Origin of the sequence: Nocardiopsis prasina DSM 43845 (assembly GCF_000341265.1) — a bacterium.
In the GTDB taxonomy this organism is placed as follows: Bacteria; Actinomycetota; Actinomycetes; order Streptosporangiales; family Streptosporangiaceae; genus Nocardiopsis; species Nocardiopsis prasina.
Window position 1 is genome coordinate 1 of the sequence record NZ_ANAE01000090.1, and the last position, 57,671, is coordinate 57,671.

Here is a 57,671-nt window from a genome sequence, read left to right on the forward strand (position 1 = left end):
CGATCGCCCGCTCCACCGACACCGCATCACCACTCATGCCCCCAGCATTCCCGATCCCGGCCCTGTCCGCGCCCCCAGACCCACCCCGAACCCGCCGCACCAACCCCACCGACCCCACTCACCTCGAACACCCTGTCCACCGAGATGGGCACCCGACCCCACCGCGTCCTGGACCGGGGCATCCACATCTGCGCGGGCACGCCCCCTGTTCGACACCGCCACGGCGGACCTCCACGACATGCACGGAGCGCACCCGCACGCGAGATCGACGACGCTTCGCTGTCCCGGTGGACGGGGGGAGTGGGGACGCGACCGGGAGCGGTCCGGCCGTACCGGGCCGGTGGCGGCCGACGCGGACTGGTACTCGGCGGTGGGGGAGGACGCCCCTTTCGTCGGGTGTCTACGCACGTCCAGCCGGTCCGACGTGGCGCCGACCTGGGGGGCATGAGCACGACACCGGGGGAGCGGTGACGGCGGGCTCCTGGTTCTCGCTCGCCATGGTCGCCGTGTTCGGCCTTCCCCTCCCGCTCTGGACGTCGGGCCTGATGACCGTCGGCGGCCTGCTGGTCGTCTCGGTCAGGGTCGCCGCAGGAGTGGGGAGATTCCCGTGGGGCTGCGACCTCCGGCCAGGGGAGTGGGTGCTTCTCTCGAGGTCCCATGGGAACCACGCCCAACGTCGTCCCTCGCTCGACCAGGGGAGTGGCACTTCCATTCGTACAGGTGTTCATCTCGCCACCAGCCACCAGGAAAGGGAACAGGTGTTCGATGGGCGGGAGTCGCCGAGGCCAGAGGCCGAGGAGTGGAGAGCGCGAACGAAAAACCCGACACGAGACTCAATGCAAGTCATCTCGGTCATGTGTCGTCAAACAACCCCAAAAGGATGCATAACACCGTTTATGCATGAAACATCGAGAGGTCGGCAGCCAGAAGGGGCTCCGGCCCGCCTTCCACCTGTTGGCGAGAAACCAGTGGTCAACCAACGTGCACGCACACGCGGACCAACGCCAGGCCCTGACGAGACTGCCCTGCACAGACAAACCCCAGGCCAGAGCACCAGAGGTAGGCGAGTGGGCCGAACTTGGGCCGAACTGAGGGCGTGAGGAACCGGCACGTGAAGCCGGGGAACGCGCGGACGCTAAAGCGGATCCAACGGCGACCCGCCAGGGGGCAGTGTGGTGGGGCGAGTCCGCGCGGCGTGGTTGTCCACAGGCAACTGCCCTGGGAGTTGTCTGTGCGGGCCTGTGTGGCGCAAGCTCGAATTCGGGGGCGTCAGGTTCCGCCAGCGAGCGCCCACAGCACCCCCGAATCGACGCTAACCCGAGAACGCCCAGGTCCGCCAGTGCCCACCGAGCCACCTGTGGACAACGCGTCCCGCCCAACGCGATGCGCAAGCCCGCTCGGTGTTCGGCGTCCTGGGCCCGTTCCTGAACTCTTCGCGATCCCAGCGCCCCAGTGCCAATCCTCAGGTTCGCCCACACCGACCTCGAGAGCGATCCTCGGCACCCACCGTGGCCCGGTACTGCGCCCCAGGGCCCCAGAGACAGCCCACGGCACGAGAACCCCTTCCCCACAGGCATTCCCGTATCGCCGATAATGCACATTATGTCAAGTAGAGCTGGTTAAGGGCTCCCCGCAACCACCAACACGCCCTGGGCGCCCAAGAAACGGGAAAATCCGCCGAACCGCCCCTGCCTTGCCCGCCCACGCCCCCGACGACCCGATTCACGCCCCGACCCCGTTCGGCCACTCGCATCTCGACAGCCCCTCAAGGGGCCGCTCGCGCACACGAATCGTGCTCACGCGACCACTGAACGCACCCGCCCGCCCCACGCCACGACGCATCCGGCACCTGTCACCGTGGCCTCCCCTTCCGCTGTTCCCGTCTCGGGTCGAGCACCCCGCTCGGCTACTTCACGCATCAGAAGGGTTCGAGTCCCGGACCCCGACCACCCACCGCGGTCCCCCAGCCCCGTCGAGCCGCCCGAACTCCGGTCCCGCCCTCCCCGGCAGGGCACCGTCCGAGCCGCACCCACCACAACCCGCGGACCTGCCCCCCGACCGCTTGGCCGTGCGGACCTTCACCCGCGAGCCCCCAGGGCCCTCATGCAGCGGCCCTGATGCGGCCCCGCCCGGCCCAGCACCGCTCACAGCACCTCCTCCACCACGCCCTGCGCTTCCTCGCCTTCCAGCCCCCGCACCTGTGCGGCCAACTCCACCATGTCCAGATCGGGCATCTCCATCTCCGGAGCCCCGTCCTTCGACTGGGGTACACGCGCCGTCAGGTACGCCAGGACACCGTCCTCGATCTCCACCAACGCGTTCATCGAGGGGATGGACTCATCGGAGCCGTCGAACACCATCACCGATCCGTGCCGCTCGCACCCATCCTCCTCACCCTCCGAACACCTGACCCAGAAGGGAAGCCCGGACTCCCCCGGCTCCCCCGCGTCCTCCACGACCGTGCTCACCTCCAGATGGAACCCCTCCTCCCGCACCACCCCGCGCGAAGGCTCGTAGGTGATCTTCACCGGAACCTGGTCGTCCTGCACATGGACCGCCACCGGCTCCCACCCCGGAGCCTCCAAGGCCGCGATCGGAGACTCCACAGCGGCCACCTCCCGCCCCAGTTCCTGGTTCTCCCGCACGTCCTCCACGCGCTCCTGCCACCAGGCCACCCCCGTCACCACGGCACACAACGCCACCACCACACCAACAGCGACCACCACCCGCCTCACTCCGGGGCGCATCGCCCACACCACAGCCGCACCCGAATACGCCAGGACCAGACACCAGAACACCGACGCCACCGGGGTGAGCTGCTCCGCCACCCCCCACTCCAGCCGCAGGATCCCCACCAGCACACCGACCACCACGGCCGTCAGCACCACCAACGGCAGCTCCCACGAACGCGCCGCCCCCTGCCGCCGCATCCACGCGCGAAACCCGCACAGGGACCCCACAGTCACCGAGATGCCAACCAACCCGACCAGGGCGCTCACACCGTCCTCATGGGTCAGGCCCAGCAGGCCCAGCACCACCGCGACCGGGATCAACAACGACCACAGCGGCACCAGCACCAGAATCCACACCGCCCCCGTCCCCGACGGTGCGGTGTCGCGAACCAGCGCCCCCTCCGCCGCGGCAGCCCACCCGGGACGCTCCTGCGAGTCCAGGCCCACGCCCAGGTGGTTCCTCGGGTTCTCCGCAGCGGGATCGGGGTCGGTACTCAACGTCGGTGCTCCTCACGAGTGGGGTCCCTGGGTCCGATGCGCACCCCCGTCGCCGGGTTCGCACCCCTTCCCCCACCTCACGCCCGTGCGCCCAGCAGGACCGGCCGACGCTCCTACACTCGAACACACGCCCCGCGGTCCCCACCGCCAACGGCCGCGCGGCCTCGCACCCTGAACGTCACACCCCCACCACGAGCAACGGCAGGTCATGGACGACAGCTCGAACGCCCACGGCGACCACCCCCACAGGAACCAGTACCTGTCCGCACTGTCGCTGCGCCGCACCCTGACCGCGGCCCAGTCACTGACCCACGACGCGTCCGAGCCCCAAGGCCCCGGTCAGCCCGCCCCACACCCCCGAGGTCTACCACTCCCCCTGGTCGTGTTGGGCCTCGCCGTCGCCCTGGCCGCCACGACCACCACCCTGTGGGCCCTGAGCCCCTGGCTGCCCTGGTGGGCCCTGGCTCTGATCGCACCCCTGGCCGCCACCCCGGGCCTCATCATCGGCACCATCGCCATGCTCCCCGTCATGGTCTCCACCACCCGGGCGCGCCAGGGTTTCCCCACCGGCCGAGACTGGGTCTCCCCCACGGCCCTGACCTTCCTGGCCTGCACCGCCCCACTGCTGTCTCCGCTGCCCGCGTGGTGCGGCGCCCTGGCCCTGTGGGCACTGCTGGTCACCGCCGCGCTCCTGAGCACCTACCGGGCCCTGCCCGCTCTGGGCCGCGACATCGACCTCGAACGGGCCCGCGCCGCCTGGGACACCCACCCCGACTGAACTCGACCCCAGCCCAGCCTCCCGCGCTCCGCACCCCCGAAAACCCCTGGCCACATCCAGCGCCCCGAGGCTCCCCGGGCACACATGGTCGATAACGTGGGGAACACCGACGGGCCCGAGGCCACGACGCCGCCTCCGCCCCCGACTTCTTGCCAGGCCCTCCAACCCGCCGTCGACGCCCTCACCGACCGCGCCCATGGCACCCGCGCCTCGCCCACCCCCGGCGGACGTTCGCCCTGGAGGTCGAGGTCCCCGACCTCCAACAACTCCCACCCGGCCGAGCGGGCACGCCCCTTCCACATCGACCCGGACCACAGCGGTGTCGACACCTTCACCCCCCGACCCACCGTTACCTCAGGCCCAGCGAACTCGACCTCACGGCCCAGCTCGCGGGCCTGCCCCCACGAACGCTGAGCCGACCTCCACGAGAACCCCTTCACCGCCCACAGCCGCTCACTCGTGTCCGTGTGGCGCAAACCCTCCCGCCTGAGCACGCACCCTCACCCCGAACCACCGCCAGCACCACCAGGGGCACCGAACCGGGCCAGACAGTGCCACACCCGCTTCAACGTCCTCGGGTCGAACCGCCCCGACCGCGCCGCCTCACCGATCACGCCCGGCGTCAACCTCCCCCGCACCGCGACCATCTCCCCCACCTCCACGACCTCCCGCCCCCGAAAACCGGGATGCCGACGCAACTCCTCCACCCCCAACCGGAACCCGCCGTGCCAGGACACCGCACACCCCAAACGCCCCGCCGCCTCCTCCACCCGAGTCCCGCGAAAACTCGGATCCAACACCAACGCGACCACGTCCGCGCCCCACCGGACCGGACAGTGCACCTGCGCCTCCACGTACTCGTCCAACACGTCCCGACCACCACCCCGGGCCGCACACGCCAGGTCCACCAACCCCATCCGCTCCCCCACCCCGAACGCCGAGGGCTCGAAGGTGCTGTCCGGATAACAGAACGTCGTCCGCCCCGCCACCGGCGCCCCCAACCGGAAGAAACACGACCCGAACCGCGGCGCCGCACCCACCCCGCTCCCGGACCGGTCCAACGCCCCGTACACCGGCCGCGCACACACCGGCGCCCGGTCGTAGGCCCCACCGAACATCCGGCTCTCCCACCGCCAACGATCCCCGCCCTCGAACGCCGTCAGCCCCCCGTTCCCGATCCCCGTCACGAACTGCGACCGGTACACCCCCTCCACCGCCATCCGCTCCAACACCGTGGACCCGCCCACCAACCGGTCCGGATGGAAGTTCAACGTCACCGACCACCCCTCGGCGAACCCCCCGCCCCAGGACCGCTCCCGCACCCACGCCAATGCCCGGAGCGCCGCCCGCCGACCCGCACCCGGGTCACATCCCCCACCACACCCGCACACGCTCATGGGCCCGATCATGCCCCCCGCACCACCGAACACCCACCTGTTTTCACCCCACCCAGGTCAGGCCTGCGGGCCCACCGTGACGGCACCGAGAACCCACCCCGCCCGACCCCGGGAACAGACCGGACAGGCATCCACCCCACACAAACGGGGGCCCACCCCAAGGTGGACCCCCGCACCCGCCGCGGCTCACGGCAGCCGCAACCACCCCGTACACACCCTCAACCCCGCACCCGACTCCAACCGCTCCAACGCCGCACGCTCCAACCGGGTCCGACGCGGCGCACGCTCCACCTCCACCCGAGGCATCCCGAACACGAACCGGAACACGTCACCCTCCCCGGGCGCCCCCTCGCCCACCAACGTGAACCTGCGCTGGAACCGCACGATGTTGGACCCCTCCCCCAACGCCCGCTCCCACCACGGATCCAACAGCCACGACGTGCACGTGGCCACCCGGGCGTCCACCCCCAACTGCTCCCGCGCGAAGGGACCCGCCAACGCCAACGCCTCACTCACCGCGTCCGGATCCAACCCCCCCGAAGGGATGTGCAACCGCAGCACCGGATCACCCGGAGCCAACCCCGCACCCATCGCCGCGGCCTCCTCCTCCGAATACCAGCGCACCGGCCCCTGATCCCCCAACAGCGCCGGCTCCAGCTGAAGACCCCCCACCCAGAACAACCGGCCACGGAACTGCGCCGCCACCCACGCCGCCGTCTCCACACTCAACCGACCGAACAACCAACGCGACCGCCGCACCTGCACACCCACGTCCGCCAGGGACGCCACCGTCACCGACCGGTCGATGCCGCGCAGCGCATGCCGCCGAAGCTGCTCGGGCACCATCGCCACGAACGCCCACAACGACGCCACCCGCACCCGGGCGTCCTCAGCCTCCACCAGCGTCGGCCAGGGACGCCACACCCCCACCGGCAGATCCGCGTCCGCCCACAACCGCCGGTACATGCACCCCACCAGGTGCCACAGCTCCTCGGGCCACCCGCCGTCCACGCCCGGCGCCCCCGGCCACAGCGCCTCCAGCTCCGCACGGTCGTCCCCGGCCAGAACGAACATGTCCAACACCTCGGCGGCCTCCGCCCCCGAGGGCACCCTCAACCCCACCCCCGGCTCCGGCAACCCCTCGCAGGCCTCCAACCACTCCCGCACACCCGCGTCAAGCCCGAACCGATCCACCACACGCGCACTGTCCATGCGACACATCCTGTCGCCCCCACCCACCCCAAGGGAAGAAGCACACCAACCCCAAACACCGCAAAACCACCCCCGCCCCACCCACCGATGAGACCAGACCCACAACACCACACCAGGTGCGCATAGTGTTGTAGTAACCCACCAAGCAACACCACACCCACCGAAAACGAGGAACACCACCGATGTCCGACCCAGCGCAACTCCTGCGCGACTGGATCGCCACCTACGACACCCCCACCACGTCGGTGGCCCACCTCCTCTGCGACCGCCACGACCCCGACACCATCGCCACCACCGAAATCGGCCCCACCCTCGAACCCACCACACTCACCTACGGCCAACTCCGCGAACGCTCACAAACCCTCGCCACCGGCCTCACCCACCTCGGCATCCAACCCGGCGACCGCATCGCCACCCTCATCCCCAAAGGCATCGACCTCACCGTCACCGCCCTCGCCATCTGGCGCCTCGGCGCCGTCCTCGTCCCCCTCCTCTCCTCCTTCGCCCCCTCCGCCATCACCCAACGCCTCACCGACTCCAACACCAGCCTCGTCATCAGCGCCGACGAATACCGCACCAAACTCGACCCCAACCCCCACACACCCACCCACCCCACCTGGACCATCGCCACCACCGGACCCCAACCCCTCCGCGACGGCGACCACACCCTCACCACCCTCAGCCAACACCCCCCACACACCACCCCCCACACCACCACCGGCAACGGCGACATCGCCACCGTCTACGTCTCCAACCTCATCGGCCCACCCCGAGGCGTCCGCGTCCCCGCCCGCGCCCTGTCCGCCATGCACGCCTACCACCACTTCGGCCTCGGCGTGGACGAAGACGACGTCTACTGGAACACCGCAGACCCCGGCTCCGCCTACGGCCTCTACCACGGCCTCATCTCCCCCCTCCTCGCCGGACACAACTCCCTCGCCCTACGCGCCGGATTCTTCGACCCCGAACTCACCCTCGACGTCCTGGGCCTCTACCAGGTCACCAACTTCGCCTCCGACCCCACCACCTACCGCACCCTGCGCGCCGCCACCAAAACCCTCCCGCCCGAGATCGTCGTCCAACGCATGGCCAGCGCCGGAGAACCCCTCTCCCCCGACGTCATCGACTGGGCCACCGACCTCTTCGGCGTCCCCGTCCGCGACCACTACGGCCAAACCGAACTCGGCTGGTGCGCCGGACTCCCCAACGGCGACCTCCCCGACCCCGCCACCACCACACCCCCAGGAGCCATCGGCCCCGCACTCCCCGGTTGGAACATCCAGGTCCTCGAAGCCCTCACCGACGAACCCGCCCCCCTGGGCGCCTACGGCCGCATCGCCATCGACCGCGCCCAGAGCCCCCTCGACTGGTTCGACGGCTACCTCGGCTACGAGAACACCATCGACATCCGCTTCTCACCCGAACGCACCTACCACCTCACCGGCGACACCGGCATCATGGACCGCCAAGGCAACCTCCACTTCTCCACCCGCGACAACGGCGCCATCATCACCCGCAGCTACCGCATCGGCCCCACCGAGGTCGAAGCCGTCCTCAACACCCACCCCGCCGTCGAGGAGAGCGGCGTCTACGCCATCCCCGACGACCTCGCCGGACACCTCGTCGGCGCCCGCATCGTCCTCGCACCCGGACACACCGCAACCCCCGAACTCGCCGAAGAACTCCGCGAATGGGTCCGCGCCCGCTTCGCCCCCCACGCAGCACCCCACACCGTGGACTTCACCGACGAACTCCCCCGCACCGTCTCCGGAAAGATGCGCCGCGCCCGCCTACGCTGACCACCACGGCACCGCCACGACCTCCGCCCGCGCCCTACCAGGGTCAGCACGGCAGAGGTCCCCCACCGCGACGCCACGGGAACACCCACAGTGAGCGAGCGCACCGGACGCGCCACCGCGCGTCCCCCTCGCCGCGGCCCAGCACGAGTGGCACATCTTCGTCCGGGAACCCCCACCAGCGCAGCCGATCGCACCACCACGCGGCCGCTGATCCCTCCGCTGCGAGGAGACGGGCGAGACGGGCACGGAGCCGTCCCCACGCTCCTGGCCCCCGATCCCGCCCACGCTCCCCGCGAGCGTGCCCCCGCCACCACCCCACGTGGGTCCGTCAGCGGCCCGACGAACGGATCGGCCCACCCCGGGACACACAACGGCCCAGGCAGCCGCCCCTTGAGGCAGCCCCCGGGCCGGCGTCGCGCTCACCCGCACGGACGGGAAGTCACTCCGCCACCCGCGCGGTCCCCTCCACCAACTCGTTTACCCGGGCCGCCAACGCCATGTCCTTCTCCGTCACCCCACCCTCGTCGTGCGTACTCAACGCCAACGAGACCGTGTCGTAGCGGATGTCGATGTCCGGATGGTGCCCTGCCTGCTCAGCGGCCTGCGCCACCTCGTTCACCAGCGACACCGCCTCCAGGAAACCCACCAACCGCACGGAACGACGGATCGCCGCCCCCTCGGTGTCCCACTCCCAACCGACCAGTCGGCCCAACCCGTCCCGGATCTCTTCCTCACTCAGAACAGCCATCGCTCCCCCAACACACTCACCACACGGTCCGTGCCAGCCCCTTACCCACACCGACCCCACCCTCAACAAACGTTCGCCGCCCAGAACGGCCCAGAGAGCCCCTGACCACACTGGGCCCGCACGACGCTCCACGCCCACCGTCGTCGATCACTGCGCACGGACGAGGAGCGCACCGACCCACTTCACCCCCGGCCAGCCCTTCCCCCGGGTGGCGAGCCCCCGACACCCGACCCTCGCCCCGCAAGGGCAGCGTGCGCCTACGAGGCAAGGACCGGTCGAGTGGCAAGGACCGCACCGCCCCCTGCACTCCCAGCCCCACCACGGGCGCTGCTCACACGCCCACCACCGACCGGTGAGCGTGTGAGGGTCAACCGCTCAACCCTGGAGCGAACCTCCTCGCCCCGGCTGCCGCGCCGCCCAGTGGGCCTTCAGGAAGCTCCGGCCCACGAGAGAATACGGCGCGAAGCCGCCACGGCGGGCCTGGGGTTCCTCCCTCAGGCGCCCGCACCGCCGTCCACCGGCACGATCGCGCCGGTCACCATCGACGCGCGACCGCTGAGGAGCCACACGGCCACTTCGGCGACCTCGTGGGGCTCCGCCATCCGGCCGAGCGGGATCGACGCTGTCGCCCGCTCGATGATGCCGGGGCTCGCCGCCTCCCACATGTCGATCATGTCACCGCGGACCGCGACCAGCACCTCGTGCTGTACAGCGCGCCGCCGGAATCTCCCGATGCGGACGCGCTGGCTCTCCTGAACGTACTCGGAGCCCAGGCCGGTGATGCCCTGCTCCAGCGCAGCCACGGCCAGGCCGCAGGGTGAAGGGGGAGGCGGCCCCGCCCCTCCGGCAGTGCGGCGGGCCACGGCCCATCGGCGCGGTGGAGGCGTTCGTGCGCAGCGTCGCGGATCGACGTCGGCCCGCGCCCGTTCGGTAGCGCGCTCCCAGTCGCGGTGCACGCGTTCCCGGGACTGGTGACGCAGGGTGCCGGTTTCGGGGCCAATCCGTGATTGGCCGGAACCGGACGTACGCGCTCCCCCGTCCTCAAGTGGGACCACCACCGCACAGGGGACATCCCTCCCCCACACGGGGCACAGGGCGAAGCCCTTGGTTGTTCGGTGCGGCGTGAGCCGCTCCTTATGTGTTCTTGGGTTGTTCTTTCCCTGAAAGGGCACGGCACCTTTACGACGTAGATTTACAAGGCACGGATCATCACATCCCCCAGCACCCCACGAGATGACCTGGATCCTTACCGTCACATCCGCATCCGGCCACCCACGAAACCTTGCAAATCCCCCCTCGGGGCGGTTAGCTCTGGGAAACTCCACCCCTCCCCCCACCGGCTGCCCCCACCAGCCACGCGCGCCACTCCCCCCGGAAGCGAGCCCATGCCCAACGAGAAGCGCTCCTCGCTTCGCGCCCGCATGGTCAGCCTGGTGCTCCTCCCCAGCACCGCCCTGCTGGCCCTGTGGGCGGTCTTCAGCACCGTCCTGGCCACCGACATCCGCGACCTGAACGCCACCACGGCCTTCATCGACGAGGTCGGGCAGCCCGTCGTGGACGTGGTCACCCACCTCCAGCGGGAACGGCGCGCCACCATGGGCGTGGCCCACCGGCCCACGGGCAGCGCCCTCGACCAGCTCGAAGCCGCCCGGGACGCCACCGACGAGAGCGCTCTCGCCCTCGACCGGACGCTGGGCCGGTTCGGCCGCGGCGACCTGCCCGCCGAGGTCCTCACCCTCCAGAGCCAGCTCAACCTGTTGGAGCGCCACCGCACCGAGGTGGTCGACACCCTCGACACCGGGATCGACGCCCTGGAAGTGGCCGCCCAGCCCTACAACCGCATGATCGAGTCCGGATTGGAGATCTGGGACGCGCAGGTCGACCGCGCCGACGTCGCCCTCTCCCCCCACCTGCGCTCGCTCACCTCCCTGTTGCGCTCCCGCGAGTACCTCAGCCAGCAGGACGCCGTCCTGGCGCACTCCATGGCCACCAACTCCTTCACGGCCCAGGCCCACACACGGTTCGCGTCCGCCGCGGGCGCCCAGCGCCACACCTGGACACAGGTGGAGTCCGCCACCGGCAGCCATCGCAGCCAGGACTACAAGGAACTCAACGGCTCCGCCCAGAAGCGTTCGGTGTACAACCTCCAGGACATCGTCATCGGCAACCCCGGCGGACCCGACACCCGCGTCCCGGTCGACTCCCGCAGCTGGAGCGAGGCCACCGGAGCCCTCGACGAGCGCCTGCGCGCCATCGAGCACGCGCGGATGAACCAGATCGTGGAGGCCGGACACGCGCACTCCCGTGATCTGCTCCTGAGCGTGCTGCTGGTGAGTGTGCTCGCCCTGGCGGTGGCCCTGGCCTCGGTCGTGGTGGCGGTGACCGGCTCCCAGCGGCTCGGGCGCCGTCTCCAGGACCTGCGTACGCACACCCTGCACCACGCCCGGTTCCGGCTCCCGCAGGTGACCGCTCGGCTGCGGGCGGGCGAGAGCGTGGACGTGGACGCCGAGGCGCCCCGGTTGGCGGGCGGGCGGCGTGACGAGCTCGGGCAGGTGGCGGAGGCGTTCGACGACGCCCAGCGGGCGGCGGTGGTGGCGGCCGTGGAGGAGGCCCAGGTGCGGGCGGGGGTGCGCAACGTGTTCCGGAACATCACGCGGCGCACGCAGTCGCTGGTGCACCGGCAGTTGTCGCTGCTGGACCGGTTGGAGCGGACCGAGACCGATCCCAAGGTGCTGGAGTCGCTGTTTCGGATCGACCATTTCAGCACGCAGATGCGGCGCAACGCCGAGAACCTGATGCTGCTCAGCGGTGACCGTCCCTCACGTCCCGGTGGGGCGTCGGTGGGGTTGCACGAGGCGGTGCGAGCGGCGGCCAGCGAGATCGAGGACTACGCCCGGGTGCGGGTGCTGGCGCTTCCCCGGGTGGCGCTGCCCGGGGAGGCGGGGTCGGATCTGGTACGGCTGGTCGCGGAGCTGCTGGAGAACGCGGCGTCGTTCTCGCCCCCGGGAACGGAGGTGTCCGTGGGAGGTCGGGCGCTGGAGGACGGCGACTTCCTGGTGGAGGTCGAGGACCGGGGGCTGGGTATGACCGTCGGCCAGCTGGAGTCCTCGAACGCGCTGCTGGCCGAGCCGCCCCGGTTCGATCTGGCGCGGATGCGGGAGGACTCGCAGCTGGGGTTGTTCGTGGTGGCCACCATCGCGGCGCGGCACGGGTTCGTGGTCGAGTTGCGGGCCTCCCCGTACCAGGGGACGAAGGCGCTGGTGCGTCTTCCCGGTCGGGTGCTGGTGGAGCGCGACCACCAGACCGGGCCGATGCGGCGGGTCGCGTCGGTGGGCCCGCAGGTCGCTGGAGAGGGGGGCGATCACCGTGGCGGGCACAGCGGCGCGGGCGAGGAGACCGCGGGCCACTCCCCCACGGCTGGAGCCGTCTCCGTGGCCCCCAACGTCGGTACGCCGCCCCTGGCCCGCCGGGTCCGCCCGGAGGATCGCGGCACGGACGAGGGGGGTTCGGACGCCGAGGGTGCCCGGTCCGTGGCCGTTCCCGGGGAGGAGGGGCCGGGCGGGCCCGTCCCCTCCCCCGCCCCGGAGGACACCTACATGGGGTTGCCCGTGCGTCAGCGTCGACGCTCGACCCCGCCCCCGGCCCCGGGGGTGGCGGAGGCCGGTGACGACGGGTCCGGTTCGGGGCCCGTCCAGGTCACCGGCGGGCAGCGTTCGCTGTCGGAGATCAGGTCCATGATGAGCGCCTTCCAGGCCGGAACGGAGCGCGGACGCGCGGCGTCCACCGGCGAGGAGGCGGCGGAGGGTGCGCCACAGCAGGGGGCGCACCACGGTGAGAGTGCGGAAGGGTGATGTCGGTGTCGGCTGGGACCACGGCTGAGGGTCGGAGCGGTGTGGACGGGGCGTCCGCGGGTCAGAGGCTGGACTGGTTGATGGGTGACCTGGTGGAGAGGGTGGCGGGGGCGCGTCAGGCGCTGTTGCTGTCGGCGGACGGGTTGCTGCTGTCGTGTTCGGCGGGCGTGGAGCGCGAGGAGGGTGAGCGGCTGGCGGCGATCGCGTCGGGGTTCGCGAGTCTGGCGCGGGGTGCTCGTGCGCAGGTGGGCGCGGCCGAGGTGCGCCAGTGCGTGGTGGAGATGGACAACGTGTTCTTCTTCGTGCTGCCCGCTGGGCAGGGGGCGCAGTTGGCGTTGGTGGCGGAGGCCTCGTGTGACATGGGGCAGGCGGCCTTCGAGGTGAACCGTCTGGTGCGGCAGGTGGGTCCGTACCTGTCGGCGCTGCCCCGGAGGCGGGGAGGTGCGGGGTGAGGTCGGTGCCTGCGGAGGAGGGGTGGTCGGGGGAATCGAGTCTGATTCGCCCGTACTCGTTGACGGGGGGCCGTACGCGTCCCTCGCGGTCGGATTTCTCGATGACTTCGCAGGTGGTGGCGGTTCCGTCGGTGGATCGGCGGGAGGTGGACCCGGAGTTGGAGCTGATCCTGTCGGTGTGTGCGCGCCCGGTGTCGGTGGCGGAGGTGGCTTCGCGTTCGGGGTTCGCGTTGGGGGTGTTGCGGGTCCTGTTGGCCGATCTCCTGGATCAGGGTCTGGTGGTGGTGCACACCTCGGACTGGGAGAGGGAGAGGCCGGACGCGCGGACGTTGCGTTCCGTCCTGGAACGCATCCGGGAGTTGTGAGGTGTTGATGGAGGGCTCTGTGGCCCAGGGTGGTCCCGTTCCGGACACGTTGAAGATCGTGGTCGCGGGTGGTTTCGGGGCGGGCAAGACGACGCTGGTCTCGGCGTTGAGTGAGGTGGAGTCGTTGCACACCGAGGAGGTGATGACCTCCGAGAGCGTGGGTGTGGACGATCTGGACGGGGTGGAGGGCAAGACCACGACGACGGTGGCGTTGGACTTCGGTCGGATCACGTTGGACGAGTCGACGGTGGTGTACCTGTTCGGGACACCGGGTCAGCGGCGGTTCTCGTTCATGTGGGAGGAGTTGGCGCAGGGGGCGTTGGGCGCGGTGGTGCTGGCTGACACGCGCCGGTTGGCGGACTCCTTCGACGCGATCGACTTCTTCGAGTCGCGTGGGGTGCCGTTCGTGGTGGCGGTGAACTGTTTCGACGGTCAGCGCACGCATCGTGCGGAGGACGTGCGGGTGGCGTTGGACGTGGCCGAGGGGGTCCCGGTGTTGTTGTGTGACGCCCGTGAGCGGGAGTCCGTCAAGGAGGTCGTGGTGGAGCTGGTGTCGTTGGTGTTGCGTCTGGAGTTGTCGGGCGCCTAGCCGGGTGGCGGGGGCTTCGGCCCCTGCCCGGGGCGTCCAGCCACGCTCTCCCTCAAGTTCAACCTTCCACCTTAGGGTTGAGACTTTCAGGGTCCAGCCCCGGCCCTGGAGCCAAGAAGTCCCAAATGTACCGAAGGTTCCGTTCAGGTGCGCAGAGCCCGCCGGAGGGAGTCGAGGTGGTCCGCGACCGGGCCCAGGGTGAGCATCCCGGTCTGCGCGCCGGCCTCCTCGCCGACGGCCGGGCTGAGCTCGGTCAGGGCCCGGCGCATCACCGCGCGGTCCCCCACGGCCTCGGCGGCACGGGCGGCCAGCGCCCAGCGGGCCTCCAGCAACAGGTCGCGCGGTGGCTCCGGCAGCCGCGACAGCGCGCTTGCGGCCTCGACGGTCCGGTGTCGGGCGAGCAGCACGTGAGGGCGGGCCCAGGGTTCGTGGGGGCCGTAGTCGGCGTCGGCGTCCGCGGGAGCGGGCAGTCCGCGCCTCAGACGCAGGCACAGCAGAGCCAGGGGCTCCAGCCCGTGTTCGAGGCCGGGCATGCCCGCGCCCCTCAGCCCGGCGGAGGCGTCGCCCAGGGCGCTGAGAGCGCTCTCTGACGTGCCCAGGGGATCAGCGGCGGCGCGCAGGGCCCGGTACCAGCGGGAGAAGACCACGGTCAGCGGGCGTTCGTGGCGCTCCCCCAGTTCCCGCGCGGCCCGGTCGTGGTGGTCGGCGCCCGACCAGTCAGCCAGCGCGGACAGGGACTGCACCCGGATCAGGTGGCCCAGGATCCGGAAGGTGACGAGGTCGTGCCGAGTGGCCAGGGCGATGAGCTCGGAGCCCAGGGCGTCGCGCTCGGGCGCCAGCCCGGCCCGGTGGAAGGCCTGCATGTACCGGGCGTTCAGCGCGAAGGCCAGCAGCGTGGGGTCGCCCAGGTCCCTGGCGAGCCGCTCCGCCTCGGCGGCCGCCTCGGGTCCCCGTGCTCCACGGGTGCCGCGCGACTCCAAGGCGACGGTGGCCGACAGCCGGGCGCGGGCCCCCTCGTGCCCGGTGTCGGGCAGGGCGGCCAGGGTGCGTTCGGCGGCGGCGACCACCCGGGCGGAGCGTTCGGGATCGTCCACACGTGTCCAGTTGGCGGGGACGTCGTAGGCCCCGATCACCCGCGCGGTCAGGAGGGGGTCGCCGAGTTCCTCGGCGGCGGTGACGGCGGCCAGGCGCTGTGCGCGGGCGGTACGCAGCCCCTCGGGGCCGGTGACGGCGAGGTCCCGCAACAGGCTGACGGTGGACTCGAGCCGGACCCGCGCTCCCGGGGTGACGGTGCGCCGGTAGGCGTCGGCCGCCCGGTTCCACAACTGGTCGCCGAGGTCGTGCCCCTCGTCCGCGGGCCGTGACGAGCCGGGGCCGTGGGAAGGCGGGCCGGGCTGTGGGGAGGCGGCGGTCCCGCGCGGACGCGGCTCGCCCGAGGGGTCGGAGTCCAGGTGGGCGGCCTGGCGCAGGATGTCCTGTTCCAGACGGCGTAGTGCGGGGCCGGGGTCCACGCCCAACTGCTCCACGAGCAGGGAGCGGGCCCGGCGGAGCACGCCCAGGGCGTCCCCCTGGCGTCCGGTGCGGTACAGGGCCAGGGCCAGCAGCCGCCAGGCGTCCTCGCGCCAGGGGTGTTCGGCCACGTGGGCGTCCAGGTCGGGGACGGCCTGGGCGGCCAGTCCCAAGTCAAGTCGGGTGCGGGCGAGGTGTTCGAGGGCGCCCAGGCGCAGTTCGGCCAGGCGGCCGCGTTCGGTGCGGGCCCAGGGGGCTTCGGGGAAGTCGGCGTAGGCGGGGCCGCGCCAGGGGTCCAGGGCCTGTTGGAGTCGGGGCAGGGCCTGGTGGGGAGGCAGGGCGCCGGCGTGCTGGAGGCGTTGTTCGAACAACCAGGCGTCGACGGTGTCGGGGGCGGCGTCGAGGGCGTAGCCGGGGCCCCGAGTGGTGAGCAGGGTGGCGGGGGTGCGCGGTGGTCGGTCGGGTTCCAGTGCACGGCGGAGCGCGGCGACGAAGGTGCGCACGGCGCTGGTGGCCCCGGGGGGCGGGCCTCCCTCCCACAGGTCGTCGACGAGGAGGTCGACGGGCACGACGCGGCGGCGGGCGAGGATCAGCCGTGCCAGGACCGCGCGGTGGCGCGGCCCGCGCAGCGCGAGTTCCTCCCCGGTCCCGTCCCAGGCAGTGACGGGACCGAGCACCCCGAAGCCGACCCGCACCGGCACCCCTCCCCCGTGTTGGTCGTGTGCGTCGTGGTCAAGGTACCGCCTGGTCAGCGATGACGCGGACCGGTCCGCCGCTGTTGCGCGGGGCCCGTGGCGTGCTCGACCGGGCACGGAGGTGTCGATCGTGACGGTCGACGGCCGATGGGTGCCGACCGCCGGGCGCTGGCGCGCGTGAGCGGCACGGGACGGCCCGGGGGGTGGTCCCACGGCCGAGCCCACCCGTGCGCCAGCCCGCGCGGTCGCTCATCGGTTGCTCATCGGGGGGAGACAGGCTGGGTTCACCCCCGGAAGGAACGAGTGAGAGGCGGACGTATGGCTCCGGTCATCGAAGGATTCGAGTACGAGAGGGTGCGAGTGGCGCCCGAGGTGTCGCTGAACGTGGCGGTCGGAGGGTCGGGGCCGCCCCTGGTGCTCCTGCACGGGTTTCCGCAGACCCACCTGATGTGGCGGCACGTCGCCGCCGACCTGGCGGCCGACCACACGGTGATCTGCCCTGACCTGCGCGGTTACGGGGACAGCGACAAGCCCGAGGCGACCGGACCCGAGGTCTACTCCAAGCGGACCATGGGCGCGGACGTGGTGGAGCTGGCCCGGGCCCTGGGCCACGAGAGGTTCGCGCTGGCCGGTCACGACCGCGGGGCGTTGGTGGCCGTGCGCACCGGCCTGGACCACCCCGACGTGGTCACGCACCTGGCCAGCCTCGACGTGCTGCCGACCCTGGACATGTGGGAGGCGCTGAGCGGGGTGCGCGGCGCGGTCGGTTTCCACCTGTACCTGATGGCCCAGCCCCCGGGTCTGCCCGAGCGGATGATCTCCGCCAGCGCGGAGGAGTTCTTCGGGTACTTCCTGGACGCCTGGGCCACCGAACCCGGCGCGATCCCGGGCGAGGTGCGCCGGGCCTACCTGGACGCCAGTGCCGGGGCGGTGGACTCGATCGTGGCCGACTACCGTGCCTCGGCCGGGATCGACGTCGAGCACGACGCGGCCGACCGGGCCGCGGAGCGGCGTCTTCGGATGCCGGTGACGGTGCTCCAGCAGGACTGGGGCGCGGCCCTGGGGTACGACGCCGCCGCGCTGTGGGGTGCGTGGGCCAGCGACCTACAGCACGCAACGGTGAGCAGCGGACACTTCATGGCCGAGCAGGACCCGGCCGGGGTGGTGGCGCACCTGCGCGGTCTCCTGGCGCGCTGAGCGGGGGACGGCGTCCGGTCCGACCGGACCGGACGCACCCCTCAGCGGCCCTCGCGGCCCTTGCCCCTGCGGTCGACCGGGACGATCATCGGCGTGTGGGTCTCGGGGTCGGGGATGATCCGCACCGGCAGTCCGAACACCTTCTCCACGAGGTCGGCGGTGACCACCGTGGCGGGTTCGCCCTCGGCCACGATCTCACCGTCCTTCATCACGATCAGGTGGGTGGCGTAGCGGCACGCGTGGTTGAGGTCGTGCAGCACCGCGACCAGGGTGTGCCCCTGCTCGGCGTGCAGGTCGGCGCACAGGTCGAGCATGTCCATCTGGTGCGCGATGTCCAGGTACGTGGTGGGCTCGTCCAGCAGCAGCAGCGGGGTCTGCTGGGCCAGGACCATGGCCAGCCACACCCGCTGGGGCTGGGCGCCNCAGCTCGTCCACGGACCGGTCGGCCAGCGCGCTGATCCCGGTGGCCGCCATCGCCTCGGCGACCACGGCCTCGTCCTGGGAGGACCACTGGCGCAGGAAGCTCTGGTGCGGGAAGCGGCCCCGGGCCACCAGGTCGGCCACACCGATGCCGTCCGGGGCGATGGAGGACTGCGGCAGCAGGCCCAGTCGGCGGGCCACCTCCTTGGCCGGGTAGGAGCTGATGACCTGCCCGTCCAGGAGCACGTTGCCCTGGGCCGGCTTGAGCGTGCGCGACAGCGCGCGCAACAGCGTCGACTTGCCGCACGCGTTGGGCCCGACGATGACCGTGAAGGAGTTGTCGGGGATGCGCACGGCCAGGTCGCGGGAGATGACGCGCTGGTCGTAGGACAGGGTGAGGTCCTGGCCCGAGAGGCGGTTGCTGGCGTCGTCGGTCATCGTTCTCTTTCGGGTGGGGCTCGGCGGTGGCTGCTCGGATCAGGGTGCGGGGCGCGGACGGTCAGGCCCGGCCGCCGCGCCATTCGGTGTACAGCAGCCAGATGAGGTAGCTGCCGCCGATGACGGCGGTGACGACACCCACGGGCAACTGGGTGGGGGCCAGCAGGCGCATGGCGACGAGGTCGGCCAGGACCAGCAGCGTGGCGCCCATGAGCGCGGCCCCGACCAGGGTGGTACCGCCGGTGCGGGTCAGGCGCCGCGCCAGCTGGGGCGCGGCCAGGGCCACGAAGCCGATCGGTCCGGCCACGGCGATGGCCGCACCGGTCAGAGCACTGGCGGCCGCCAGAGCGATGATCTGCGTGGACTGCGCGTTCACGCCCAGACCCCGGGCGGTGTCCTCGCCCAGCTCCAGGAAGCGCAGGCGCTGCCCGACGGCGAAGATCACCGGGGCCAGCACCACCAGGCCGATCCACACGGCGGCGGTCTCGCTCCACCCCCGGCCGTTGAGGCTGCCGATCATCCAGATCTGCGCGCCCAGGGCGTCGGTGAGTTCGGCGCGGGTCATGAGGTAGTCGCGCACCGAGGCCAGCATGGCGCTGATGCCGATGCCGACCAGGACCAGCCGGTAGCCCTGGACACCGTTCTTCATGGCCAGCAGGTACACGACACCGGCGGTGATCAGACCACCGGCGATGGCCCCCAGGGAGACCACCACCCGTCCGGCGCCCAGGATGAGGATGGCGGCCACGGCGCCGGTGGCGGCACCGGAGGTGAACCCGATGATGTCGGGGCTGCCCAGGACGTTGCGCGACAGGCTCTGGAAGACGGCCCCGGCGATGCCCAGGGCGGCTCCCACACCGATGGCCGTCAGCGCCCGGGGCAGGCGCACCCCCTGCACGAAGAACACGTCGAGCCGTTCCCCGTACCCCATGAGGGCGGCGGGCACCGCCGAGAGCGGGATCTCGTAGTCGCCGACCGCCACCGACACGATCAGGGTCGCCAGGGTGACGGCGACCAGGATCAGGCTGATCACGAGGGTGCGCGGGCGCAGCAGGAAGGACACCCGGCCCCCTCGGGAGCGCCAGGCGCGGGTGCCGCGCGGGGTGAGGCGCTCGGGCGCGCCGGTGCGGGCTGGGTGTGTCAGGGTGTCGCTCACAGCTGGGCCATCTTTCTGCTGCGGACCAGGGCGATGAACAGGGGCGCCCCGACGAGTGCGGTGATGATGCCGACCTCCAGTTCGGAGCTGGGCAGGATGACACGTCCGACGGTGTCGGCGGCGGTGAGCAGGATGGCGCCCAGGACGGCCGCGTAGGGCAGGAGCCAGCGCTGGTCGGGGCCGGTGATCACGCGGGCGGCGTGGGGGATGATCAGGCCCACGAACCAGATGGGTCCGGCCGCGGCGGTGGCGGCTCCGCACAGCAGGATGACGCCCACGGCCGTTCCGGCTCGGATCAGGGGGATCTTGGCGCCCAGGGTGGCCGCGAGGTCGTCGCCCAGGGCCATGGCGTTCAGGGAGGGGCCCAGGGCCAGGGTCACCAGGATGCCGACGACGAGGAAGGGGGCGACCTGGAGGAAGAGGTCGAGGTCGCGTCCGGTCAGCGAGCCGACCTGCCAGAACCGGATGCGGTCGAAGACGAAGTCGTTGAGGACGATGACGCCGTAGATGATCCCCTGGAGGACGGCGGCCAGCGCCGTTCCGGCCAGCGCCAGGCGCACGGGGGTGGCACTGGCACGGCCGCGTGAGCCCAGGGCGTAGACGGCGATCGCGGCGATGGCCGCACCCAGGAAGGCGGGCCAGACCAGGGAGGAGCCGCTGGCGCCGAAGACGAAGGCGGCCACGACCACGGCCGCCGCGGCACCGGAGTTGATTCCGAGGATGCCGGGTTCGGCCAGGGGGTTGCGGGTCAGGGCCTGCATGAGGGCACCGGCCAGCCCGAGCGCGGCGCCGACGAAGATCCCGATGACGGTGCGGGGGACGCGCAGGGTGCGGATGACGTCGTGGTCGTAGGAGCCGTCGTAGTCGGTCAGGGCGGCCCACACGTCGGCGCCGGGGATGGGTTTGGCCCCGACGGTGATGCTGAGGAGCGCGCAGACAGCGAGAACGCCCAGGGCGATGATGAGGCCGATGGGGCGGATGACGCGTCTGGTGAGGGTGGGGCGCGATGGCGCGGGCGCGCGCAGGGCCACGGGTTCCCCGTTCGTCTTACTGGGTGTGCTGGGTGTGTTGTGGAGAGGCTCGCCCGTGGTGGGACCGGCGGAGCGTCGCGGAGGTCCTGGTCGGAATCAGCCAAAACCCACCCGGACAGGTTAGCCTTACCTACATCCTGTTCGCACGGAAGGGTCCCCTCAGATGCCCGAACTCACACGCCCGTCGCGCTCTCTGAGCGTGCTCGCCCTGGCCGGGGCCCTGACGTTGACCGCCTGCGGCTCCGGAGGCGGGGGTTCCGACGAAAGTGCCGACGGTGGGTCCGGCGGCACCCGGACCGTCGAGGGCGCCAACGGGAGCGTGGAGATCCCCGACTCCCCCGAGCGGATCGCCGTACTGTGGCGCCCCACCCTGGCTGCCCTGACCCTGTTGGGTCACGACGCGGTCGGCACCATGGGCACCCCCGGTGAGGCCGACCAGGGTCTGGCTCCCTTCCTACCCGAAGACGCGGACGGCGCCGAACTGACCCTGGTGACCAGCTCGCCCGTGGAGGACGACGTCAACATCGAGGAGCTGGCCAACGCCGCGCCCGACCTCATCATCGGGGTGAGCACGCCGAACGGCACCCAGGCCCAGATGCTGGACAACCTGGAGTCGATCGCGCCCACGGTCCTTGTGGAGTGGGAGGGGACCGGTTCCTGGCGCGGTCACCTGGAGGAGGTCGCCCGGATCCTGGACGCGGAGGACGCGGCCGGGGAGGCGGTGGCCGCCTATGACGCCGCGATCGAACGGGCCCGGGCCGACCTGGCCGGGGCCGGGGTGGACCCGGCCGGGACCGAGCTGTCCCTGGTACGTCTTCAGAGCGACACCGAGATCCGTTTGGAGACACCGGAGTCGTTCCCGGGCCAGATCGTGGCGGACCTGGGCTTCGCCCGCCCCGACTCCCAACTGGAGGGCGAGGGCGACACCGACTTCGTCCCGCACAGTTACGAGAACCTCGACCAGGCCGACGGTGACGCGGTGTTCGTCCTGGCCGGTTCCGGATACCCGGACGCACCCACCACCTTCTCCAGCGGACTGTGGGCCAACCTGGGCGCGGTCGAGGACGAGCGGCTGTACCGGGTGGACTACGACTTCTGGGGGTCGGCCAACTACCACGGAGCCCACCGGATCATCGAGGACGTCACCGCGGCCCTGACGGGCGGGGCGGACCCGGCGGTGTAGGGGCGCGCGGCCGGGGCCCGGTTGCCTCGGTGGTTGGCAGCCGGGACCCCGCGCTCAGGCGAAGACGTCCCAGCCCATGCGGGCGAGCAGGGCGAGCACCACCACGAGCAGGACCCCGCGGACGAACCCCGATCCCCGCTGGAGGGCCATGCGGGCGCCGACCTGGGCTCCCAGGATCGTGCAGACCGCCAGCCCCAGGCCCAGCAGCCAGTCCACGTGGCCGCCGAGCCCGAAGACCACCAGGGCGCCGAGGTTGGTGCACACGTTGACGATCTTGGCTGAGGCGGAGGCCTGGAGGAAGTCCATGCCCAGCACCGCGGTGAAGGCGATGATCAGGAACACGCCCGTGCCGGGGCCGATGATGCCGTCGTAGAAACTCACGCCGATCCCGGCCAGGGCCAGGGCCGCCAGGATCCGGTTGCGGGTGCGCAGGGCCGGGTCGGGTGAGGTGCCCATGGCGGGTCGGAACACCACCAGGAGAGCGACCCCGGCCAGGACGACCATGATGATCGGTTTGAGCACGTCGGCGGTGAGCGCCGTGGCCAGGGCGGCGCCCAGCCCGGAACCGAGTAGGGCCAGCCCGGCCGTGGGGACCACGACACGGCGGTCGATTCTCACCTTGCGGGCGTAGGCGATGGCGGCGGAGGTGGTACCGAAGACGGCGCCGAGCTTGTTGGTGCCCAGCAGTGTGGCCAGGGGCGCGTTGGGAGCGGCGACCATGAGGGCCGGGAGCAGGAGCAGGCCCCCTCCCCCGACGACGGCGTCGATCCAGCCCGCGGCGACGGCGGCGAGCATCAGCAGTCCGAGGATTTCGGGGTCCATCACCGGAGCCGTGCGGTGTGAGAAGAGAGGATCATCGGCTGTCTTCCATGACGGGGAACGGGGCGCGAGCCAATGTAGCCACTGACGCGTACCGCTTTGTCACGGGACCGGAGCAGTGATCCCCTTACTGCCGGTTGGGGTGATGGGGTCCGTTGCCGCCGGGTTGCTTTGGAGGCGTGCGTACCCCGCCGAACAGCCAGCTTTACGACGTGGATTCACCAAGGGCCGAAGAGAAGCGGTGACGCCCGGGTGCAGGGGCGCCACCGCGGCTGGTCGGGAACCCCGGGGACCGGCCCCGAGCCGGTCCCCGGCGAGTCGAGCTCAGAACTCCTCGCGGGCGAACCAGTCCCGGGCCTCGGCCAGCACCTCCGGCGTCAGCTGGTGTCCCCCGGCGTGCTCCCGGACCAGGACCCTCGCCCCCCGCTCCCCCAGCTGGGAGGCGAGCAGACGGGACTGGTCAATGGTCGTGATGGGGTCGGCCACGCCGTTACCGAGGAACACCCGTGTCCCCGACAGATCCACCGGCGCGGGTTCGCGTCCCTGGAGCGGGGCGCCGCCCGCGAACAGCGCCGCGCCCGCGACCAGTCCCGGGTGGAGCAGGAGCAGCCCGGCACCCGTGTTGGCCCCGTTCGAGAACCCGCTCACCACGATCCGCCCGGGGTCGAGGTCGTAGGCGGCGGTGGCCGCTCCGACGAAACCGGCCAGCTCGGCGGTGCGCCCGATGAGGTCGTCGACGTCGAAGACCCCTTCCCGCAGACGGCGGAACCAGCGGTTCATGCCGTTCTCGTCGACCCTGCCGCGCGGGGACAGCAGCGCGGCGCCCGGTGCCAGGGCCCGCCCCAGGGGCAGCAGGTCGTATTCGTCCGCGCCGGTCCCGTGCAGGAGCAGCAGGGTCGGCGCGTCCGGCGCGGTGGCCGGTTCGTAGACGTGGACGAAGTCCTCGACCGAGGTGGCGGGCGGGATCACTGGTCGACCTCCACACGCGGCAGGCGGGCGGCGATCTGCTCGTGGCTGGGCTCCAGCCACGGAGGCAGCTTCAGCGAGCGGCCCAGTTCGAGCAGCGGTTCGTCGTAATCGAACCCGGGGCCGTCGGTGGCGATCTCCAGCAGCACGCCGCCGGGCTCGCGGAAGTAGATCGAGGTGAAGTACGTGCGGTCGCGGATCTCGGTGACCCCCACCCCGTCGTCCTCCAAGCGCTGGCGCCAGGACTCCTGCACGGGTGTGCCCGGGGCGCGGTAGGCGACGTGGTGGACGGTTCCGGCGGCGACCACGCCCCGCTCGGCCCCGGGGTCGGCGACGACGTCGACGATGGTGCCGACCCCGTCGCCGGTGTCGTTGGTCCGGAACCGCATCCGGTTGCCGTTCTCGCTGTGCAGGTGGAAGCCGAGCTGGTCGCCGAGCATCAGCGCGGTGCCGTCCGCGTCGTGTTCGGTGAGGGTGACGGCGCGGATGCCCCGGATGGCGTGGTCGACGGGGACCGCTCCCCCGTCCCAGGGGTCGGTGTCGTGGTGGTCGGCGCTGGCGGCCAGCTCGATGACGAGTCCGTCCGGGTCCCGCAGGGTGAGGACGTCCTCCTCGCCGCGTTCGGTCGGGCGGGAGGCCGGCACGTTCAGCGCGGCGAGGTGCTCGGCCCACCAGCCCAGGGAGCCCTCGGGGACGGAGAAGGTCGTGGTGGTGGCCTGACCCGCGCCGATCCTTCCCTTGGGCGCGTCGGGCCAGGGGAAGAAGGTCATGATGGTGCCGGGATTGCCCGCGCGGTCCCCGTAGTAGAAGTGGTAGGTCTCCGGGGCGTCGAAGTTGACCGTCCGCTTGACCATGCGCATGCCCAGCGCGTTCAGGTAGAAGTCGGCGTTGGCCTGTGGGTCGCTCGCGATCGCTGTCACGTGGTGAATCCCCGAGGGACGCACGTCCATGTCCTTCACCCTTTCTCGTCCGGCTGGCCACTCAGTACAACAAGTTGAATCTTAAACTACTTGTGGTCCGCTGTCTCCCCCATCCCTTCCCCCACGGCTTCCCCCTCCATCACGGGACGGGGAACCTTCCGCGCTCAGGCGACCGAACGCGCCCGTGGCGGTCGGGCACTTCTCCCCAACCGTCGGATGCGGCGCATTCGGTGACGTTCCGGAGCCGCCCTTCCCCGTCCGCGTACTCCACGGTTACGGTGTCCTCATGAGCACGAGTGACCCCACCCGCATCCTCCCCTCGGGGATCTGCCGCCGCGGCCATCACGAGTGGCGTCACGACCCACCGGGTGGCAGGCGTCTGGTGTGCGTCCGCTGCAAGTCCATGAGCATGAACAACTTCGGCGCCCCCTGCCGGACCGACTGCGCGGACTGCGACCGGGTGGCCGTTCGGGCGGCGGGAACTCAGTAGTTCCGGGACCGAATGGCCCCGCAGTTCGAGCACTGCTCCGTTCCGCCGTTGGGACCCGAGGTCCAGTCGTGATCGCATGCGGTCATAGATCCTCCTCGTCTCACGGGAGGACCTACCCACACCGGCGGCGTGCCGCCACCGGAGGCGCCGTCAGTACACGGGACTGATCGTGGTCTCGCGGAGCACGGCTCCGGAGAGCAGCTTGTCGCAGACCGCCCGCCAGCCGGGATGGTCGTCGACCAGGACGTGGCCCTCCGGCGGCTGGAAGCCGTCGAGCATCCGGCCGAGCTCCGTGTCGGTGAAACCGGAGAACTCCCGCACCCGCCGGACGGGCATCGCGTACCCCACCTCTCCGTCCCCGGCCAGGTACTCCTCCACGAGGGCTCCCTCACCCGGACTCACGCGCTCGGCGATCCGCGCGATCTCGCGCGGGGTGTCCACGATCGCCGCCCCCAGGTCGATCACCGCGCACAGCCGCCCCTCGGGACGGGTGAGGTACACGAACCACTGGGCAGGCACCCCGGTGAGGAAGCGGCGCCGGAACTCGTGGGTCCCGTCGACACTCCACATCCGCTCGTACCGCTGGGCGTCCAGGCTCATCACCACCGGCACCGGGGAGAGTTCGGGGAGACCGAACAACGACTCGTGAACCAACGGGCCACCTCACGATCGCAGGGACGAGTGGGGCCACAGTAGCCATTCGAATCCTGACCTCGCAGGCGGTTGCCCAAGTTCTCACCTTCGCCCGACGGGCCACCGCCCGACCCCGCGGGTTCACGGGGTCGGGCGCCCCACCCCGTACAGGTACAGCAGGGCCGTCATCGAGGTCCCCGCCACCAGTCGCCTCCCCGCCACGAGTCCGGGCACGTCGGCGAGCGGCACCCACTCGACGCGCTCCGACTCCCAGTCCTCCGCGGGATCGCCCACGTATTCGGCGGTGTCCGCGAAGAAGACGTGGTGGGCGGAGTCCGAGATCCCCGGGGTGGGCTGGACGTACACCAGTGGACACAACGGTCCCGGCCGCCAACCCGTCTCCTCCAGCACCTCGCGCGCCGCCGCGTCCACCGGGCTCTCACCGGCCTCGACGCCGCCCATGGGGATCTCGTAGGCCCACGTGTCGGGGATGAACCGGTGGCGCCACTCCAGGAGCACCCGGTCCTCCTCGTCCATGACGACCGCGCCCGCCCCGGGCGAGGTCCGGATCAGCCGGTGCTCCAGGTGCCGCCCGCCGGTGATCTCCACGTCCGCGATCCGGACGTCCATCCACGGATCGGTGTACAGCGGCCTCTCGGAGTGGACGGTCCAGCGCACGGTTCTCCCCCGGTGTCGTCGGCGTACAGCGGACCCATCCCATCACGACCTTGCCTGGGGCGGAGCCCTGTAGCCTTCCTCACTCCCCCGATCCCTTGTAGCAAACATTTCCTATCGACTAAGTTGCTTTTCAGGTCAAGAGTTCCAGCGCGAAGTTCCGGCTCGCTGGACGGCAACCCTCCTGCACGGTGGGGTGCCCCGGAGACGACGACCCGGCTGCGTGACGCGGCAAGCGTGCGACACCCCCTACCCCCTGACGCCTTCGCCGCCCCGCAGCCCCGACACGAGCGACGAGGCGAGACTGTGAGCACCAACCCCGGGGCGGCGCCCCTCCGCGGCGGAGACACCGTCGGCCGACTGGCGGCCCTGACAGAGGTCACCGAGCGGGCGCGCACCACCAAACACGAGATCAACGAGCGGGCCCAGGCCGCCGAGGACGCGCTGTTCGGCGGCCCTGGACCGGTCGCGACCGCCGTCCGACACGGGCTCGCCGCCCTCGCCGCCCGCTGGCATGGCTCCCGCGAACTCGTGGACCACCACACGGAGCTGGGCGCCGATCCGGCCCTGTTCACGGACGACCTGCCCGAGGACCCCGCCCTGCGCGCGGCCGCCCGACACGTGGACCTGCTGAGCGTCTCCCCCGCCCTGGCCGTGCGCGAGGACGTGGAGGGGCTGACCGACGCGGGCTGGGACACCGACGCCGTGGTCGTGGTCTCGCAGATCGCGGCGTTCACCTCCTTCCAAGCCCGCGTGGTGCACGGTCTGCGGTTGCTGGAGGGGCAAGGCCAGGAACACGTGGCCCCGCCCGCCCGGACCGCCCCGGGGCGCGGGAGGGTCAAGAACGCCTCGCGTAGGGCCGCCAACGGCGGCGAGCGACCCGTGGAGTACACCCGGGAGCTGCTGTCCTGGACCTCCTGGCCGCCTCCGGTCCGCACCGACGATCTCACCGAGGAACAGGCCGCCTCGTTCCGGGGCAAGACCAACGGCGAGTACTTCCGCCTGCTCTCCCGCGTCCCCGGTGTCCTGGCCGCCCGCACGGCTCTGGACGCGGCGGTCTTCACGAGCCGGGAGGGACTCCCCCGTGCCGAGCGGGAACTGGCGGCCACCGCCACCAGCAAGGTGAACGACTGCGTGTACTGCGCGTCGGTGCACGCGCGCAAGGCCGCTCAGATGGCCGACCGACCGGACGACGTCCAGCGCCTGCTCGACGCCGTCCTGGAGCGCGACGCCGACTGGCGCCCCACCGGCACGGCCCCGCTCGCGCACGGACAGGAGCCGCGCTGGGCCGCGGTCACGGAGTTCGCCGCCGCCCTGGCGACGACCCCGTCGTCGGCCACGGCCGCCCAGGTCGAGCGGTTGCGTGGCCTGGGCCTGTCCGACCTCGAACTCACCGACCTGGTGTTCGCGACGTCCTTCTTCTCCTGGGCCAACCGGCTGATGCTCACCCTGGGTGACCCCTACTGGCCCGGGACGGCCGACGTCGCGCCATGAACACCGGCCCCTCCGCCCCCGACACCCGAACCCTCCCCGGGGCACCGCACACGTGCCCTCATCCCACCCAAGGAACGAAAGCCATGACAGCACTTCCCGGCCGCCCTGCCCGCGCGGCCACACTCGGCGCACTGACCGCTCTCGTCATCGGTCTCACCGCGTGCGGTGAGGTGGTGTCCGAGAGCGGTGACACCGCGAACGGCGGGGGTGCGACCATCACCGTGGTGGACGACGCCGACCGCACCGTCGAGTTGGCAGGACCCGTGGAGCGGGCCGTGGTCCTCAACAGCTACGGCAACGAGTTCGCGCAGGCCATCGGCGCGGGCGACCGGGTCGTGGGCTACGACCGGGTCTCCGCCAACCGGCTGCCCTACCTGGGAATCGGCGAGGACGAGATCGTCAGCGAGGACCTCCAGGAGATCAACTACGAGTCCGTGGTCGCCCTGGAACCGGACGTGTTCATCGTGCCGCGCAACGGCGCCTGGCAGGAGGCCGCGGAGCAGCTGGAGCCCTTCGGTGTCCCGGTCGTGGTCGCCACCGCCTGGGACTTCGACGTGTTCCACGAGACGGTCGACCTGCTCGGCCAGGTCTTCGCCGAGCCCGAGGGGGCCGAGGCGGTCTCCGGGTTCTACGACGAGATCTTCGACCTGGTCTCGGACCGGGTCGAGGGGACCGACGCGGTCCGCGTGTACTGGGAGACCGAGGAGCCCTACCTGACCGGGCTGCCAGGATCCGGTTTCGACCAGATCATCACGGCTGCCGGGGGCGAGAACGTCTTCGGCGACGTCGGGGCCGGTGGCGACCAGCAGGCCGAGACCACCGTCGACCCGGCCTCGGTCGTCGAACGCGACCCCGAGGTGATCGTCCACGAGTTCGGGCCGAGCGCGGCGCCCACCGGCCAGGAGCGGTTCGACACCCTGCGTGACGACCTGGAGGGTCGTCCCGGCTGGGAGGACGTCACGGCGGTCTCCGAGGGCGAGGTCTACGTGAGCAACGGCTGGGCCACGAGCGGGCTCTCCAAGGCCCTGGGCGCGCTGTACCTGGCCACCTGGCTGCACCCGGAGGAGTTCGAAGACGTCGACCCCGACGAGTACCTCGCCCGCTGGGTCGAGGACTTCCAGGGCACGGACTTCGAGGGCGCGAACGCCTACGTCCAGAAGGTCTCCTCATGACGGACGCTCCCACGACCACCGCTCCCGTGCCCCCGCGGGAACGGGAGGCGGCCCCGCGGCCGCGCCTGCGCGACCGGGGCTCCGTCCGGCGGGTCGTGCTCGGGGCCGGGGCCTTCGTGTCCGTCCTGGCCGTCGCCTGGTGTGTGACCGTGGGCACCGCGGGCGCCGGACTGTCCGACGTCTGGCACGCGGTTCGCCTGTCGGTGTTCGGCGGGGTCCTGGCCGACGAGTTCGCCCAGACGTACGCGATCATCACCAACCTGCGGCTGCCCCGGGCCCTGCTGGCGTTCGCGGCGGGCGCCGCCCTGTCGGTGGCGGGGGTGGTGATGCAGGGGTTGCTGCGCAACCCGCTGGTCAGCCCGTTCACGCTGGGGGTCTCCCCCGCCGCCGCCTTCGGCGCGTCGCTGGCCATCCTGCTCACCGGGGGTTCCGCGGGGTCGGCGTCATGGCTGGTCATCGCGAGCGCACTGGTCACGGCCCTGGCGGTCTCGGCCCTGGTGCTGGGGCTGGCCTCGGCCAAGGCCATGTCCACGGCCACGCTGCTGCTGTTGGGGATCGCCCTCACTCAGTTGTTCGAGGCCATGACCTCGGCGTTGCAGTTCGTGGCGGACGAGAACACCCTCCAGGCGATCGTGCGGTGGACGTTCGGTTCGGTCAACGACGCCTCCTGGAGCGACGTGCGCCTGGTCGGCGCGACCGCGCTCCTGGCCCTGCCCCTGCTCTGGTACTTCGCCAAGGACCTGAACGCCGTCGCCTTCGCCGGGGACGACGCCGCCCGCAGCCTCGGCGTGAACGTGACCGCGCTGCGGGTCGGGCTCATCATCGTGTCGGTGGTGCTGGCGTCGGTGGTGGTGTCCTTCTGCGGGGTCATCGGGTTCGTCGGGCTGGTCGGACCGCACATCGCGCGGCTGGTCATCGGCGCCGACCACCGCTACCTGCTGCCCTTCTCCTTCCTCACCGGCGGTCTCCTGCTCCTGGTCGCCGACACCGTCGGCCGCACGGTCCTGGCGCCGTCGGTGATCCCGGTGGGCATCGTGGTGGCCTTCATCGGCGCGCCCGTGTTCATCAACCTCATCCTCACCCGGAAGGCGGCCCGATGAGCCTCGACCTGGACTCCGTCCGCTTCGCCTACCGGCGCCACCGCGTGCTGGAGGACGTGAGCCTGAGTGTGGAGGAGGGACGGTTCTGTGCCCTGCTCGGCCCGAACGGGTCGGGCAAGTCCACCCTGGCCAAGATCGTCGCCCGGGTGCTCAGGCCCGAGTCGGGCAGCGTCTCGTTCGGCGGCCGCGACCTGCTGGCGGCGCCGCGCCGGGAGCACGCGCGGGTGGTGGCCTACGTTCCCCAGTCCGGGGAGGCGCCGTTCGACCAGTCGGTGCGCGACGCCGTCCTGTTGGGCCGCACCCCCCACATCGGCCTGCGGCCCTCACGGCTGGACCGGGAGGTCGTGGACCGCGCCATCGACCAGCTCGGGTTGACCGACCTGCGCGACCGCCAGTTGTCGCAGCTGTCCGGAGGTCAGGCACAGCGGGTGCTGATCGCCCGGGCGCTGGCCCAGGAGCCGAAGGTGCTGCTGTTGGACGAACCGACGTCGGCCCTGGACCTGCGCTACCAGATCGAGACGCTCCAGATCGTGCGGGCGGTGACACGGACCCAGGGGGTGACGGCGCTGATCGCGATCCACGACCTCAACCACGCGGCGCACTTCTGCGATCAGGCGGTCCTGCTGCACGGCGGCCGGATCGTCGCCGACGGTCCCCCCTCGCGGGCCTACGACCCGCAGGTGCTGAGCTCGGTGTACGGGTTGGACGTGCGGGTGAACAGCGGTGAGGGTGGGGTGGTGGAGGTGCGGCCGTCCGTGCTGGAGCCCACCCCTGTCGGAGCGAACGGAACGGACGGGCCATGAGCGGTACACAGGACACCGGCGCACCGGCGCGCGACGACCTCGCCCGGAGCGCCGGGCACGGTGCGCAGGAGCGCTTCGACGCGGTCGTGGTGGGCGGCGGCCCCCGAGCCGTCGCGGTGGTGGTGCGGCTCGCCGCACGGCTGGATGGACGCGAGCGGCCCGTGCGCGTGGCGGTGGTCGACCGGGTGGAGGTCGGTGCGGGCGCCACCTGGCGCACCGACCAGTCGCCCCTGCTGCTCAACAACACCTACAGCGCGCACACCACGATCCACGCCGACGAGAGCACCCGTATGGACGGGCCGGTCGTGCCCGGCCCCGACCTGGTGCGCTGGGCCTCGGACGGCCGCGTCCCGGCCGACCGCCCGGAGTGGGCGGCGCGGGAGATCGCGGAGCTGCGTCCCTGGACCTTTCCCTCCCGGCGTCTCCAGGGCGTCTACTACGACGAGCAGCTGGCGGACGCGGTGGCGACCGGCCGGGTCGAGGTGACCCCCGTCCTCGGCACGGCCGTGGACCTGGAGTCCGCCGGGAGCGGTTGGCGCACCGTGGTGCTGGAGGACGGTCGCAGGCTGGCGGCGCCCTCGGTGGTCCTGGCCCAGGGCATGGTGCAGACGCGTCGTTCGCCCCGGGTCCGGTCCCTGGCGGCGTCAGCGGAGCGGCACGGACTGGTGTACGTGGAGCCGGGCATGCCCGCCGAACGTGCCTGGGACCGTGTGCCGGGCGGTGAGACCGTGCTGGTCGCGGGGCTGGGCGCGAACTTCTTCGACGTGGTGGCGCTGCTGACACAGGGTCGGGGCGGACGCTTCGTCCCGGCCGGGGACCCCGCGCGTCCGTCCCGGCTGCGCTACCTGCCCGGCGGGGACGAACCGCTTCTGGTCGCGGGGTCGCGCCGCGGGCTCCCCTACCGTGCCAAGGCCGCCTACGCGAAGGGCTTCCCACCCCGCTACGAGCCGGTCCTGGCGACGCGGGAGTGGTTCGCCCGGGTGGCCACCGGGTCCTCGCAGGACTTCCGGACGGCGGTGTGGCCGCAGCTGGCCCGCGAGTTCGCCTGGGCCCACCTGTCAGTGCTGTTGGAACACCGGCCGGAGGCCGTCCGCGAAGGCCTCGGGCACGGTGAGCTGCTGTCCGCGCTGGAGGAGGCCGACGCCGACGGCGTGGACACGGTGGTGGCAGAGGCGGTGTCCGACCCACGGCTGCGACTGCGGACGGGACGGCTGGACCGGCCCTCGCCGCCGACCGGAGGGGCGCCGTTGTCGGAGGAGGAGTGGCGTGCGGAGGTCGCGCGCTTCGCGGAGGAGGAACTGGAGACCATCGACGCCCCCGAGAGGAGTCCGCGCAACGCCGTGAACCGGGCGATGGCGGCGCTGCGCGGCCCGGTACAGCGCCTGGTGGGGCTCGGCGCGCTGGACGGCGCGAGTGTGGCGCGCGACGTCGCTGGCTGGTTCACTCCGCTGGGCCTGGCCCTGGCGTCGGGTCCGCCTCCGCACCGGGCCGCCCAGGTGCTGGCGCTCATCGACGCCGGCGTGGTGGAACTCCTGGGCGAGGGGTCCTCGGTGGAGTTCGAGAACGGGCTGTTCGTCGGCCGGTCCACGTCGGTGCGGCGCGCACCCGTGTGGGCGCGGGCCTTCGTGGAGACGCGCATGTCCAAGGGGGTGGTCACCGACACCGACGATCCGCTGCTGCGGACCCTGCTGGGTTCGGGGAGAGCGCGCCTGCACCGGTGGCCCGCCTCGGCCGGCCCCGCGGTCTCCAGCGGCACACTGGACGTGACCCGGGAAGGGTTCCACCTGGTCGGCGACGACGGGGCGGCGGACGAGAACGTCACGGTGCTCGGCATCCCGGCCGGCGCGGTGCAGCCGGGGTCGGCCATCGGGGCCACACCCGGTGTGCCCTCGCCGCTCCTCGCCGGGGCGGACGTGGCCGCCGCCGGGATCCTGGCCGCCCGCGCCTCCCTCGGCACGGGCGACGCGGTGGCGGCGCGGGGCTGACACGCGGGGGCCGTCGGTCCGGTTCGCCCCGGCCGACGGCCCGACCTCACGCTCCCGAGGAACCCAGCCCGCTGAGCGCCGCGAGCGTCATCGCCCGCACCCCCGTGGACAGGGTCGGCTCCACCGCCGGGGCGAAGTAGGGAGAGTGGTTGCCCGCCTCGGCGCTCTCGGGGGCGGGCGCCGTGCCCGGGGCGAGCGCGCCCAGACCCCAGAACACCGACGGCGCACCCGCGTCAGCCCCGAAGTGCCCCACGTCCTCGCTGCCGATCATGCGGTCCAGGGGGACCACCCGGTCGGCGCCCAGGACCTCACCGAAGACCTCCTCCAGAGCGGCGCTGGAGGCGGGGTCGTTGACGGTGACCGGGAAGGCGCCCAGGCGCCGGTAGGTCGGCGGCACCGGCGCACCGGAGACGGCCGCCTCGCCGTCCAGGACGCGGCGCGCGGCGGCCACCACACGGGCCAGCACATCGGGGTCGAAGGCGCGCGCGTTGAGGGTGAGCACCGCTTCGTCGGGGATGACGTTCTCGGCGTGCCCGGCCCGCAGGCGCGCCACGGTCAGCACCGCCTGTTCCTCCGGGTCCAGCTCCCGCGCCACCACCCCCTGGAGGCGCATCACCGAGGCCGCCGCCATCACGACGGGGTCGACGGTGCGGTGCGGCTGCGAGCCGTGGCCGCCCCGGCCGGTCAGCGTCACCTCCAGGTTCTCGGTGGCGCCCAGCACCAGGCCGGGGCGCAGGGCGAGGACCCCGGCCGGGAGGGGGAACACGTGCTGGGCGAACACGGCGGACGGGGTGCCGAAGCGGCGGTAGAGGCCGTCGTCGAGCATCGCCCGGGCCCCGGCCCCGTTCTCCTCCGAAGGCTGGAGCACGGCCATGACCGTCCCGCTCCAGTCCTCCCGCGCGGCCGCCAGGACGGAGGCCGCCCCGACCAGGCAGGTGACGTGCATGTCGTGCCCGCAGGCGTGCATGAGGGGGGTGCGGGGATCGCCGGGGGCGCCCGCACGCGAGGCGTAGGGCAGACCGGTCAGCTCACGGACCGGCAGGGCGTCCATGTCGGCGCGGATGAGCACCGTGGGGCCGGGGCCCGAGCGGAGCACGCCCACCACGCCCGTGCCGCCCACGCCGGTGGTGACCCGGTAGCCCGCGTCCGCCAGGGCGGCGGCGCCCACGGCGGCGGTCCGCTCCTCACCGAAACCCGGTTCGGGGTGGGCGTGCAGGTCCCGGTACAGGTCCGCCAGCGCCGCGGGGTCGGTTCCGGGTGCGCCCGAGCCGTAGCGGGAGAGCACGGCGCGGGCGCGCGCCCGGTCCACCCCCGTCACGGCAGCTCTCCCTCGCTGCGGGCCGCCTCGTCCTCCAGGGCCGCCACCGCCTCCAGCAGCCCCGCGCGGGCGCCCTCCAGCTCGCGGTCCGTGGCCGGGACCGAGGGGAAGCCGTCCGGCAGCAGGTCCAGGGCCTCGCCGAGCACGCGTACTCGGCGCCCGTGCCGGGCGGGTGCGGGCAGGCGGAACAGGGCCGCGATCAGGCGGTCGGCGGTGGTCTCGTCGTAGAGGCCGTCCCACCGGTCCCGTTCGGGGCCCAGGACGTGGGCGCCGCTCGCGGGGGTCCCCGCGGCCCTCAGCTCGGCGGTGCCCTCGTGGTCCACGGCGGCTCTGGCGCCCTGGCCGGTCACGGCGACTCCGTAGTCGCGGGCCGCGGCACCGGGGCTGACCACTCCGCTCACGACGTCGCGCAGGACCTCGGACTCGGGTCGCTCGAACGGGTCGCCGTAGCCTCCCGCACCCGAGGTGCGCAGCGTCACCGTGTCACCCTGGCGCAGGGCCAGGACGTCGATCTTGCCCACCCGTCGCTCCACGCCCTCGGCGGAGGCGACGACGAGTTCGGCGGGCGCTCCGGCTCCGCCGCCCTCGCGCCCCCAGGGGCGGAAGCGGAGCCGTTCCAGTCCGCGGGCCAGCAGTCGCGAGTCGTCGCGGGTGACGCGGAAGGACAGCTCCAGCCCGCTGCCGCCGCGCCAGCGCCCCGCGCCGCCGGAGTCGGGGCGCAGGCCGTAGCGGAGGATCTCCACGCCGATCTCGGTCTCGACGGTCTCCACGGGGTTGTTGGACAGGTTGGAGATACCGCTGTCGCGCCCGTCCACGCCGTCGGAGCCCGCCCGGGCGCCGGTGCCCCCCACCATGGGTTCGAGGACCTGGACGTTCTGACCGCCCGCGTGCCGCTCGGCGACCACGACCGGGACGACCAGGCCGCTGCTGGCCGCGGGCATGACGTCGGGCGCGGCCAGGGCCAGCGCCCCGCCGAGCGCGTCGTTGACCCGGGAGGCGGTGGCGTGGCGGATGCCCACTGCGGCCGGGTGGCGGGCGTTGACGACCGAGCCCTCGGGCGCGGTGACCCCGACCGGGGCGATGAGTCCGGCGTTGAGCGGGGCGCTCGGGTCCAGGGTGCAGATCAGCGCCAGGACCCGGGTGGTGATCCACGCGTGCGCGGTGCCGTGGCTGGCGATGTTGAAGGCCGCCTCGACCTGGGGGTCGGATCCGGTGAAGTCCAGGTGCAGGCTGTCGGCGGAGACCGTCACCGTGACGCTCACCCGTACCGGGACCGGGGTGCGCGCGTCGTCGTCGAGGTAGTCGGTGAAGCGGTAGGTGCCCTCGCGCAGCCGGGACAGCGCCGCGCGCGCCCGCCGGGCGGTGTACTCGACGAGGTCGCCGTGGGCGGCCAGGACGTCGGCGGACCCGTGTGTGGCCACGACCGCCGCCAGGCGCTCGCCGCCGGTGCGCAGGGCGGCCAGCATGGCCTGGAGGTCGCCCTCGTTGGCCTCCGGGGACCGGCTGTTGGCGGCCAGGAGGGCGGCCACGTCACGGGCGGGCTCCCCGGCGCGGACCAGTTTGACCGGGGGGATCTGGAGTCCCTCCTGGTAGATCTCCTGGTTGGTGGGCGACAGGCTGCTGGGCACCCGGCCGCCGATGTCGGAGCAGTGGATGAACGCCCATCCGTAGCCGATGACCGCGCCGTCGTGGAAGTAGGGGCGGATGAGCTGGATGTCGGTGAGGTGCGTGGCCAGGCCGCCGGACCTGTAGGGGTCGTTGGTGACGATGACGTCGCCGTCCTCCAGCGGACCGACCGCCTCGATGGCGGCGGTCAGGTCCAGCCCGACGAAGCCCGAGACGCCGATACCGCGCGGGTAGGCGGAGAAGCGGCCGTCGGGGCCGGCCAACGCGCAGCAGAAGTCGGCGGTCTCCTTGACGTACAGCGAACGGCTGGTGCGCTGGAGCGTCAGGCACATCTCCTCGGCGAGGGCCGTGAGCTTGTTGCCGATGATCTCCAGGGTGATCGGCGGGAGTTTCATGATCGGCTCCTCAGGCGCAGGTGACCGGACGGCTCGACCTGGGCCGACCATCCGGGTGGGACGAGGACGGTGCTGTCGTCCTGGACGATGACGGCCGGTCCGGTCAGGCGGTGGCCGGAGCCGAGCGCGGCGCGGTCGTGGACGGCGGCCCGCACGTCGCGGCCGTGCACGGTGACCGTGCGCTGGGCGCGTGGTTCGACCTCACCGGTCGCGGGCGCGGCCCGGTCGGCTCCGGGGTCGGGGCGGGGGGCGACGACCGCGAGGCGGACGGTGCCCACGCGGATCGCGGCGCCGGTGTCGCGGAACCCGTAGAGGCGCTCGTGCTCGGTGTGCAGGGCCTCGGCCAGGGCGGCGGCGTCCAGCTCGGAGGGGTCGTCCGCCTCGCCCAGGGCGACGCGCAGCTCGTGGGCCTGTCCCAGGTAGCTGAGGTCGGCGGAGGCCTCCAGCCGGACCGGTCCGGCCTCGTGGCCGCCCTGGTCGGCGAGCCAGGACCGGGCCCGCTCGGCGAGGTCGTCGAGCACCGAGCGGACCGCGGCGGCGGACTCCGCGTCGAGGGGGCGGCGCAGGCTCCGGGCGAAGTCGCGGCGCAGGTCCGCGCCGACCGCGCCGAGGGCGCACAGGGTGGCGGCCGAGGCGGGCACGAGGATGTCGGTGATGCCGACCTCCTCCGCGAGGAGGGCCGCGTGCGTGGGTCCGGCGCCGCCGTAGGGCACGAGCGTGAAGTCCGCGGGGTCCAGTCCCCGGCGGGCCAGGGTCTTGTGCAGTTCCACGGCCATCCCGGCGGTGGCGATGCGCAGGGCACCGTCCGCGATGGCGCGGGCCGTCTGGTTCCCCTCGCCGTCGAGCGCGCGGGCGAGGTCGGCCAGGGCGCCCTCGGCGGCGTCCCGGTCCAGCGACATGCGCCCGCCCAGGAACTCCTCGGGGTCGATGACTCCGGTGACCAGGTAGCAGTCGGTGATGGTGGGCCGCTGGCCGCCGCGCCCGTAGGCGATGGGGCCGGGGTCGGCTCCGGCGCTGTCCGGTCCGGTCTTGAGCAGGCCGAAGTCGTCGACCCGCACCACCGAGCCGCCGCCCGCGCCGATCGCCCCGACCGCCACCACCGGCAGGATGAGGGGCATGCCCCCGATGGTGGTGTTGACGGCGAACTCGGGCGCGCCCCCGACGGTGACCGCGATGTCGCTGCTGGTTCCGCCCATGTCGAACGTCACGACGTCGGTGGTCCCGGCCGCCTGGGCCAGGCGGGCCGCGGCGGTCACCCCCGCCGCGGGCCCGGACAGCACGGTCTCGATGGGCCGTGCCCTGGCCGAGGCCAGGCTGAGCGAGCCGCCGTTGGAGGCCGTGATGAAGATCGGGGCGCGCACGTCCAAGCCGGTGAGGAGTTCCTCCAGCCGGTCGAAGTATCCGCTCATCAGGGGCTGGATGTAGGCGTTCATGCAGGCCACGAGTGTGCGTTCGTACTCGCGGACCTCGGGCCAGACGGCGGCGGAGGAGACCAGGGGCACGTCGGGGACCAGGGCGGCCAGGCGCGCGGTGAGGTCGGCCTCGTAGTCGGGCGCGGTGTGTCCGTGGAGCACGACCACCGCGGCGGCGTCGGCTCCGGTGGCGGAGAGTTCCTCGGCGGCGCGGACGAGGTCGGCGTCGTCGGGGTCACGCAGGACGCGCCCGTTCGCGTCCAGTCGGGCGTCCACCTCGATGACGCGTTCGCGCGGGACGAGTGGTTCCTCCTTGGCGGCGTGCAGGTCGAAGGAGGACGGCATCCGGCTGCGGCCGATCTCCAGGATGTCGCGGTGGCCCCGGGAGACGATGAGCGCGATCCGGGCCCCGCGCCGCTGGATGATGGCGTTGAGGCCGATGGTGGTCCCGTGCGCGATGTCCACGACGTCGGCGGGGGCCAGCCCCGCGGCCGCGGTGGCCGCGCTGAGTCCGCGGGCCACCGCGAGGGCGGGGTCCGCGGGCGTGCTCGGCTCCTTGTGGTGGGCGGTTCCTCCGCCGGGGAGGGTCAGCACGACGTCGGTGAAGGTGCCGCCCACGTCGATGCCGCCCCGGGGCCCCCGGGGCGGGTCGGTCCCCGCACCGGTCCGGGTTCCGGTCTCCGCGTCGTCGTTCACACTGCCTCCGTGAGTCGGGTCATCCGGTCGACGACCACCATCACCGCGACGCTCGCGAGCATGAGCAGCGTGGAGACCGCGGCGACCGAGGGGTCGAGTTCGAACTTCACCGCCGAGAAGACGCGCACAGGGACGGTGGTGGTGTTGGCCCCCGAGATCAGGACCGACACCGCGACCTCCCCGAGCGAGGTGACGGCGGCGAACACCGCGCCGGCGAGGATGCCGGGGCGCAGGAGCGGCAGCGTCACGGTGAGGAACACGCGGACAGGTCCGGCCCCCAGGGTGGCGGCGGCGCGTTCCAGGGCGGGGTCCAGGCGTGCGGCGCTGATCATGATGGTGCGGACGGTGAAGGGGAGCGCCACCAGGGAGTGCGCCAGCCACAGCCCCGGAACGCTGTTGAGCAGGCCCAGCCCCTGGAAGTAGTAGAGGAGTCCCAGGGCGATGATGATCTCCGGGACCATCAGGGGCGCGAGCGCGGTGGCCTCCACGAGCCGCCGGCCGGGGAAGGTCCCGCGGGCGAGTCCGTAGGCGGCCAGCGTGCCCAGCACCGTGGTGGTCGCCACGACCATGAGCACCAGCAGTCCGCTGAGGCGGAACGAAACCGCCCAGTCCGGGGAGGACAGCACGGAGGCGTACCAGCGCAGGGACACGCCCTGCGGCGGGAACTGGAGCGAGGCGGTCGGGTTGAGCGAGCTGACGGCCAGCACGATCAGCGGCGCCGCCAGGAAGAACAGGATCAGTCCGACGGGCAGGCCGAGCGCGATCCGCCCCGCGAGCCGGGCCGGGGAGCCGCGTCGGCGCGCGCGGGGCGCGGCGGTGGACTCAACCATCGTGCCTCCTCTCCCAGAAGCGGAATCCGGCGCCCATGGCGGCGACGCACACCAGGGTCAGCGCCAACAGGGTCAGGCTGAGCGCGGCCGCGACGGGATAGTCGTAGACGCTGGTGATCTGGCTGTACACGCGTAGTCCGGCCAGCGGCTGGTTGGCGCCGCCCACCAGGAGCGGGGTGATGTAGATGCCCATGGCCAGCGGGAAGACCACCATGCACGCGGCGGCCACGCCGGGCAGGCTCAGCGGCAGGGTGACCCGCGCGAAGGTTCGGGCGGCGCCCGCTCCCAGGCTCTGCGAGGCACGCCGCAGGTGGGGGTCGATACCGCCCAGGGCGGTGGTGAGCGGAATGATCGCGAAGGGCAGCAGCACGTGGGTCACCGAGACCACGACCGCCGTGTAACTGGTGAGCAGGGGCAGCGGCTGGTCGGTGATCCCCGTTCCCACGAGGAGGCGGTTGACCGCGCCGTTGGCCGACAGCAGCACCACCCAGCCGTAGCTGCGCACCACGACACTGGTGAGCAGCGGAGAGAGGACGATGACGAACATCAGGGTGCGCGTCAACCCCGTGCGGGTCCGGGACAGGGCGTAGGCGACCGGGTAACCGAGCACCAGGCACAGCGCGGTGACCAGGAACGAGGTCTGGAGGCTGCGCACGAGCGCCTGGGAGAAGAAGGCCTCGGTGAACACCCGCTCGTACTGGACGAGCGAGAACTCGGGGAGCGGGTTGCCGCTCCCGTCGACCGGATGCAGGCTCAGCGACAGCACCCGTACCAGGGGGACCAGGAACACCAGGAGCAGGAACACCGCCACGGGCAGTACGAACCCCACGCCGGACAGGCGTTCCCGGGTCGCCCTCATCAGGCGCCGCCCGTGTCGCGGAGCCGGATCACGCTCTCGGCGTCCCAGTGCGCGGTCACGCGCGCCCCCAGGGCGGGGGGCTCGGTGTCGGTGCGGGCTCCCAGGGACAGGGACTCCCCCACGCGCACCCGCGTCTCCCAGCCGTCGCCGAGGAAGGCCCGGTGGACCACCTCTCCGTAGGCGCCGCCGTGTCCGGCGGCCCCCAGGGGTCGCTCTCCCGCGGAGACGCGGACGCGCTCCGGCCGAAGGGCCAGGGACACCTCGCCGGTGGGCGGCTCCGCCAGGCCGGTGCGGACCAGCGCCCCGTCGACGTGGACGCCCTCGGTCCCGCCGACGCCCTCGATGATGTTCGCGGCGCCCACGAACTCGGCCACGAAGCGGCTCACCGGGGCCGAGTAGACCTCCTGCGGGGTGCCCTCCTGCTCGACGCGTCCGCCGTTGAGGACCACGATGTGGTCCGACAGCGACATGGCCTCCTCCTGGTCGTGGGTCACGAACACCATGGTGATGCCGAGCCGCTGTTGGAGGGCCCGCAGGTCGACGCGCATCTCGCGGCGCAGCTGCGCGTCGAGGTTGGACAGCGGCTCGTCCAGGAGCAGGACGTCGGGCCGGGTGGCCAGGGCACGGGCCACGGCCACCCGCTGCTGTTGGCCGCCGGACAGCTGCCGGGGACGGCGCCGCGCGAAGGCGGCCAGACCCACCAGGTCCAGTGCCTCCGACACGCGCCGGTCCCGCTCCGGACGCGGCGTGCGGCGCGCCCGGAGGCCGTAGGCGACGTTGTCGGCCACCGACATGTGCGGGAAGAGGGCGTAGTTCTGGAAGACCATACCCAGGCCGCGGCGGTGCGGGGGCACCGCGGTGACGTCGCGGCCGTCGATCGTGATGGAGCCGCCGTCGGGCTCGACGAACCCGGCGAGGGCGTGCAGCAGGGTGGTCTTGCCGCAGCCGCTGGGCCCGAGGATGGACAGGAACCGGCCCCGGTGGAACGCCAACCGGTCGATGTCCAGGATCCGTGTCCCGCCGTAGGCCGTGGTGAGCGACTCGACGACGATGTGTTCGGCGTGGGCGTCGGTCACTGGAAGATCTCGTTCCATCGCTGCTGCCAGTCGTTGAGGTTGGGTGTGGCGGCTCCGTAGTCCACCCAGGTGAAGCCCTCGTAGACGTCGGTGCCGTAGCTGATGCGCTCGTCGAACTCGGCGGAGTGGTCGATGCCGGTGTTGCCGCCGCCGTAGAAGGTGCCCTCGGCGAACGGCTTCTGGTGTTCGGCGGAGGTCAGGTAGTCCAGGAACGCGTAGACGTTCTCGCGGTTCTGGGTGCCCTCGGCCACGTAGTAGGAGGTCAGGGCACCCACGGCACCGGACTCGGGGTAGGTGAAGCCGATCGGCTGCCCCTCCTGCTCCATGGCGGTCGCGCGCCCGTCCCAGAACGGCACGATCCAGGCGTCGCCGTTCTGCAGCACGGTGCCGACGTTGCCCGCGTCGGAGGGGTAGGCGGACACGCAGTCCTGGAGCTCCTCCAGGCGCTCGAAGGCGCGGTCGACGGCCGCGGGGTCGGACAGGTCGCCGCCCTCGGCGGCCACCAGGCCGGAGAAGAACTGGAGGCCGATGTTGTAGGTGAGCGGGGGCAGGGCCACGTGGCCGCAGTACTGCTCGTCGAAGATGTCCTCCCAGTCCTGCGGGGGGTCCTCGACGAGGTCGGTGCGGTAGACCAGCCCGGCCGAGCCGGTGGTGAGGGGAGCCCCGTAGGAGGTACCGTCCACGGTGGACTGCTCCACCAGCACCGGGTCGAGTTCGGACCAGTGGGCCAGGGCGTCGGGGTCCAGAGGCTGGACGAGGTCGTTGGTGACGGCCTGGTGGAAGGTCTCCGAGGTGAGCGCGACCAGGTCGAAGGGGGGGTTCTCGCCCCCGGCGGCACGCATCTGGGTGACCCACTCGCCGTCGGCACCGGTGACGACGTTGACCTTGATCCCGGTCTCCTCCTCGAAGGGTTCGACGAAGGAGGAGGTGAAGAGTTCGCCCCAGGGGCCGGCGAACGCGGTGACGGTGATCTCGCCGCCTCCGGAGCCGTCCTGGGCCGAGGTGTCGATCCCGCCGCAGGCGGTGGCGCCGATGAGCAGCAGGGCGCCGCCCGCGGCGTGGAGAGGGAGACCCAGTCCTCGGGGTACTCGCATCGTTCTTCCTTTCACCGTTTCGGGATCGAGGTACACGGCGGGGCGAGTGGAGGAGGGACTCCTGCGCTTGCCGTCGGAGCGCCGGTGCTCCGAGGACCGTGTCCTCACCCGGGGCACCCCACCGCAGCGGAGGGTTGCCGTCCAGCCAGCCGGGGCTTGTCGCTGGAACTCATGACCAGCGGGAACGTACCACGAAAACCACTTTTCCTACCAAAAAGGTTATAAGCACCACTTTTCTCAGGGGCACCAGTGGCCCCATTGAGCGGTCTCCGGTGACGGGGCGGTTCGAGCGGTGGTGGATGATGCTGGAGGCACGAACCCGTCGTACAGGAGAGCACCTTGGGCCAGAACGCGTACTTCGTCCGGGTGGGCGCCGACCGATACCTGCCCACCGAACACGTCAGTGGCGCCTGGAACACGACCGAACAGCACTTCAGCCCCCTGGGCGGGCTGATCGCCCACGTGATCGAGTCTCACTCCGCGGGGAGGGGGCTGCTGCTCTCGCGGATCTCCTTCGACATCCTGGGCAGGCTCCCGATGGTCGAGTGCCGAGCCGAGGTGGAGACCCTCCGCCCCGGGCGCACCATCGAGCTGGTGGAGGCCCGCGTCTTCGCCGAGGACCGCATGGTGGTGCGGGCCCGCGCCTGGCTCCTGGCCCCCGGAGACACCAGTGGGGTCGCGGGCGGCGCCGCCGGGCCGCTGCCGGACCCGGAGGGACTCAAGCAGCGCCGGATGAGCTCGCTCTGGCCGGGCGGCTACATCGCCTCGCTCGACGTACGGCCGGTCGGCGAACCCGGGCGCGGCCGCGGCACGGCCTGGCTCACGACCGACGTCGAGCTGGTCCAGGGCGACCAGGCCGGTCCGGTGGCCTCCTACGTCGCTCTGGTGGACACCGCCAACGGCGTCGCCGTGCGGCAGGCGCCGACGGAGTGGATGTTCCCGAACGTGGATCTCACCGTGCACCTGCACCGCCGACCGGAGGGCCCCTGGGTGGGACTGGACACCCGGGTGGTGTTCGGGCCCACGGGTCTGGGGCTGACCAGCACGGTGTTGCACGACCGGCTCGGCGAGGTCGGGACGGCCGAGCAGTGCCTCACGGTGCGCCCGCTGAGCTGAGGAAACCCGTGTCGGCGCACGCCCGACCACCGTCCGGATGACTAGGTTCGGAGCATGGCTCGAACACGCAGACTGGCCGGTTGGGCGATCGGCGAACGCGTCCGTGAGTCGTTCGTCCTGGTACCGGTGTCGGGCATGGTGCTCTTCGCCCTGTTGGTACCGCTCATCGTCACAGTGGACGCCCTCGTGGGCGCGGTCCTGGTGGAGTTCGACGGAGGGGATCCGGAGCGGGCGCGCCGGGACCTCGCCGATCTCGTGGAGAGCGGCCGCACGGTCATCCAGACGATCGGTCCCGCGACGCTCACGGTCATGGGTGTGGTCTTCAGCGTCACGCTGGTGGCGATCCAGATGGCCACCACCAAGCTCTCCCCGCGCATCATCTACCTGTTCACGCGCAGCTGGACCACCAAGATCACGCTGACGGTCTTCCTCGGCACGTTCGTGTACACGGTGGGGGTCCTGTATCTGAGCGGGCTGTACTCCGACGAGGAGCACCCCTTCGTTCCGCTGCTGTCGACGTTCCTGGCGGTGCTGCTCCTGGTTCTGTGCCTGGTGAGCTTCCTGTTCTTCGTGGGCAGCACGGTCAACCTGATGCGGGTCACCTACGTGATGGACCTCATCGCTCGTGGGTCGCTGGAGCAGATCCGTCTGCTGGCCCGCACGCCGTCGGGTGTGGAGGGCGGACCCTCCGGCGCGCTCGTCACCCGGGTGCGTTCCCATGCGGAGGCGGGGGTGCTGACCTGGGTGGACGAACGCGCGCTGGCCAGGTGGGCCAGGCGCAACGACGCCTTCGTGCGGGTGGTCCCCTCCGTCGGCGACTACGTGCCCGGGTACGGGGAGGTCCTGGTCGTGCACTCCTCCCGCCGGGTGCGGGCCCCCGAGCGAGCCGCGCGCACGCTGCACACCGGACGGGAGCGTTCGACCTACCAGGACCCGGCCTTCGGGCTGCGCCAGATCGTCGACATCGGCGTGCGGGCCCAGGGGTTCGGCGAGAACGATCCGACCACCGTCGTGCAGTGCGTTGATCGCGTCCAGCCGCTGGTGGCTGCGTTCTCCGAGGTGTCGGTGCCCGCGTGGACGGTGTGTGACCGCCGGGGTGTCCCCCGGGTGCGGGTGCCGATGCCCTCCTGGGAGGGGTTCGTGGACCTGGCCTTCGCCGAACTGGTGTTGCAGAGCGAGGGCCACACCCAGGTGACCCGGCGTCTGGCGGCGGCACTGCGGGACCTCGAGGCGGAGGTGGCGCAGGAGCACCGGCCCGCGTTGGGGCGCTACCGGGAGGAGCTGCGCCGGGTGTGCGAACACCACCTGCCCGGGCACCTGGTGGAGTTCGCCCTGACCCCGGACCGCCAGGGTCTGGGCGGGGGTTCGCGGGGAGCCGCGCCCCTCCCGGGCTGACCGACCGGGGGCGTTCGGGCCGTCCGGGGCCCTCAGACGGGGTCCGGGGCGGGCAGGCGGCGCAGACGCAGGGCGATCAGGCCCGCGAGGGCGGTGAGGGTCAGGGCCAGGGTCACGGTGCCGTTCCAGCCGACCGCGTCGTAGACCACGCCGCCGAGCCAGCCGAAGAGGCTCGCGCCCAGGTAGTAGGCGAGGGTGTAGACGGCCGCCGCCTGCGCGCGACCGGCGACCGCATGGGAGCCCACCCAGGCCGAGGCGGTCGCGTGGGCGCAGAAGAACGCGAAGGTCAGCACGAGCAGGGCCACCAGCAGCAGGAGCACCGAGGTGGTGAACAGCCCGCCCAGGCCGAGCAGGAGCATCAGGGTGGCCGTGGTGAGGACCCCGTACCTGCCCCAGCGCTGGGTGGCGGAGCCCGCCATGCCCGAGCCGAGCATCCCGGCCGTGTAGGACAGGAAGAGCAGGGACGCGACCGCCTGGGACAGGCCGAACGGCTGGTCGGTGAGGCGGAAGCCGAGGACGTTGTACACGGCCATGAACGCGCCCATGAGCAGGAGCGCCTGGGCGTACATGGGGATCAGCCCCCGTGTGGTCAGGGCCGCCTTGAGGCGTCCCCCCCACCGGTCTCCGGCGCCTGTGGGTCGGGGGCGCGGACCGGACTGTCGGCGCGGCAGGACCAGGACGAACACCAGGAGGGCGACCAGGCCGAGGAGGGTGTTGGCGGCGATCCCCCACTGCCAGCCGCCGTGATCGGCGGCGAACCCGGCGAGCAGTCGGCCGCCCATGCCGCCGAGAGGGTTCCCGGCGATGTACAGACCGGTGGCCCTGGGTGCGTCGCGCGGGTGGATCTCCTCGGCGAGGTAGGCCACGGCTGCCGCGGAGACCCCGCCGAGAGCGGCGCCCTGGAGGGTGCGCAGGAGCAGCAGCATCCAGATGTCGGTGGAGAAGGGCACGACGGCGCCCAGGAGGGTGGCCAACAGCAGGGAGAGCACGATGACGCGGGCGCGGCCGACGCGGTCGGCGATGCCGCTCCAGATCAGGGTGAACCCGGCCAGGCCTCCGGTGGACAGCGATACGGCGAGGGCGGTCTGCCCGGCGGAGGTGCCGAAGCCGTCGGCGATGGCGGGCAGGATCGGTTGGACCGACCACAGTTGGGCGAAGGTCGCCACGGCGGCCGCCACGAGGGCGATGACCGTGCGCCGGTAGGCGGCCGTGCCCGCGCGGGGGCGCGGGTCGAGGTTCATGGGGGAACTGGTCACGGTCATGCTTCAACGCTAGGAAGGCCGGTTTCATACGTCCAATGCATGCTTTCACGTTGTTGCATACTGATGTGTATGGATGACCCGGATGTGGACGCGCTGACCCGGACTCTGGCACCCCGGTTGCGGATGGTCGCGGCGGTCGCCCGGACCGAGCACATCACCCACGCGGCCGAGGCGCTGAACATGCCCCAGCCCACGCTGAGCAGGGCCTTGTCCCGCTTGCAGGAGGAGCTGGGGATCGCCCTGGTGGAGCGCACGGGGCGAGGCGTCCGGTTGACGCGCGCCGGTCGGTTGCTGTTGCCGCACGTGGAGCGAGCACTGGACGACCTGCGTCAGGGAGTGGCCGAACTCACGGGTGCCGAGGAGGGTCGGGTGGCACTGACCTTCCTGCCCACGTTGGGGGTGGAGGTGGTGCCGGTGTTGTTGCGGGGGTTTCGCGCCGAGCATCCGGGCGTGCGGTTCACCCTGACCCAGGAGGCGTGGGCGGAGTCGTTGCGCCGGGTGGCCTCCGGCGGCGCGGACCTGGCACTGACCTCACCGCTGCCGTCGGGTCCGGGGCTGGCCTCGGCGGTGCTGCACACGCAGTACCTGCGGTTGGTGGTGCCCGAACACCATCCGTTGGCGGGTGCCGGGGCCGTGTCGCTGGCCGACGTGCGCGACGAGTTCATCCTGCTCAAGCCGGGGCGCGGTGTGCGGCATCTGACGGACCGGCTCGGTGACCGTGCGGGGTTCACGCCCAGGGTGGCCTTCGAGGCCGACGACATCGCGACGGCCAGGGGGCTGGTGGCCGCGGGGCTGGGGGTGTCCGTGCTGCCCGCGCGGCCGAAGGGCGCGTTGGGCGGGACCGTGGAGCTCGCGATCCGGGACGGGCAGGCCGAACGGCCGGTGGGGGTGGTCTGGCCCGAGGAGGGATCCGGCGGAGGGTACGAACCCCCGGCGGTGGCGTCGTTCCGCGACTACGTGCGGCGGGTGGGCCCGAGGGTCATCCCCGATCTCACGGGATGACGGGCCGCCGCCCCTGAGAACACGCCGAAAACCCTTTGTGGGGGCGACGTTCCGGGGCCAGGATGGGTCACCATGAACGCTCGTCACAGCCCCGCCGAGGCCACCGCCTCCCCCACTGTCCGTCCCGTCGCCCTGGTCACCGGGGTGGGCCGCACCGTGGGCATCGGCGCGGCCATAGCCCGGCGCCTGGCGGCCTCCGGCTGGGACGTGGCCAGGACCCAGTGGACCCCCTACGACGACCGCATGCCGTGGGGCGTGGAGAGCGGGGCCACCGACACCGTCGACGCCGAACTGACCGGTCTCGGCGCGGCCACGGTCGCGGTCGAGGCCGACCTCGCCGCCCCCGAGACGCCCGCGCGCGTCCTCGACAAGGTCGAACGACGCCTGGGACCGGTGCGCGCGCTGGTGATGTGCCACTGCGAGTCAGTGGACTCGGGGCTGTTGGACACCACAGTGGAGAGCTTCGACCGCCACTTCGCAGTCAACGCCCGCGCCTCCTGGCTGCTGGTGCGCGAGTTCGGGCGGCGGTTTCGCGACGAGCACGGCAGCGGCCGGATCATCGCCCTGACCAGCGACCACGTGGTGCACAACCTCCCCTACGGGGCGAGCAAGGGCGCGCTGGACCGGATCGTGCTGGCCTCGGCGCGCGAACTCGCGCACCTGGGCGTGACCGCGAACGTGATCAACCCGGGGCCGGTGGACACCGGGTGGATGCCCGAACAGGTGCGCGACGACTGCACCACGCACACCCCGCTGGGGCGCCTGGGCACCCCGCGCGACACCGCGCACCTGGTCGACTTCCTGTGTTCACCCCAGGGAGGCTGGATCAACGGCCAGCTCCTGAACAGCGACGGCGGGATCTCCGCCTAGAACGGGTAGCGGGCGGGGTCGGCCCGCATGGTGATCCACTGGGTCTCGGTGAAGGCCTCCAGGTTGGCGCGGGTTCCACCGAAACGCGCACCCGTGCCGGAGAACCCCACCCCGCCGAAAGGCGCCACCGCCTCGTCGTCGACGGTCTGGTCGTTGATGTGCACGATCCCGCTGGGAATGCGGTCGGCGATCTCCATGCCGCGCATCGGGTTGGTGGTGACCACCCCCAGGGACAGGCCGTACTCGGTGGCGTTGGCCAGCTCCACCAGCTCGTCCACCGTGGAGAAGCGCACCACCGGCGCGACCGGGCCGAACACCTCCTCCGCGTAGGCGGGGGTGTCCGGCCCCACCCGGTCCAGAACCGTGGGCCGGTAGTACAGGTCCTCGTAGGTGCCGCCCGCACGCAGCCTGGCCCCGGCCTCGACGCTACTGGTGACCAGGTGGTGGATCCTGTCGCGCTGGGCGGAGTCGATGACGGGGCCCAACGCCGCGCCGTCCACCTCGGTGCTGCCCACGACCAGGGCGTCGGCCCTGGCCGCGAGGCGTTCCACGTAGGCGTCGGCGATCGACTCGTGCACCAGGTGGCGGCCGGTGGTCATGCAGATCTGCCCCTGGTGCAGGAAGGACCCCCACGCGCCGATGGACGCGGCCTGCTCCACCGCGGCGTCGTCGAGGACGACCAGCGGGGAGTTGCCGCCCAGTTCCAGGTGGGCCCGCTTGAGGTGGCGGGCCGCCGCCTCGCCCACCCGGCGTCCGGCCGGGGTGGAGCCGGTGAAGGAGATGACGCGCACGTGGGGGTCGGCCACCAGCGCCTCTCCGGCCGCGACCCCGCCGGGCAGGACCTGGAACACGCCCTCGGGGACGCCCGCGCGGCGGAAGACCTCGGCCAGGACGGCGCCGCCGCAGATCGCGGTACGCGGGTCGGGCTTGAGGATGACGGCGTTGCCCAGGGCCAGGGCCGGGGCGACCGAGCGGATCCCCAGGATGAGCGGGACGTTGAAGGGGGCGATGACTCCGACCACGCCCGCCGGGACCTGGCGGGAGAAGCTGAGGCGGGGTTGGGCGGTGCGCAGGATCTCGCCGTGCGGCTGGGAGGCCAGGGCGGCCGCCTCGAAGCACTCACCCGAGGCGACGTGTACCTGGAACCCGGCCATCCCGGCGGCGGCCCCGCCCTCGCGGCGCAGCCAGCCGATGATCTCCTCCTCGTGGGTCTCCAGCAGGTCACCGGCGCGGCGCAGGACGGCGGCGCGGCGCTCGTAGGAGGTGGCGGCCCAGTCGGCCTGGGCTCGGGCGGCTCGCGCGGCGGCGTCCCGGACGTCCTCCGCGCCGGCGATGCCGGTGCGGCCCAGGACGGTGCCGGTGGAGGGTGAGACGACCTCGGCGTCCCCGCCCTTGGCCGGGGTCCACGCCCCGGTGAAGACGGCGGACGTGTGGTCCTCGGCGACGAGCAGGCTCACGGTGGTCTCCTTACGGGTGGCGGTTGCAGTGGGTGGTCCGGTGGGTGCCGCGTTCGACGCGCTGGATCCGGGCTCCGCGCGGTTTCCTCCCCTTGGGGCGACTTCGCGGTTCGGCGCGCACCCTCGTTCACGCGAACGGGCTGCGGCCTCACGCACGGAGGACCACGACGGTGCCGGATGGCGGGTTCGCACGGGGACGAGAACGGGGAGCCGGTGCACGCCGAGCGGGACCGTCCCGGCCCGTGTCCGGGGTGGGCGAAGGCGCGTCCGGGGGTGGGGCGTATCGCGGCTCCGGCCGTGAGGGGTGGAGGCCGCACCAGCCAGGCTCGTACGACTGACGAACACACGTTCTGAAAGCGAACCTAGGTGATCCGTGACACAGGGTCAAGGCGCGTCCGGGGCACGCGGGGGACACGCGGACCCCGCGAGATCGGGCGACCGGGCCTGGTCAGGGCCGCTTCGGAGCGTCGAACCCGCAGTCGCGCGAACCCACGGGCCCCGCCGAGAGGGGCGGCCGGGCGCGGACCAAGCGGGGGGACCGGGGGCCGGGAGACGGAATCGACCGACGCGCGAGCACCGACACCCGTCCCGACCACGGACACAGGACAGGATAGGGTAGCCTAACCAAACAGCCACACGGCGGGGTGCTCCCCCGACGCAGCCCCCGTGTGCGCGCAGCAGTGAGTACCACCCGATTGGACGTGGACCCGTGCGGCTACCCACCGCCCCGGACGGCCGACGAGGCTGTTCGGCCCTGGCCCGCTACACCGACGAGCAGATCGCGGGCACCGCCGGCCGTACCGGCGGATGGCTGCTGATCGAGCACGACGGACCCTGGCGCCATCCGGCCTTCGCCAGTGAGGGCCTGGACAGGGCGGTCGTCTCGGAGCTGTCGCGACGCATCGCCGGGCGCGACGTCCGCCCCCAGCTCATCAAACGCCCCGGTGCCCGGGAACGCGCCAGGAACGGCCGCCCGCTGCGCGCCTACCTCGTTCACACCAGCCGCACGCACCCCTGGGTGCGCAGGGTGGACTTCCACAACCTCGCGGAACTCCTGGACATCGACGTCACCGCGGCCGAACGCCCCGAACCGCCCGCGTTCGGCCAGCCCGTGGACCACACCCTCTACCTGGTCTGCACCCACGCCAAGAAGGATCCCTGCTGCGCGATGCTGGGCCGCCCGGTCGCCGCCGCCCTGGCCGGTGGGGAGGCCGAGGTCTGGGAGACCACCCACGTGGGCGGTGACCGCTTCGCCGCCAACCTCGTGGCCCTGCCCCAGGGCGTCTACTTCGGTCGGCTGACCCCGGAGGGAGCCCAGGACACGGTCGCCGCCTTCGAGCGCGGTCTGGTCCTGCCCGAGAACTACCGGGGCCGCTGCACCGACTCCTCCCCCGCGCAGGCCGCCGAGGCAGCGCTGCGCGCGCGGCTCGGCTTCCCGGTGGGTGTCGACGCGCTCACCCACCTCACCGAGGAGGAGACCGAGACGGGCGCCCGGATCACCCTGGGCCACGACGGCGGCCTGTACTCGGTCGAGGTGGAGACCGAGGAGGGCACGGAGTGCCCCAGCACGTGCTCGGCGCTCTCTCCCACCCGTCCGGTCTTCCACCGGGTACGCAACATCAGCGGGGAGCGCAGCGGCGCCCCGGTCTGATCCGGGGCGCGGGAGCTGGGGGACACGAGCCGGAGACCGGCCCCGTGGCGCGGGGCCGGTCCCCGTCACGTCGGGGTCCTCACCCCGAGCGCGCGATGGCGATGGTCGCCCCCAGGCGGTGCCCCGCCTCGTAGAACATGTACTCCCTGCCGCCGTCGACCGCGTAGGAGGGCGCGGCCGAGCGCCCCGAGTCCGGCGGACCGGACAGCGGGGTGTGCACCACTCCCATGTGGCGGCGCGTCCCGAAGTCCCGGCCCACCTCCGTCATCCGGATGTCGCCCCGGTCGGTGTGGTAGACGACGTAGGTGCTGCCGCCCCTGATGACCAGGTGCGGGCCGGACAGATTGGCCAGGCCGACGTCGGCGTGGCTGACCAGCGGTTCGGGGTCGAAGTCGAACGTGATGCCGTCCGCCGACCACCCCCAGCCGATGGACCGGTTGTCCCCGGTGCTGTTGCGCATGAACACCATGACGTAGCGCGCGCCCCGGTCGGGCAGGGGGTGGTCGAAGACGCGCGCGTAGGAGGCCTCGGTGGTTCCCGGGACCATGCTCGTGGTCAGGACCTCGCCCTCGTAGGAGAAGTTCACGCCGTCGCTCGAACGGGCCAGGCGGGTGGTGTGGTTCTCCCCGTGGAAGTACAGCCACATCTCCCGGTGCTCGGCGTTCCACAGCGCGTGCGGTGAGGACACGTGGCTGACCCTGTAGTGCGGCTCCCACACGTTGGAGACGATCGGGTTGCCCGGGTGTTCGGTGAAGGGGCCCTCCAGGTCGTCGCCGTAGGCGAGGCAGAGGCCACCGGGGTCCTCATGCGGGGCGTAGTAGAGGAGGAAGCGGCCGGGGGCGTCGGGCAGTCGTCCACCGGTCCCCCGGATGCAGGGGAAGATCAGCTCACCGGTCGGGTTGTAGGCCAGCGACGAGGTGTCCAGCGCCTCGCGCAGGTACGTGAACGGGGGCAGGACGTCGGCGGCCGTGGTCGAGGCGTGGGCGGCGGCCGCCGGGACCGCCCCCGTGGCGAGGAGGGCGGCGGCGCCGGTCCCGAGCAGCGCCGTGCGGCGGTCGACGCGGCCACTGGAGGACGACGGGCGTGGTGGGGGCTGGTTCTCCGGGTTCGCGCGGGCGTCGGGCATGACGGGTCCCTTCCGGAGCGGGGGTCGGGGGACGCGCTCCAGGACCCCTGAGTGTTCACCAGCGCCGATACGCCGGTCAAGGGCCTAATACGTATTAGTGAAACCCTGCGGTCACCTGCCGGAAATCGGCGTTCCTCCCCTTGACACCGAGCATGAGCCAGCTCACAGTCATGGACTAATGCGCATTAGCACGCCCCCTCGGAGGAGTGACAGGTGAACCATCCCAGGCCGACCGGACGGCGCAGACCCCGCCAGTCCGACATCGCCAGGCTGGCGGGTGTCTCCCAGGCCACCGTCTCCCTGGTCCTGCGCGGCACACCCGCCGGCATGGCCCTGGCCAAGCCCACACGGCAGAGCGTCCTGGACGCGGCCGAGGAGCTCGGGTACGTGCCCGACCCCGTCGCCACCCGGCTGGCCTCGGCCACCAACGCCATGCTCGGCCTGTACACCTTCAGCTCGACCTTCCCCACGGACGTGGCGCACTCCTACTACCCGATCCTGGTCGGGGTGGAGGAGGAGGCGGCCGCCCAGGGACAGGACCTGATCCTGTTCACGGGTTCGGCCCGCGCCGCCGAACGCGCCGACGACCCCGCCGCCGTCCGTCGCGTCCGGGTGGCCGACGGCTGTCTGTTCTTCGGCCGGCACGTGCCCGAGGAACCCGTCCGGCGTCTGGTCGAGGACGGATTCCCCTTCGTCTACATCGGCCGCCGCGACGAACCCGGCGTGCCCTACGTCGGGGCGGACTACGTGTCGGCCTCGGCCGGGGTGGTGGCCCGGCTCGCCGCCCTGGGCCACCGCACCCTGCGCTACCTGCGCGAACACGACCAGGCCCCGGCGTCGGCGGACCGCGAGGAGGGGGTCCTGAAGGGGGCCCGGGAGGCCGGGCTGGACACCGCCGACCTGGTGGTGCGCACCGACGGCAGCGACCTGGACGCCCTGCTGCGGGACTGGCGCGCGGCGGGCGTCACCGCGGTGGTGGTCGAGCAGACCGACACCGGGGCCGCCCTGGACGGGCTGAGCGCCGCCGTCGACCACGCGGGACTGCGCTGCCCCGAGGACCTCTCCCTGGCCCTGCTCGGCGCGCCCACCGGAACCCGGGGCACGGCCCCGGGAGGAGGGGCGGACTTCGGCGGCTTCGTCGTACCGATGCGCGCGATGGGACGCGACGCGGTCCGACTGCTCCTGCGCCTGATCGAGGGTGACCGCTGCGGGCCCACCCGGCGACTCCTGCCCTGCGAACCGGTCGAGGGCGCCACCCTCGCCCGGCCCCCGATGCCCCACCCCCGAAAGGACTGACATGACCCGCAGCAGTACCGAGATCCTCGTGGTCGGCGCCGGACTGGGCGGGGTCGCCGCGGCCCTGGCCGCCGCCGACTCCGGCCGCCGCGTGGTGCTCACCGAGCCGACCGACTGGATCGGCGGCCAGCTCACCTCCCAGGCCGTACCCCCGGACGAGCACCCGTGGATCGAGCGGTTCGGATGCACCGCCTCCTACCGACGCCTGCGCGAGGGGATCCGCGACCACTACCGTCGCGTGTACCCCCTGCGCGCGGAGGCCGCCGCCGAGCGCGACCTCAACCCCGGCGCGGGCCGGGTGAGCAAGCTCTGCCACGAGCCCCGCGTGGCCCTGGCCGTGCTGGAGGAGATGCTGGCCCCCCACCGCTCGGCGGGGCGCGTCACCGTCCTGCTCCGCCACCGCCCGGTGGAGGTCAGCGCTGACGGCGACCACGTCCGGGCGGTGGTCCTGGAGGACCACGAGGGCGGGCGGCACACCGTCGAGGCCGCCTACGTCCTGGACGCCACCGAGGACGGCGACCTGCTGCCGATGGCCGGGATCGCCCACGTCACCGGGGCCGAGGCCCGGTCCGAGCACGGCGAGCCGCACGCACCCGAGACGGCCGACCCCGCCAACCTCCAGGGGATCACCTACTGCTTCGCCGTGTCCCACCACGAGGGTGAGGACCACACCATCGAGCGCCCGGCCATGTACGACTTCTGGCGTTCCTACCGGCCGGACTTCTGGCCCGGGCCGCTGGTGGGCTTCTCCGCGCCCGACCCCCGCACCCTGGAGCCGGTCGCGCGGACCTTCGTGCCCAACCCCGGGACGGACCCGCTCGCGATCGACGCCGACCAGAGCGCCGACGCCGGGGACAAGGAACTGTGGGGGTTCCGCAGGATCCTGGCCCGTGGGCTGCACGCGCCCGGCGCCTTCGCATCCGACATCACCCTGGCCAACTGGCCGCTGAACGACTACTGGCTCCTGCCCGCCCTGGAGATCGAGGGGGTGGTGGACGCCGACACCGTGCGCCGGGCCCACGAGGAGGCCCGCCAGCTCTCGCTGTCGGTCCTGTACTGGCTCCAGACCGAGGCTCCCCGGGCGGACGGCGGCACCGGCTTCCCCGGGCTCCGGCCCCGCCCCGACGTCACCGGCGCACCGCACGGGCTGGCCAAGGCCGCCTACGTGCGCGAGTCCCGTCGGATCAGGGCCGTCACCACCGTCACCGAGCAGGACGTCTCCCTCGACCTGCGGGGACCGCACGGCATCGTGCGGCGCCACGACTCGGTGGGGGTGGGCAGCTACCGCATCGACCTGCACCCGTCCACGGGCGGCGACAACTACGTGGACATCGCCAGCGTGCCCTTCGAGATCCCCATGGGAGCGCTCCTGACCGAACGCGCGACCAACCTCCTGCCCGCCGCCAAGAACATCGGCACCACCCACATCACCAACGGCTGCTTCCGTCTGCACCCCGTGGAGTGGAACGTCGGCGAAGCCGCCGGGCGGCTGGCCGCCTTCGCCCTGGACCACGACACCACGCCGCACTCCGTGCACGAGAAGACCGACCTCCTCCGGGAGTTCACCGCGCTGCTGGACCGTACCGGCGTGGAGCGCAGCTGGCCCGACGTCCGCGGCTACTGACGTCAGCGCACGCTGCACCCCCCAGGCACCACCGCACAGACAGGCCCCCCATGAGCGACCCGACACCACCCCCGGCCCGCGACCCCGTACGCGTCGGCATCGACGTCGGCGGAACCTTCACCGACGCCGTCGCCGTCAGCGCCACCACCTACGCCCTCCTGGGACAGGTCAAAGTACCCACCAGCCACGACCACGCCGACGGCGTCGCCCACGGCATCATGACCGCCCTGGAACGGCTGCTCGACGACATCGGTGTGAGCGCCGACGACGTCGGCTTCCTCGCGCACGGCACCACCCAGGCCACCAACGCCCTGCTGGAGGGCGACGTCGCCACCATCGGGATCGTGGGGGTGGGCACCGGATTCGACGCCCTGGCCAACCGGCGCCTGCGCTCCCTGGGCAAGCTGCGACTCGACTCCGGCCGCGCCCTCCCGGTCCGCTACGCCGCCCTGCGCACCCCCGAGAGCACCGAGGCCGCCCTGGCCAGTGTGGACGCCGTCCTCTCCGAGGGCGCGGAGGTGGTCGTGGCGGTGCAACCGTTCAGCGTGGACGACCCCGCCGGCGAGCGGTCCGTACTGGAGGCCGCGGGCGCGCGCGGAGTGCCCGCCACCGCCACCCACGAGATCACCCGGCTCTACGGCCTGGGCAAGCGGGCGCGCACGGCCGCGCTCAACGCCGGGGTGATGCCCCGCATGCTCCAGACCGCCGACCTGGTCGAACGCAGCATCCAGCGGGCGGGGGTGCGCGCGCCCCTGATGGTGATGCGCTGCGACGGCGGCGTGATGTCCCTGCCGGAGATGCGCCACCGCCCCCTGCTCACGGTCCTGTCCGGACCCGCCGCCGGGGTCGCCGGGGCCCTCATGGGAGAGAAGGTGAGCGAGGGCGTCTTCCTGGAGACCGGGGGCACCTCCACCGACATCAGCGTCGTCCGGCGCGGCCGCGTGCAGATCCGCCACACCCAGCTGGGCGGCAGGGAGACCTACCTGTCCGCGCTGGACGTGCGCACCGTCGGTGTCGGAGGCGGGTCACTGGTCCGGATCAGCAGCACGGCGCCCGGTGCGGCCTCCCTGACCGGCGTCGGCCCGCGCAGCGCGCACATCGCCGGGCTCCCCTACGCCTGTTTCGCCGACCCCGAGGAACTGCGGGGCGCGCGCCTGGCCCTGGTGAGTCCGCTCGACTCCGACCCGGCCGACCACGCCGTCCTGGAGGCCGGCGGACGGCGCTTCGCCCTCACCGTCACCTGCGCGGCCAACGCCGCCGGGCTGGTCCCCGAGGGCGACCACGCCCGTTCGGAGGCCGCCACCGCCAGGCTGGCCCTGGAACCACTGGCCCAGGCCCTGGGCACCGACGCGGTGACCGCCGCCCGCCGGGTGCTGCACACCGCCACCGAACGCGTCACCGAGGTGGTGGACGCCCTCGTGGACGACTACCGCCTGGACCGCGACGTGTGCTCACTGGTCGGCGGCGGCGGGGGCGCCGCCACCGTCACCCCCTACCTGGGCGAACGCACGGGCATGGCCGCGCGCATCGCCGCCCACAGCGAGGTGATCAGCCCCCTGGGCGTGGCCCTGGCCCTGGTCCGCGAGACCGTGGAGCGCATCATCCCCGACGCCACCCACGCCGACGTCCTCACCGTGCGCACCGAGGCCGAGCGGGCCGTCCTCGACCAGGGCGCCGACCCGGCCGCAGTGGAGGTGGACGTCACCGTCGACCCCCGGCGCAACCTGGTCACCGCCGTGGCCACCGGCGCCACCGCGCTGCGCGCCAAGGACCGCGCGGCCACCACCGACGAGGCGGCCGCGCGCGCCGCTGCCGCCGCCAGCCTGGACGCCCGCCCCGGCGACCTCACCGAGTTCGCCGCCAACGGCCAGTACCGGATCCTGGGCCTGGTCCGCCGCCCGGGCGGCCGTCTCGGCCGGTTCGCCCGCCCCCGCACGCACGTGCGCGTCGTCGACGCGGAGGGGGTCGTGCGGCTGCACAGCGCCGACGCCGAGGTGGACACCCTCGTCGCAGGGCAGGCCGAGGGGGCGCTGCGGGACCTGGTCGCCGAACGCACCGTCTACGGTGACGGCGGCGCCGTGCCGCCCGCGGTGTGGCTCCTGCTCGGCCCCAAGCTCGCCGACCTGTCGGGAGTGATGGACCCCGGCCACCTACTGGCCCTGGCGGGGACCGAGATCGCCCGGCGCGGCCCCGAGGAGCCCGTGGTGGTCCTCATGGAGCGGCGCCGATGACGGCCCCGGTACCGGGATCCGGCGACGGCCCGGACCCGCGCCCCGGTCCCAGCCTCCGTGAGCGGTACGCGCGCATCGCGCGTACTCCGGAGGAGGAGCTCGCCGCCGACCTGCTCGCACTCACCCCCACTCACGAGGGCCGGGAGCGGGCGGACCTGCTCGCCTGGGCAGGACACGCCCTGGAGTTCGGCCGCGAGATGGCCGACGTCCCGGACACCTCCGGGCACG

46 protein-coding genes, 1 pseudogene and 2 riboswitches (1 of these 49 running past the window's edge) are annotated in these 57,671 nt (G+C 72.5%); of the genes and pseudogenes, 23 read left to right on the plus strand and 24 right to left on the minus strand.

Annotated elements, in window-relative coordinates:
• Nucleotides 1-2,144: 2,144 nt before the first annotated feature.
• Nucleotides 2,145-3,230 (minus strand): hypothetical protein, encoded by a 1,086-nt coding sequence (locus D452_RS0106705; RefSeq protein ID WP_152498534.1) that lies wholly within the window; start codon nt 3,228-3,230, stop codon nt 2,145-2,147.
• A 208-nt stretch (nt 3,231-3,438) separates the two neighbouring features.
• Here D452_RS0106705 and D452_RS0106710 point away from each other — a divergent pair, with 208 nt between their 5' ends.
• Nucleotides 3,439-4,008 (plus strand): hypothetical protein, encoded by a 570-nt coding sequence (locus D452_RS0106710; RefSeq protein WP_017543381.1) that lies wholly within the window; start codon nt 3,439-3,441, stop codon nt 4,006-4,008.
• Nucleotides 4,009-4,508: 500 nt separating this feature from the next.
• Here the strand turns inward: D452_RS0106710 and D452_RS0106715 are convergent, their stop codons facing one another.
• A complete protein-coding gene (locus tag D452_RS0106715; RefSeq protein WP_083927463.1) occupies nt 4,509-5,285 on the minus strand; it encodes a DUF3626 domain-containing protein in 777 nt (258 codons plus the stop codon).
• 306 nt (nt 5,286-5,591) lie between these two features.
• A complete protein-coding gene (locus D452_RS0106720; protein ID WP_017543383.1) occupies nt 5,592-6,617 on the minus strand; it encodes an acyltransferase domain-containing protein in 1,026 nt (341 codons plus the stop codon).
• A 182-nt stretch (nt 6,618-6,799) separates the two neighbouring features.
• Between D452_RS0106720 and D452_RS0106725 the strand changes: the two genes are divergently transcribed.
• Complete coding sequence (locus tag D452_RS0106725; RefSeq protein ID WP_017543384.1) at nt 6,800-8,416, plus strand: AMP-binding protein; 1,617 nt, start codon at nt 6,800-6,802, stop codon at nt 8,414-8,416.
• Between the two features lie 439 nt (nt 8,417-8,855).
• Here D452_RS0106725 and D452_RS0106730 read toward each other — a convergent pair whose 3' ends face one another.
• Nucleotides 8,856-9,164, minus strand: coding sequence for a 4a-hydroxytetrahydrobiopterin dehydratase (locus tag D452_RS0106730; RefSeq protein WP_017543385.1), 309 nt, complete (start codon nt 9,162-9,164; stop codon nt 8,856-8,858).
• Between the two features lie 494 nt (nt 9,165-9,658).
• Nucleotides 9,659-9,967: an SDR family oxidoreductase gene (locus tag D452_RS31265; RefSeq protein ID WP_017543386.1), complete on the minus strand. Its 309-nt coding sequence runs from the start codon at nt 9,965-9,967 to the stop codon at nt 9,659-9,661.
• Nucleotides 9,968-10,549: 582 nt separating this feature from the next.
• Between D452_RS31265 and D452_RS31665 the strand changes: the two genes are divergently transcribed.
• Genes D452_RS31665 through D452_RS0106755 form a run of 4 tightly spaced genes read left to right on the plus strand, consistent with a single transcriptional unit; the run spans nt 10,550 to nt 14,421 of the window.
• Nucleotides 10,550-13,015: a sensor histidine kinase gene (locus tag D452_RS31665; RefSeq protein ID WP_017543387.1), complete on the plus strand. Its 2,466-nt coding sequence runs from the start codon at nt 10,550-10,552 to the stop codon at nt 13,013-13,015.
• Entirely contained in the window at nt 13,015-13,467 is a 453-nt protein-coding gene (locus D452_RS0106745; protein WP_017543388.1) for a roadblock/LC7 domain-containing protein, read from the plus strand. The genes D452_RS31665 and D452_RS0106745 overlap by 1 nt, the downstream gene beginning before the upstream one ends.
• Nucleotides 13,464-13,832: a DUF742 domain-containing protein gene (locus D452_RS27820; RefSeq protein WP_017543389.1), complete on the plus strand. Its 369-nt coding sequence runs from the start codon at nt 13,464-13,466 to the stop codon at nt 13,830-13,832. The genes D452_RS0106745 and D452_RS27820 overlap by 4 nt, the downstream gene beginning before the upstream one ends.
• 7 nt (nt 13,833-13,839) lie before the next feature.
• Nucleotides 13,840-14,421: a GTP-binding protein gene (locus tag D452_RS0106755; RefSeq protein ID WP_026129038.1), complete on the plus strand. Its 582-nt coding sequence runs from the start codon at nt 13,840-13,842 to the stop codon at nt 14,419-14,421.
• A 143-nt stretch (nt 14,422-14,564) separates the two neighbouring features.
• Here D452_RS0106755 and D452_RS0106760 read toward each other — a convergent pair whose 3' ends face one another.
• A complete protein-coding gene (locus D452_RS0106760; protein WP_017543391.1) occupies nt 14,565-16,625 on the minus strand; it encodes a BTAD domain-containing putative transcriptional regulator in 2,061 nt (686 codons plus the stop codon).
• A 318-nt stretch (nt 16,626-16,943) separates the two neighbouring features.
• On the opposite strand from D452_RS0106760, the gene D452_RS0106765 reads away from it, so the two are divergent.
• The gene (locus D452_RS0106765; protein WP_017543392.1) at nt 16,944-17,822 is read left to right on the plus strand and encodes an alpha/beta fold hydrolase; all 879 of its coding nucleotides are present in this window, start codon (nt 16,944-16,946) and stop codon (nt 17,820-17,822) included.
• A gap of 41 nt (nt 17,823-17,863) precedes the next feature.
• Here the strand turns inward: D452_RS0106765 and D452_RS27825 are convergent.
• From D452_RS27825 to D452_RS0106780, 3 genes and pseudogenes are all read right to left on the minus strand, one after another.
• Nucleotides 17,864-18,680: pseudogene (locus tag D452_RS27825) on the minus strand (ABC transporter ATP-binding protein).
• Nucleotides 18,681-18,741: 61 nt separating this feature from the next.
• Nucleotides 18,742-19,836: a FecCD family ABC transporter permease gene (locus tag D452_RS0106775; RefSeq protein WP_017543396.1), complete on the minus strand. Its 1,095-nt coding sequence runs from the start codon at nt 19,834-19,836 to the stop codon at nt 18,742-18,744.
• Entirely contained in the window at nt 19,833-20,867 is a 1,035-nt protein-coding gene (locus D452_RS0106780; RefSeq protein WP_017543397.1) for a FecCD family ABC transporter permease, read from the minus strand. The genes D452_RS0106775 and D452_RS0106780 overlap by 4 nt, the downstream gene beginning before the upstream one ends.
• Before the next feature lie 163 nt (nt 20,868-21,030).
• Here D452_RS0106780 and D452_RS0106785 point away from each other — a divergent pair, with 163 nt between their 5' ends.
• Complete coding sequence (locus tag D452_RS0106785) at nt 21,031-22,050, plus strand: iron-siderophore ABC transporter substrate-binding protein (protein WP_017543398.1); 1,020 nt, start codon at nt 21,031-21,033, stop codon at nt 22,048-22,050.
• A gap of 54 nt (nt 22,051-22,104) precedes the next feature.
• On the opposite strand, the gene D452_RS0106790 is transcribed toward D452_RS0106785, so the two are convergent.
• The 3 genes from D452_RS0106790 to D452_RS0106800 form a co-directional block, all read right to left on the minus strand.
• Nucleotides 22,105-22,872 (minus strand): TSUP family transporter, encoded by a 768-nt coding sequence (locus D452_RS0106790; RefSeq protein ID WP_017543399.1) that lies wholly within the window; start codon nt 22,870-22,872, stop codon nt 22,105-22,107.
• 321 nt (nt 22,873-23,193) lie between these two features.
• Entirely contained in the window at nt 23,194-23,838 is a 645-nt protein-coding gene (locus D452_RS0106795; RefSeq protein ID WP_017543400.1) for an alpha/beta hydrolase, read from the minus strand.
• A complete protein-coding gene (locus tag D452_RS0106800; RefSeq protein WP_026129039.1) occupies nt 23,835-24,785 on the minus strand; it encodes a ring-cleaving dioxygenase in 951 nt (316 codons plus the stop codon). The genes D452_RS0106795 and D452_RS0106800 overlap by 4 nt, the downstream gene beginning before the upstream one ends.
• A 256-nt stretch (nt 24,786-25,041) precedes the next feature.
• Between D452_RS0106800 and D452_RS29475 the strand changes: the two genes are divergently transcribed.
• Nucleotides 25,042-25,245 carry a hypothetical protein gene (locus tag D452_RS29475; protein ID WP_083927465.1) on the plus strand — a complete coding sequence of 68 codons (204 nt, stop codon included), beginning with the start codon at nt 25,042-25,044 and terminating at the stop codon, nt 25,243-25,245.
• 150 nt (nt 25,246-25,395) lie between these two features.
• On the opposite strand, the gene D452_RS0106805 is transcribed toward D452_RS29475, so the two are convergent.
• On the minus strand, nt 25,396-25,899 hold the full coding sequence (locus tag D452_RS0106805; RefSeq protein WP_204366603.1) for a hypothetical protein: 504 nt from the start codon (nt 25,897-25,899) through the stop codon (nt 25,396-25,398).
• A 120-nt stretch (nt 25,900-26,019) separates the two neighbouring features.
• On the minus strand, nt 26,020-26,556 hold the full coding sequence (locus tag D452_RS0106810) for an NUDIX hydrolase (RefSeq protein WP_017543403.1): 537 nt from the start codon (nt 26,554-26,556) through the stop codon (nt 26,020-26,022).
• Nucleotides 26,557-26,689: 133 nt separating this feature from the next.
• Nucleotides 26,690-26,797: riboswitch (SAM riboswitch) on the plus strand.
• Nucleotides 26,798-26,859: 62 nt separating this feature from the next.
• On the opposite strand from D452_RS0106810, the gene D452_RS0106815 reads away from it, so the two are divergent.
• The 5 genes from D452_RS0106815 (at nt 26,860) to D452_RS0106835 (ending at nt 33,107) form a co-directional block, all read left to right on the plus strand.
• Nucleotides 26,860-28,047 (plus strand): peroxidase-related enzyme, encoded by a 1,188-nt coding sequence (locus tag D452_RS0106815; protein WP_017543404.1) that lies wholly within the window; start codon nt 26,860-26,862, stop codon nt 28,045-28,047.
• Between the two features lie 83 nt (nt 28,048-28,130).
• A complete protein-coding gene (locus tag D452_RS0106820) occupies nt 28,131-29,219 on the plus strand; it encodes an ABC transporter substrate-binding protein (protein ID WP_017543405.1) in 1,089 nt (362 codons plus the stop codon).
• Nucleotides 29,216-30,319 (plus strand): FecCD family ABC transporter permease, encoded by a 1,104-nt coding sequence (locus D452_RS0106825; protein WP_017543406.1) that lies wholly within the window; start codon nt 29,216-29,218, stop codon nt 30,317-30,319. The genes D452_RS0106820 and D452_RS0106825 overlap by 4 nt, the downstream gene beginning before the upstream one ends.
• Complete coding sequence (locus D452_RS27830) at nt 30,316-31,122, plus strand: ABC transporter ATP-binding protein (protein WP_017543407.1); 807 nt, start codon at nt 30,316-30,318, stop codon at nt 31,120-31,122. The genes D452_RS0106825 and D452_RS27830 overlap by 4 nt, the downstream gene beginning before the upstream one ends.
• Entirely contained in the window at nt 31,119-33,107 is a 1,989-nt protein-coding gene (locus D452_RS0106835) for an FAD/NAD(P)-binding protein (protein WP_017543408.1), read from the plus strand. Before D452_RS27830 ends, D452_RS0106835 begins: the two co-directional genes overlap by 4 nt.
• A gap of 46 nt (nt 33,108-33,153) precedes the next feature.
• Here the strand turns inward: D452_RS0106835 and D452_RS0106840 are convergent, their stop codons facing one another.
• From D452_RS0106840 to D452_RS0106870, 7 genes are read right to left on the minus strand one after another with little or no spacing between them, the layout of a single operon-like run.
• Nucleotides 33,154-34,425, minus strand: a complete 1,272-nt coding sequence (locus tag D452_RS0106840; RefSeq protein WP_017543409.1) for an amidohydrolase — start codon at nt 34,423-34,425, stop codon at nt 33,154-33,156.
• Nucleotides 34,422-36,446: a hydantoinase B/oxoprolinase family protein gene (locus D452_RS0106845; protein ID WP_017543410.1), complete on the minus strand. Its 2,025-nt coding sequence runs from the start codon at nt 36,444-36,446 to the stop codon at nt 34,422-34,424. Before D452_RS0106845 ends, D452_RS0106840 begins: the two co-directional genes overlap by 4 nt.
• Nucleotides 36,443-38,554 (minus strand): hydantoinase/oxoprolinase family protein, encoded by a 2,112-nt coding sequence (locus tag D452_RS0106850; RefSeq protein ID WP_017543411.1) that lies wholly within the window; start codon nt 38,552-38,554, stop codon nt 36,443-36,445. The genes D452_RS0106845 and D452_RS0106850 overlap by 4 nt, the downstream gene beginning before the upstream one ends.
• Complete coding sequence (locus D452_RS0106855; protein WP_017543412.1) at nt 38,551-39,384, minus strand: ABC transporter permease; 834 nt, start codon at nt 39,382-39,384, stop codon at nt 38,551-38,553. Before D452_RS0106855 ends, D452_RS0106850 begins: the two co-directional genes overlap by 4 nt.
• Nucleotides 39,377-40,243: an ABC transporter permease gene (locus tag D452_RS0106860; RefSeq protein ID WP_017543413.1), complete on the minus strand. Its 867-nt coding sequence runs from the start codon at nt 40,241-40,243 to the stop codon at nt 39,377-39,379. The genes D452_RS0106855 and D452_RS0106860 overlap by 8 nt, the downstream gene beginning before the upstream one ends.
• Entirely contained in the window at nt 40,243-41,319 is a 1,077-nt protein-coding gene (locus D452_RS0106865; RefSeq protein WP_017543414.1) for an ABC transporter ATP-binding protein, read from the minus strand. The genes D452_RS0106860 and D452_RS0106865 overlap by 1 nt, the downstream gene beginning before the upstream one ends.
• Nucleotides 41,316-42,413 (minus strand): ABC transporter substrate-binding protein, encoded by a 1,098-nt coding sequence (locus D452_RS0106870; RefSeq protein WP_017543415.1) that lies wholly within the window; start codon nt 42,411-42,413, stop codon nt 41,316-41,318. Before D452_RS0106870 ends, D452_RS0106865 begins: the two co-directional genes overlap by 4 nt.
• Before the next feature lie 58 nt (nt 42,414-42,471).
• Nucleotides 42,472-42,590: riboswitch (SAM riboswitch) on the minus strand.
• A gap of 162 nt (nt 42,591-42,752) precedes the next feature.
• Here D452_RS0106870 and D452_RS0106875 point away from each other — a divergent pair.
• A complete protein-coding gene (locus D452_RS0106875; RefSeq protein ID WP_017543416.1) occupies nt 42,753-43,529 on the plus strand; it encodes a thioesterase family protein in 777 nt (258 codons plus the stop codon).
• Nucleotides 43,530-43,583: 54 nt separating this feature from the next.
• Nucleotides 43,584-44,924, plus strand: a complete 1,341-nt coding sequence (locus tag D452_RS0106880) for a DUF2254 domain-containing protein (protein ID WP_017543417.1) — start codon at nt 43,584-43,586, stop codon at nt 44,922-44,924.
• A gap of 32 nt (nt 44,925-44,956) precedes the next feature.
• On the opposite strand, the gene D452_RS0106885 is transcribed toward D452_RS0106880, so the two are convergent.
• Nucleotides 44,957-46,186, minus strand: a complete 1,230-nt coding sequence (locus D452_RS0106885; RefSeq protein WP_017543418.1) for an MFS transporter — start codon at nt 46,184-46,186, stop codon at nt 44,957-44,959.
• Nucleotides 46,187-46,255: 69 nt separating this feature from the next.
• On the opposite strand from D452_RS0106885, the gene D452_RS0106890 reads away from it, so the two are divergent.
• Together D452_RS0106890 and D452_RS0106895 are read left to right on the plus strand one after the other, a co-directional pair.
• Nucleotides 46,256-47,188, plus strand: coding sequence for a LysR family transcriptional regulator (locus D452_RS0106890; protein WP_040693252.1), 933 nt, complete (start codon nt 46,256-46,258; stop codon nt 47,186-47,188).
• Between the two features lie 72 nt (nt 47,189-47,260).
• On the plus strand, nt 47,261-48,058 hold the full coding sequence (locus tag D452_RS0106895; RefSeq protein ID WP_017543420.1) for an SDR family oxidoreductase: 798 nt from the start codon (nt 47,261-47,263) through the stop codon (nt 48,056-48,058).
• On the opposite strand, the gene D452_RS0106900 is transcribed toward D452_RS0106895, so the two are convergent.
• Complete coding sequence (locus tag D452_RS0106900; RefSeq protein WP_017543421.1) at nt 48,055-49,515, minus strand: aldehyde dehydrogenase family protein; 1,461 nt, start codon at nt 49,513-49,515, stop codon at nt 48,055-48,057. The genes D452_RS0106895 and D452_RS0106900 overlap by 4 nt on opposite strands.
• 709 nt (nt 49,516-50,224) lie before the next feature.
• Here D452_RS0106900 and D452_RS0106905 point away from each other — a divergent pair.
• Complete coding sequence (locus D452_RS0106905) at nt 50,225-51,166, plus strand: sucrase ferredoxin (RefSeq protein WP_017543422.1); 942 nt, start codon at nt 50,225-50,227, stop codon at nt 51,164-51,166.
• Between the two features lie 79 nt (nt 51,167-51,245).
• On the opposite strand, the gene D452_RS0106910 is transcribed toward D452_RS0106905, so the two are convergent.
• The gene (locus D452_RS0106910; protein WP_017543423.1) at nt 51,246-52,292 is read right to left on the minus strand and encodes a glycoside hydrolase family protein; all 1,047 of its coding nucleotides are present in this window, start codon (nt 52,290-52,292) and stop codon (nt 51,246-51,248) included.
• Between the two features lie 213 nt (nt 52,293-52,505).
• On the opposite strand from D452_RS0106910, the gene D452_RS0106915 reads away from it, so the two are divergent.
• The 4 genes in view from D452_RS0106915 to D452_RS27835 are tightly spaced (at most 50 nt apart) and all read left to right on the plus strand, a layout consistent with a single transcriptional unit that may run on beyond the window.
• Nucleotides 52,506-53,588: a LacI family DNA-binding transcriptional regulator gene (locus tag D452_RS0106915; protein WP_017543424.1), complete on the plus strand. Its 1,083-nt coding sequence runs from the start codon at nt 52,506-52,508 to the stop codon at nt 53,586-53,588.
• A gap of 1 nt (nt 53,589) precedes the next feature.
• Entirely contained in the window at nt 53,590-55,212 is a 1,623-nt protein-coding gene (locus tag D452_RS0106920; protein WP_017543425.1) for an FAD-dependent oxidoreductase, read from the plus strand.
• A gap of 50 nt (nt 55,213-55,262) precedes the next feature.
• On the plus strand, nt 55,263-57,443 hold the full coding sequence (locus tag D452_RS0106925; protein WP_017543426.1) for a hydantoinase/oxoprolinase family protein: 2,181 nt from the start codon (nt 55,263-55,265) through the stop codon (nt 57,441-57,443).
• Nucleotides 57,440-57,671, plus strand: partial view of a hypothetical protein gene (locus D452_RS27835; RefSeq protein ID WP_017543427.1) — the 5' portion only. Its footprint extends 464 nt past the window's final position; only the first 232 of its 696 coding nucleotides appear in the window; the start codon lies at nt 57,440-57,442; the stop codon falls past the right edge of the window. The genes D452_RS0106925 and D452_RS27835 overlap by 4 nt, the downstream gene beginning before the upstream one ends.

Coding starts and splice junctions, on each gene's coding strand:
- D452_RS0106845 (WP_017543410.1), bottom strand. CDS start 36,446: ATGAAACTCCCGCCGATCACCCTGGAGATCATCGGCAACAAGCTCACG.
- D452_RS0106910 (WP_017543423.1), bottom strand. CDS start 52,292: ATGCCCGACGCCCGCGCGAACCCGGAGAACCAGCCCCCACCACGCCCG.
- D452_RS0106920 (WP_017543425.1), top strand. CDS start 53,590: ATGACCCGCAGCAGTACCGAGATCCTCGTGGTCGGCGCCGGACTGGGC.
- D452_RS0106885 (WP_017543418.1), bottom strand. CDS start 46,186: ATGACCGTGACCAGTTCCCCCATGAACCTCGACCCGCGCCCCCGCGCG.
- D452_RS0106790 (WP_017543399.1), bottom strand. CDS start 22,872: ATGGACCCCGAAATCCTCGGACTGCTGATGCTCGCCGCCGTCGCCGCG.
- D452_RS0106880 (WP_017543417.1), top strand. CDS start 43,584: ATGGCTCGAACACGCAGACTGGCCGGTTGGGCGATCGGCGAACGCGTC.
- D452_RS0106765 (WP_017543392.1), top strand. CDS start 16,944: ATGGCTCCGGTCATCGAAGGATTCGAGTACGAGAGGGTGCGAGTGGCG.
- D452_RS29475 (WP_083927465.1), top strand. CDS start 25,042: ATGAGCACGAGTGACCCCACCCGCATCCTCCCCTCGGGGATCTGCCGC.
- D452_RS0106825 (WP_017543406.1), top strand. CDS start 29,216: ATGACGGACGCTCCCACGACCACCGCTCCCGTGCCCCCGCGGGAACGG.
- D452_RS0106720 (WP_017543383.1), bottom strand. CDS start 6,617: ATGGACAGTGCGCGTGTGGTGGATCGGTTCGGGCTTGACGCGGGTGTG.
- D452_RS0106895 (WP_017543420.1), top strand. CDS start 47,261: ATGAACGCTCGTCACAGCCCCGCCGAGGCCACCGCCTCCCCCACTGTC.
- D452_RS0106800 (WP_026129039.1), bottom strand. CDS start 24,785: ATGGACGTGCGTCCCTCGGGGATTCACCACGTGACAGCGATCGCGAGC.
- D452_RS0106870 (WP_017543415.1), bottom strand. CDS start 42,413: ATGCGAGTACCCCGAGGACTGGGTCTCCCTCTCCACGCCGCGGGCGGC.
- D452_RS0106725 (WP_017543384.1), top strand. CDS start 6,800: ATGTCCGACCCAGCGCAACTCCTGCGCGACTGGATCGCCACCTACGAC.
- D452_RS27830 (WP_017543407.1), top strand. CDS start 30,316: ATGAGCCTCGACCTGGACTCCGTCCGCTTCGCCTACCGGCGCCACCGC.
- D452_RS0106820 (WP_017543405.1), top strand. CDS start 28,131: ATGACAGCACTTCCCGGCCGCCCTGCCCGCGCGGCCACACTCGGCGCA.
- D452_RS0106745 (WP_017543388.1), top strand. CDS start 13,015: ATGTCGGTGTCGGCTGGGACCACGGCTGAGGGTCGGAGCGGTGTGGAC.
- D452_RS0106835 (WP_017543408.1), top strand. CDS start 31,119: ATGAGCGGTACACAGGACACCGGCGCACCGGCGCGCGACGACCTCGCC.
- D452_RS0106860 (WP_017543413.1), bottom strand. CDS start 40,243: ATGAGGGCGACCCGGGAACGCCTGTCCGGCGTGGGGTTCGTACTGCCC.
- D452_RS0106755 (WP_026129038.1), top strand. CDS start 13,840: ATGGAGGGCTCTGTGGCCCAGGGTGGTCCCGTTCCGGACACGTTGAAG.
- D452_RS0106730 (WP_017543385.1), bottom strand. CDS start 9,164: ATGGCTGTTCTGAGTGAGGAAGAGATCCGGGACGGGTTGGGCCGACTG.
- D452_RS0106890 (WP_040693252.1), top strand. CDS start 46,256: ATGGATGACCCGGATGTGGACGCGCTGACCCGGACTCTGGCACCCCGG.
- D452_RS0106785 (WP_017543398.1), top strand. CDS start 21,031: ATGCCCGAACTCACACGCCCGTCGCGCTCTCTGAGCGTGCTCGCCCTG.
- D452_RS0106925 (WP_017543426.1), top strand. CDS start 55,263: ATGAGCGACCCGACACCACCCCCGGCCCGCGACCCCGTACGCGTCGGC.
- D452_RS0106710 (WP_017543381.1), top strand. CDS start 3,439: ATGGACGACAGCTCGAACGCCCACGGCGACCACCCCCACAGGAACCAG.
- D452_RS31665 (WP_017543387.1), top strand. CDS start 10,550: ATGCCCAACGAGAAGCGCTCCTCGCTTCGCGCCCGCATGGTCAGCCTG.
- D452_RS0106855 (WP_017543412.1), bottom strand. CDS start 39,384: ATGGTTGAGTCCACCGCCGCGCCCCGCGCGCGCCGACGCGGCTCCCCG.